Annotated in this window: 52 protein-coding genes (1 of these 52 cut by a window edge); 35 read left to right on the top strand and 17 right to left on the bottom strand. The window is 72.7% G+C overall.

What is annotated here, in order from left to right; genetic code table 11:
• Positions 1–794, bottom strand: partial view of a DUF2252 domain-containing protein gene (locus tag ACIRR8_RS28660; RefSeq protein WP_404070204.1) — the 5' portion only. It extends 532 nt beyond the left edge of the window; 794 of the gene's 1,326 nt are visible here — the first part of the coding sequence; the start codon lies at positions 792–794; the stop codon falls past the left edge of the window.
• Positions 795–997: 203 nt separating this feature from the next.
• Between ACIRR8_RS28660 and dnaE the strand changes: the two genes are divergently transcribed.
• On the top strand, positions 998–4,534 hold the full coding sequence (gene dnaE, locus ACIRR8_RS28655) for a DNA polymerase III subunit alpha (RefSeq protein WP_404070202.1): 3,537 nt from the start codon (positions 998–1,000) through the stop codon (positions 4,532–4,534).
• A gap of 111 nt (positions 4,535–4,645) precedes the next feature.
• Here the strand turns inward: dnaE and ACIRR8_RS28650 are convergent, their stop codons facing one another.
• Entirely contained in the window at positions 4,646–4,825 is a 180-nt protein-coding gene (locus ACIRR8_RS28650) for a hypothetical protein (RefSeq protein WP_404070200.1), read from the bottom strand.
• A 291-nt stretch (positions 4,826–5,116) separates the two neighbouring features.
• On the opposite strand from ACIRR8_RS28650, the gene ACIRR8_RS28645 reads away from it, so the two are divergent.
• The 4 genes from ACIRR8_RS28645 (at position 5,117) to ACIRR8_RS28630 (ending at position 9,282) form a co-directional block, all read left to right on the top strand.
• Positions 5,117–6,391, top strand: coding sequence for an NYN domain-containing protein (locus ACIRR8_RS28645; protein ID WP_404070198.1), 1,275 nt, complete (start codon positions 5,117–5,119; stop codon positions 6,389–6,391).
• A 130-nt stretch (positions 6,392–6,521) separates the two neighbouring features.
• Positions 6,522–7,505, top strand: a complete 984-nt coding sequence (locus tag ACIRR8_RS28640; protein ID WP_084753379.1) for an ABC transporter ATP-binding protein — start codon at positions 6,522–6,524, stop codon at positions 7,503–7,505.
• Between the two features lie 97 nt (positions 7,506–7,602).
• Positions 7,603–8,448: an ABC transporter permease gene (locus tag ACIRR8_RS28635; RefSeq protein WP_404070196.1), complete on the top strand. Its 846-nt coding sequence runs from the start codon at positions 7,603–7,605 to the stop codon at positions 8,446–8,448.
• Between the two features lie 66 nt (positions 8,449–8,514).
• Positions 8,515–9,282, top strand: a complete 768-nt coding sequence (locus ACIRR8_RS28630; protein ID WP_404070194.1) for an ABC transporter permease — start codon at positions 8,515–8,517, stop codon at positions 9,280–9,282.
• A gap of 161 nt (positions 9,283–9,443) precedes the next feature.
• Here the strand turns inward: ACIRR8_RS28630 and ybaK are convergent, their stop codons facing one another.
• The 4 genes from ybaK to ACIRR8_RS28610 form a co-directional block, all read right to left on the bottom strand.
• Positions 9,444–9,944: a Cys-tRNA(Pro) deacylase gene (gene ybaK / locus ACIRR8_RS28625; protein ID WP_404070192.1), complete on the bottom strand. Its 501-nt coding sequence runs from the start codon at positions 9,942–9,944 to the stop codon at positions 9,444–9,446.
• A 16-nt stretch (positions 9,945–9,960) separates the two neighbouring features.
• The gene (locus tag ACIRR8_RS28620) at positions 9,961–10,725 is read right to left on the bottom strand and encodes an LON peptidase substrate-binding domain-containing protein (protein WP_404070190.1); all 765 of its coding nucleotides are present in this window, start codon (positions 10,723–10,725) and stop codon (positions 9,961–9,963) included.
• A 5-nt stretch (positions 10,726–10,730) separates the two neighbouring features.
• Complete coding sequence (locus ACIRR8_RS28615) at positions 10,731–11,771, bottom strand: hypothetical protein (protein ID WP_404070188.1); 1,041 nt, start codon at positions 11,769–11,771, stop codon at positions 10,731–10,733.
• 221 nt (positions 11,772–11,992) lie between these two features.
• Positions 11,993–13,594: an oxidoreductase gene (locus tag ACIRR8_RS28610; protein ID WP_404070186.1), complete on the bottom strand. Its 1,602-nt coding sequence runs from the start codon at positions 13,592–13,594 to the stop codon at positions 11,993–11,995.
• A 168-nt stretch (positions 13,595–13,762) separates the two neighbouring features.
• Here ACIRR8_RS28610 and hisD point away from each other — a divergent pair, with 168 nt between their 5' ends.
• From hisD to ACIRR8_RS28555, 11 genes are all read left to right on the top strand, one after another.
• The gene (gene hisD / locus ACIRR8_RS28605) at positions 13,763–15,085 is read left to right on the top strand and encodes a histidinol dehydrogenase (protein WP_404070184.1); all 1,323 of its coding nucleotides are present in this window, start codon (positions 13,763–13,765) and stop codon (positions 15,083–15,085) included.
• Positions 15,082–16,212, top strand: coding sequence for a histidinol-phosphate transaminase (locus ACIRR8_RS28600; RefSeq protein WP_404070182.1), 1,131 nt, complete (start codon positions 15,082–15,084; stop codon positions 16,210–16,212). The genes hisD and ACIRR8_RS28600 overlap by 4 nt, the downstream gene beginning before the upstream one ends.
• Positions 16,209–16,805: an imidazoleglycerol-phosphate dehydratase HisB gene (gene hisB, locus ACIRR8_RS28595; protein ID WP_402012340.1), complete on the top strand. Its 597-nt coding sequence runs from the start codon at positions 16,209–16,211 to the stop codon at positions 16,803–16,805. Before ACIRR8_RS28600 ends, hisB begins: the two co-directional genes overlap by 4 nt.
• A complete protein-coding gene (locus ACIRR8_RS28590; protein WP_003969742.1) occupies positions 16,802–16,969 on the top strand; it encodes a hypothetical protein in 168 nt (55 codons plus the stop codon). Before hisB ends, ACIRR8_RS28590 begins: the two co-directional genes overlap by 4 nt.
• Before the next feature lie 10 nt (positions 16,970–16,979).
• On the top strand, positions 16,980–17,621 hold the full coding sequence (gene hisH / locus ACIRR8_RS28585; protein WP_404070180.1) for an imidazole glycerol phosphate synthase subunit HisH: 642 nt from the start codon (positions 16,980–16,982) through the stop codon (positions 17,619–17,621).
• The gene (priA, locus tag ACIRR8_RS28580; protein WP_030564077.1) at positions 17,621–18,346 is read left to right on the top strand and encodes a bifunctional 1-(5-phosphoribosyl)-5-((5-phosphoribosylamino)methylideneamino)imidazole-4-carboxamide isomerase/phosphoribosylanthranilate isomerase PriA; all 726 of its coding nucleotides are present in this window, start codon (positions 17,621–17,623) and stop codon (positions 18,344–18,346) included. The genes hisH and priA overlap by 1 nt, the downstream gene beginning before the upstream one ends.
• Positions 18,343–18,750 carry a RidA family protein gene (locus ACIRR8_RS28575; protein ID WP_404070178.1) on the top strand — a complete coding sequence of 136 codons (408 nt, stop codon included), beginning with the start codon at positions 18,343–18,345 and terminating at the stop codon, positions 18,748–18,750. The genes priA and ACIRR8_RS28575 overlap by 4 nt, the downstream gene beginning before the upstream one ends.
• Positions 18,747–19,502 (top strand): imidazole glycerol phosphate synthase subunit HisF, encoded by a 756-nt coding sequence (gene hisF / locus ACIRR8_RS28570; protein WP_404070176.1) that lies wholly within the window; start codon positions 18,747–18,749, stop codon positions 19,500–19,502. The genes ACIRR8_RS28575 and hisF overlap by 4 nt, the downstream gene beginning before the upstream one ends.
• A 203-nt stretch (positions 19,503–19,705) precedes the next feature.
• Positions 19,706–20,611, top strand: a complete 906-nt coding sequence (locus ACIRR8_RS28565) for an alpha/beta hydrolase (RefSeq protein ID WP_404070174.1) — start codon at positions 19,706–19,708, stop codon at positions 20,609–20,611.
• A 126-nt stretch (positions 20,612–20,737) separates the two neighbouring features.
• Entirely contained in the window at positions 20,738–23,437 is a 2,700-nt protein-coding gene (locus tag ACIRR8_RS28560) for a LuxR C-terminal-related transcriptional regulator (RefSeq protein ID WP_404070172.1), read from the top strand.
• A 118-nt stretch (positions 23,438–23,555) separates the two neighbouring features.
• Positions 23,556–24,944 (top strand): PucR family transcriptional regulator, encoded by a 1,389-nt coding sequence (locus ACIRR8_RS28555; RefSeq protein WP_404070170.1) that lies wholly within the window; start codon positions 23,556–23,558, stop codon positions 24,942–24,944.
• Between the two features lie 5 nt (positions 24,945–24,949).
• Here the strand turns inward: ACIRR8_RS28555 and ACIRR8_RS28550 are convergent, their stop codons facing one another.
• The gene (locus ACIRR8_RS28550) at positions 24,950–25,582 is read right to left on the bottom strand and encodes a TIGR03085 family metal-binding protein (RefSeq protein ID WP_404070168.1); all 633 of its coding nucleotides are present in this window, start codon (positions 25,580–25,582) and stop codon (positions 24,950–24,952) included.
• Positions 25,583–25,666: 84 nt separating this feature from the next.
• On the opposite strand from ACIRR8_RS28550, the gene hisI reads away from it, so the two are divergent.
• The 11 genes from hisI to lgt all read left to right on the top strand — a co-directional run bounded on the left by hisI (position 25,667) and on the right by lgt (position 34,776).
• Positions 25,667–26,047 carry a phosphoribosyl-AMP cyclohydrolase gene (gene hisI / locus ACIRR8_RS28545; protein ID WP_109166180.1) on the top strand — a complete coding sequence of 127 codons (381 nt, stop codon included), beginning with the start codon at positions 25,667–25,669 and terminating at the stop codon, positions 26,045–26,047.
• Positions 26,048–26,056: 9 nt separating this feature from the next.
• Positions 26,057–27,550 carry an anthranilate synthase component I gene (locus tag ACIRR8_RS28540; RefSeq protein ID WP_404070166.1) on the top strand — a complete coding sequence of 498 codons (1,494 nt, stop codon included), beginning with the start codon at positions 26,057–26,059 and terminating at the stop codon, positions 27,548–27,550.
• A gap of 14 nt (positions 27,551–27,564) precedes the next feature.
• Positions 27,565–28,242 (top strand): TIGR02234 family membrane protein, encoded by a 678-nt coding sequence (locus ACIRR8_RS28535; protein WP_404070164.1) that lies wholly within the window; start codon positions 27,565–27,567, stop codon positions 28,240–28,242.
• 143 nt (positions 28,243–28,385) lie between these two features.
• A complete protein-coding gene (locus tag ACIRR8_RS28530; protein WP_018512043.1) occupies positions 28,386–28,637 on the top strand; it encodes an HGxxPAAW family protein in 252 nt (83 codons plus the stop codon).
• A 337-nt stretch (positions 28,638–28,974) separates the two neighbouring features.
• Positions 28,975–29,361: a DUF2752 domain-containing protein gene (locus ACIRR8_RS28525; RefSeq protein WP_404070398.1), complete on the top strand. Its 387-nt coding sequence runs from the start codon at positions 28,975–28,977 to the stop codon at positions 29,359–29,361.
• A gap of 115 nt (positions 29,362–29,476) precedes the next feature.
• Positions 29,477–30,286, top strand: a complete 810-nt coding sequence (trpC, locus tag ACIRR8_RS28520) for an indole-3-glycerol phosphate synthase TrpC (protein WP_010064524.1) — start codon at positions 29,477–29,479, stop codon at positions 30,284–30,286.
• Between the two features lie 16 nt (positions 30,287–30,302).
• Complete coding sequence (gene trpM, locus ACIRR8_RS28515) at positions 30,303–30,569, top strand: tryptophan biosynthesis modulator TrpM (RefSeq protein ID WP_404070162.1); 267 nt, start codon at positions 30,303–30,305, stop codon at positions 30,567–30,569.
• A gap of 141 nt (positions 30,570–30,710) precedes the next feature.
• On the top strand, positions 30,711–31,997 hold the full coding sequence (trpB, locus tag ACIRR8_RS28510; protein WP_404070160.1) for a tryptophan synthase subunit beta: 1,287 nt from the start codon (positions 30,711–30,713) through the stop codon (positions 31,995–31,997).
• Positions 31,994–32,806: a tryptophan synthase subunit alpha gene (trpA, locus tag ACIRR8_RS28505; protein WP_404070158.1), complete on the top strand. Its 813-nt coding sequence runs from the start codon at positions 31,994–31,996 to the stop codon at positions 32,804–32,806. Before trpB ends, trpA begins: the two co-directional genes overlap by 4 nt.
• Before the next feature lie 76 nt (positions 32,807–32,882).
• The gene (locus tag ACIRR8_RS28500; RefSeq protein ID WP_404070156.1) at positions 32,883–33,701 is read left to right on the top strand and encodes a thioredoxin domain-containing protein; all 819 of its coding nucleotides are present in this window, start codon (positions 32,883–32,885) and stop codon (positions 33,699–33,701) included.
• Positions 33,702–33,786: 85 nt separating this feature from the next.
• Positions 33,787–34,776 carry a prolipoprotein diacylglyceryl transferase gene (lgt, locus tag ACIRR8_RS28495; protein ID WP_404070154.1) on the top strand — a complete coding sequence of 330 codons (990 nt, stop codon included), beginning with the start codon at positions 33,787–33,789 and terminating at the stop codon, positions 34,774–34,776.
• A gap of 48 nt (positions 34,777–34,824) precedes the next feature.
• Here lgt and ACIRR8_RS28490 read toward each other — a convergent pair whose 3' ends face one another.
• The 7 genes from ACIRR8_RS28490 to ACIRR8_RS28460 all read right to left on the bottom strand — a co-directional run bounded on the left by ACIRR8_RS28490 (position 34,825) and on the right by ACIRR8_RS28460 (position 42,632).
• On the bottom strand, positions 34,825–35,622 hold the full coding sequence (locus ACIRR8_RS28490) for an HpcH/HpaI aldolase/citrate lyase family protein (RefSeq protein ID WP_404070396.1): 798 nt from the start codon (positions 35,620–35,622) through the stop codon (positions 34,825–34,827).
• Positions 35,623–35,690: 68 nt separating this feature from the next.
• A complete protein-coding gene (locus ACIRR8_RS28485; protein WP_404070152.1) occupies positions 35,691–36,890 on the bottom strand; it encodes a CaiB/BaiF CoA transferase family protein in 1,200 nt (399 codons plus the stop codon).
• A complete protein-coding gene (gene rbsK / locus ACIRR8_RS28480) occupies positions 36,887–37,771 on the bottom strand; it encodes a ribokinase (RefSeq protein WP_404070150.1) in 885 nt (294 codons plus the stop codon). Before rbsK ends, ACIRR8_RS28485 begins: the two co-directional genes overlap by 4 nt.
• Positions 37,768–39,186, bottom strand: coding sequence for an ADP-ribosylglycohydrolase family protein (locus tag ACIRR8_RS28475; RefSeq protein ID WP_404070148.1), 1,419 nt, complete (start codon positions 39,184–39,186; stop codon positions 37,768–37,770). The genes rbsK and ACIRR8_RS28475 overlap by 4 nt, the downstream gene beginning before the upstream one ends.
• A complete protein-coding gene (locus tag ACIRR8_RS28470; protein ID WP_404070146.1) occupies positions 39,183–40,376 on the bottom strand; it encodes an ADP-ribosylglycohydrolase family protein in 1,194 nt (397 codons plus the stop codon). The genes ACIRR8_RS28475 and ACIRR8_RS28470 overlap by 4 nt, the downstream gene beginning before the upstream one ends.
• Positions 40,303–41,547 carry an ADP-ribosylglycohydrolase family protein gene (locus ACIRR8_RS28465; protein WP_404070144.1) on the bottom strand — a complete coding sequence of 415 codons (1,245 nt, stop codon included), beginning with the start codon at positions 41,545–41,547 and terminating at the stop codon, positions 40,303–40,305. Before ACIRR8_RS28465 ends, ACIRR8_RS28470 begins: the two co-directional genes overlap by 74 nt.
• Positions 41,544–42,632, bottom strand: coding sequence for an ADP-ribosylglycohydrolase family protein (locus tag ACIRR8_RS28460; protein ID WP_404070142.1), 1,089 nt, complete (start codon positions 42,630–42,632; stop codon positions 41,544–41,546). Before ACIRR8_RS28460 ends, ACIRR8_RS28465 begins: the two co-directional genes overlap by 4 nt.
• Before the next feature lie 250 nt (positions 42,633–42,882).
• On the opposite strand from ACIRR8_RS28460, the gene ACIRR8_RS28455 reads away from it, so the two are divergent.
• The 3 genes from ACIRR8_RS28455 (at position 42,883) to ACIRR8_RS28445 (ending at position 50,088) form a co-directional block, all read left to right on the top strand.
• Positions 42,883–43,614 carry a VIT1/CCC1 transporter family protein gene (locus ACIRR8_RS28455; protein WP_404070140.1) on the top strand — a complete coding sequence of 244 codons (732 nt, stop codon included), beginning with the start codon at positions 42,883–42,885 and terminating at the stop codon, positions 43,612–43,614.
• Between the two features lie 461 nt (positions 43,615–44,075).
• Positions 44,076–48,635 carry a glutamate synthase large subunit gene (gene gltB / locus ACIRR8_RS28450; RefSeq protein WP_404070138.1) on the top strand — a complete coding sequence of 1,520 codons (4,560 nt, stop codon included), beginning with the start codon at positions 44,076–44,078 and terminating at the stop codon, positions 48,633–48,635.
• Positions 48,628–50,088 (top strand): glutamate synthase subunit beta, encoded by a 1,461-nt coding sequence (locus ACIRR8_RS28445; protein ID WP_404070136.1) that lies wholly within the window; start codon positions 48,628–48,630, stop codon positions 50,086–50,088. The genes gltB and ACIRR8_RS28445 overlap by 8 nt, the downstream gene beginning before the upstream one ends.
• A 166-nt stretch (positions 50,089–50,254) precedes the next feature.
• On the opposite strand, the gene ACIRR8_RS28440 is transcribed toward ACIRR8_RS28445, so the two are convergent.
• Entirely contained in the window at positions 50,255–51,163 is a 909-nt protein-coding gene (locus tag ACIRR8_RS28440; protein ID WP_404070134.1) for a rhomboid family intramembrane serine protease, read from the bottom strand.
• A 154-nt stretch (positions 51,164–51,317) separates the two neighbouring features.
• On the opposite strand from ACIRR8_RS28440, the gene ACIRR8_RS28435 reads away from it, so the two are divergent.
• Genes ACIRR8_RS28435 through ACIRR8_RS28425 form a run of 3 tightly spaced genes read left to right on the top strand, consistent with a single transcriptional unit; the run spans position 51,318 to position 53,168 of the window.
• On the top strand, positions 51,318–52,067 hold the full coding sequence (locus ACIRR8_RS28435; RefSeq protein WP_404070132.1) for a vWA domain-containing protein: 750 nt from the start codon (positions 51,318–51,320) through the stop codon (positions 52,065–52,067).
• Positions 52,064–52,621: a HutD family protein gene (locus ACIRR8_RS28430; protein WP_404070130.1), complete on the top strand. Its 558-nt coding sequence runs from the start codon at positions 52,064–52,066 to the stop codon at positions 52,619–52,621. Before ACIRR8_RS28435 ends, ACIRR8_RS28430 begins: the two co-directional genes overlap by 4 nt.
• 55 nt (positions 52,622–52,676) lie before the next feature.
• A complete protein-coding gene (locus ACIRR8_RS28425) occupies positions 52,677–53,168 on the top strand; it encodes a pyridoxamine 5'-phosphate oxidase family protein (RefSeq protein WP_404070128.1) in 492 nt (163 codons plus the stop codon).
• Between the two features lie 72 nt (positions 53,169–53,240).
• Here the strand turns inward: ACIRR8_RS28425 and ACIRR8_RS28420 are convergent, their stop codons facing one another.
• Together ACIRR8_RS28420 and ACIRR8_RS28415 are read right to left on the bottom strand one after the other, a co-directional pair.
• Complete coding sequence (locus ACIRR8_RS28420) at positions 53,241–54,227, bottom strand: acyl-CoA dehydrogenase family protein (RefSeq protein ID WP_404070126.1); 987 nt, start codon at positions 54,225–54,227, stop codon at positions 53,241–53,243.
• Positions 54,227–55,372, bottom strand: coding sequence for an acyl-CoA dehydrogenase family protein (locus ACIRR8_RS28415; protein WP_404070124.1), 1,146 nt, complete (start codon positions 55,370–55,372; stop codon positions 54,227–54,229). Before ACIRR8_RS28415 ends, ACIRR8_RS28420 begins: the two co-directional genes overlap by 1 nt.
• A gap of 92 nt (positions 55,373–55,464) precedes the next feature.
• On the opposite strand from ACIRR8_RS28415, the gene ACIRR8_RS28410 reads away from it, so the two are divergent.
• Both ACIRR8_RS28410 and ACIRR8_RS28405 read left to right on the top strand, forming a co-directional pair.
• Positions 55,465–56,247, top strand: a complete 783-nt coding sequence (locus ACIRR8_RS28410) for an SDR family oxidoreductase (protein WP_404070122.1) — start codon at positions 55,465–55,467, stop codon at positions 56,245–56,247.
• A gap of 30 nt (positions 56,248–56,277) precedes the next feature.
• On the top strand, positions 56,278–56,824 hold a 547-nt coding region (locus ACIRR8_RS28405; RefSeq protein WP_404070120.1), incomplete at its 3' end, for a TetR/AcrR family transcriptional regulator.

Below are 56,824 nucleotides of genomic sequence, written 5' to 3'. Positions count from 1 at the left end.
GACGGCAGCCCGGCCGATCCGATGCCGATGCCCCGGCGGCCCACCACGTCCTTGACCCGGTAGGAGTCGGGACGGGTCAGGCTCGACTCCGGCAGCGTCTCCAGATAGCCGTCGAACGCGGCCAGCACCTTGTACCGCGTGGCGGCGTCCAGGTCGATCGCGCCGCCGCCGTCGGCGAAGCGGCGCTCGAAGTCGCGGATCACCGTCATCGAGTCCAGCAGCGAGAACCTGGTCAGCGAGCGGGCGGCGCGCAGCGCGTCCAGCAGCGGGCCCTGGGCGGTGTCCAGCGTGAAGGGCGGCACCTCGTCGTTCTTCGCGCCCGTCGCCAGCGCGTGGATCCGCTCCCGGTAGGCCGCGGCGAAGACCCGGACCAGGTCGGTGATCTGCTCGTCGGCCAGCGCCTTCGCGTAACCGATCAGTGCCACGGAGGCGGCGAACCGCTTCAGATCCCAGGTGAAGGGGCCCACGTACGCCTCGTCGAAGTCGTTGACGTTGAAGACGAGGCGGCCGTTGGCGTCCATGTAGGTGCCGAAATTCTCCGCGTGGAGATCACCGTGGATCCAGACCCGGCCCGTGCGCTCGTCCACATACGGACCGCCGCGCTGCTCGCGCTCAAGGTCGGTGTAGAACAGGCAGGCCGTGCCCCGGTAGAAGGCGAAGGCCGAGCCCGCCATCTTGCGGAACTTGACCCGGAAAGCGGCCGGATCGGCGGCCAGCAGCTCCCCGAAGGCGGTGTCGAAAACGGCGAGAATCTGCTCCCCGCGCTGCGCTGCGCCGGTCTGCGTTTCCGACATTTCTTGCTGCCTCCTGCTGTCGTTGGCGTACCTGCCCGGGAACCCGGTGCGTGTGACGGAGTGCATGACAAAACGGACACCCGTCCCGCTCTCTCCAACGCTCGGCGGAAGCCGGGAGTGCCCGTCGTCCGACTCCGTCACGTCGTAGACTTCCACGCTGTCCCCCCGTCCGTCATCGCCCGACTTCCCGGAGGCCCGACGCCGTGACCAAGCCGCCCTTCACGCACCTGCACGTTCACACCCAGTACTCGCTGCTGGACGGTGCGGCGCGGCTCAAGGACATGTTCGAGGCGGCCAACGAGATGGGCATGACGCACATCGCGATGACCGACCACGGCAACCTCCACGGGGCGTACGACTTCTTCCACTCGGCGAAGAAGGCGGACGTCACACCGATCATCGGCATCGAGGCGTACGTCGCTCCGGAGTCGCGCAAACACAAGCGGAAGGTGCAGTGGGGACAGCCGCACCAGAAGCGCGACGACGTGTCCGGATCCGGTGGTTACACCCACAAGACGATCTGGGCGTCCAACAAGACCGGGCTGCACAACCTCTTCCGGCTCTCCTCCGACGCGTACGCCGAAGGCTGGCTCCAGAAGTGGCCCCGGATGGACAAGGAGACCATCTCCCAGTGGTCCGAGGGGCTCATCGCCTCCACCGGCTGCCCCTCCGGCGAGGTCCAGACCCGGCTGCGGCTGGGCCAGTTCGACGAGGCGGTCCAGGCCGCCTCCGACTACAAGGACATCTTCGGCGCGGGCCGGTACTTCCTGGAGCTGATGGACCACGGCATCGAGATCGAGCGCCGGGTCCGCGACGGGCTGCTGGAGATCGGCAAGAAGCTCGACATCCCGCCGCTGGTCACCAACGACTCCCACTACACGTACGCGCACGAGGCCACCGCCCACGACGCCCTGCTCTGCATCCAGACCGGCAAGAACCTCTCCGACCCGGACCGCTTCCGCTTCGACGGCACCGGCTACTACCTGAAGACGACGGACGAGATGTACGCCGTCGACTCCTCCGACGCCTGGCAGCAGGGGTGCGCCAACACCCTTCTGGTCGCCGAGCAGATCGACACCTCCGGCATGTTCGAGGCGAAGAACCTCATGCCGAAGTTCGAGATCCCGGACGGCTTCACGGAGATCACCTGGTTCCAGGAGGAAGTCCGGACCGGCATGGCCCGCCGCTTCCCGAACGGTGTCCCCGACGACCGGCAGAAGCAGGTCGAGTACGAGATGGACATCATCATCCAGATGGGGTTCCCGGGGTACTTCCTGGTCGTCGCCGACTTCATCATGTGGGCCAAGAACAACGGCATCGCCGTGGGCCCCGGCCGTGGTTCGGCGGCCGGTTCGATCGTGTCGTACGCGATGGGCATCACCGACCTCGACCCGATCGAGCACGGGCTGATCTTCGAGCGGTTCCTCAACCCCGAGCGCGTCTCCATGCCCGATGTCGACATCGACTTCGACGAGCGCAGGCGCGTCGAGGTGATCCGGTACGTGACCGAGAAGTACGGCGCCGACAAGGTCGCCATGATCGGCACGTACGGCAAGATCAAGGCGAAGAACGCCATCAAGGACTCGGCCCGCGTGCTGGGCTACCCGTACGCCATGGGCGACCGCCTCACCAAGGCGATGCCCGCCGACGTCCTCGGCAAGGGCATCGACCTCAACGGCATCACCGACCCCAAGCACCCGCGCTACAGCGAGGCGGGCGAGATCCGGGGGATGTACGAGAACGAGGCGGACGTCAAGAAGGTCATCGACACCGCGAAGGGTGTCGAGGGCCTGGTCCGGCAGATGGGCGTGCACGCCGCCGGCGTCATCATGTCCAGCGAGCCGATCGTCGACCACGCACCGGTCTGGGTCCGGCACACCGACGGCGTCACCATCACGCAGTGGGACTACCCGCAGTGCGAGTCGCTCGGCCTGCTGAAGATGGACTTCCTCGGCCTGCGCAACCTGACGATCATGGACGACGCCATCAAGATGGTGAAGTCCAACAAGGGCATCGACCTGGAGATGCTCTCCCTGCCGCTGGACGACCCCAAGACGTACGAACTGCTCTGCCGCGGTGACACGCTCGGCGTCTTCCAGTTCGACGGCGGGCCGATGCGCTCCCTGCTCCGCCAGATGCAGCCCGACAACTTCGAGGACATCTCCGCCGTCTCGGCCCTCTACCGGCCGGGCCCGATGGGCATGAACTCGCACACGAACTACGCGGAGCGCAAGAACGGCCGCCAGGAGATCACCCCGATCCACCCGGAGCTGGAGGAGCCCCTCAAGGAGGTCCTCGGCCTCACCTACGGCCTGATCGTCTACCAGGAGCAGGTCCAGAAGGCCGCCCAGATCGTCGCCGGGTACTCGCTCGGCGAGGCCGACATCCTGCGCCGCGTGATGGGCAAGAAGAAGCCCGAGGAGCTGGCGAAGAACTTCGTCCTCTTCGAGAAGGGCGCCAAGGACAAGGGCTTCTCCGACGCGGCGATCAAGGCGCTGTGGGACGTCCTGGTGCCGTTCGCCGGGTACGCGTTCAACAAGGCGCACTCCTCGGCGTACGGCCTGGTCACCTACTGGACCGCCTACCTCAAGGCGAACTACCCGGCCGAGTACATGGCGGCCCTGCTGACCTCGGTCAAGGACGACAAGGACAAGTCCGCGGTCTACCTCAACGAGTGCCGCCGCATGCGCATCAAGGTGCTCCCGCCGAACGTCAACGAGTCGCTGTCCAACTTCGCCGCCCAGGGCGACGACGTGATCCTCTTCGGCCTGACCGCCATCCGCAACGTCGGCCAGAACGTCGTGGACTCGATCATCCGGTCCCGTAAGGCGAAGGGGAAGTACAGCTCCTTCCCCGACTTCCTGGACAAGGTCGAGGCGGTCGTCTGCAACAAGCGCACCGTCGAATCGCTGATCAAAGCCGGCGCCTTCGACGAGATGGGCCACACCCGCAAGGGGCTCGTCGCCCACCACGAGCCGATGATCGACAACGTGGTCCAGGTCAAGCGCAAGGAGGCCGAGGGGCAGTTCGACCTCTTCGGCGGCGGCGAGGAGGAGAGCGGCGAGCCGGGCTTCGGGCTCGACGTGGAGTTCTCCGACATCGAGTGGGAGAAGGCCTACCTGCTCGCGCAGGAGCGGGAGATGCTCGGCCTGTACGTCTCCGACCACCCGCTCTTCGGCCTGGAGCACGTGCTGTCCGACAAGGCCGACTCCTCGATCTCCCAGCTGATGGGCGGGGACTACGGGGACGGCGCCATCGTCACCGTCGGCGGCATCATCTCCGGCCTCCAGCGCAAGATGACCAAGCAGGGCAACGCCTGGGCCATCGCCACCGTGGAGGACCTGGCCGGCTCCATCGAGTGCATGTTCTTCCCCGCCACCTACCAGCTGGTCTCCACCCAGCTCGTCGAGGACACCGTCGTCTTCGTCAAGGGACGGCTCGACAAGCGCGAGGACGTGCCCCGGCTCGTCGCCATGGAGATGCAGGTCCCGGACATCTCCAACGCCGGCACCAACGCGCCGGTCATCCTCACCATCCCCACCGTGAAGATCACCCCGCCGATGGTCACCCGGCTCGGCGAGGTGCTCAGCCACCACCGCGGCGACACCGAGGTGCGCATCAGGCTCCAGGGCCCGAGCAAGACCACCGTGCTCCGGCTCGACCGGCACCGGGTCAAGGCCGATTCGGCCCTCTTCGGCGACCTGAAGGTGCTGCTCGGCCCGGCCTGCCTGGCCGGCTGAGGCTTTTCGGAACGGCGTACGAACGAGTTTCAGAACGGCGTACGAACGAGAGGGGCGTCCCGCACCGGCGGGACGCCCCTCTCGTCTCTACGACCGCGAGCGGCCGACGCGTCAGTTGTGACCGAAGCGCCGCTGGTGCTTGCGCGCCACGTCGGACGGGCTGCCCTGGGACTGTGTCTGCGACTGGGTCTGCGACTCGAACGCCGTCGACTTGGCCTGCTCGGCGCTACGCTCCGACGCGGACGCTCGATCGTGCTGGCTGCCCTGCTTGCGGTTCTTGTTCTTGGCCATGATGAATGCCTCCTGTGGGGAATCCTGGGGGGCCAGGACCATCGTCAGACTCACATAGCGCCGCAAACCGTGCATGTTGGATCATTACCGTGCGTAGCGGTATCCCCGGTGAGGGCCATTCCCGCCGTGCGCCCCAGACCTTTTCCAGCCCTTTCCCGATTCGCCACGCCGATGATCGAGTTCCGGCCGTTAACCCTTGTGCGGTCGGGCAGACTCGAAGGAAACCCTGGGTAAGCGGACCCGGTCATCGAGGGGCGGGCCGCTGAACCGTTCCCGAACTCCTGGAAGAGGGTGGAACGCGTGGACCGTTGCGTCGTCCTGGTGGACGCCGGCTACTTGCTGGGCGCAGCCGCGAGTCTGCTGGCCGGGGAGCCCGCCCGTTCCCGGATCACCGTCGACCACGCGGCCCTCATCCAGGGGCTGCGCGAGCGGGCCGAGGCCGATACACAGCAGCCGCTGCTGCGGATCTACTGGTTCGACGGCGCCCCCGACCGGGTGCCCCAGCCCGAGCACCGCAGGCTCCGGGTGATGCCCAGGGTGACCGTACGACTGGGAGCCCTGACCCGCAGCGACGGACGCTGGGCGCAGAAGGGCGTGGACGCCGCCATGCACGCCGAGCTCACCGAGCTGGCCAGGAACCGGGCCTGCTCCGACGTGGTCCTGGTGACCGGCGACGGCGACCTGCTGCCCGGCCTCATGTCCGCCAAGGAGCACGGCGTCGCCGTCCACCTCTGGGCCGTCCAGGCCGCCGACGGCGACTACAACCAGTCCGAGGACCTCGTCGCCGAGGCGGACGAGCGCCGCGTCCTCGACCGGGCCTGGATCACCAAGGCCGTACGCGCCAAGGACACCGGCGGCAACTGCCCGCCGCCGCCCGCCCCGCGCCCCGAGATCGCCGCCATCCTCTCCGCGCCGCTGCCCGAGGCCGCCCTCGCCGCCTCCGCCGAGCGGGCCTCCGAAGCGACCCAGGCCGCGCAGGCCGCCGCCGCCCGCAACGGCCCCGCCGCACCCGCCGAGACCGAACCCTCCCAGACCCCGTCGGTCCCCGGCCACAAGACCGTCCCCACCCCCAAGGACCTCGCCGCCCTCCGCGCCCACGCCACCCACCCCGACCGGAGCGCCGCCCAGCACGCGGCCCCCGCCGGCGCCACCCTGCGCTGGTCCTCCGACAAGGGCTGGGTCGAGCGCTCCGGCCCGCTCGGCGAACCCGCCGAGACCGCCTCCCTGCCGACCCTCGCCCAGCTCACCAGCGCCGAACAGCGGTGGGCCGACCGGGAGGAGGACATCACCACCGTCGGCGGCGACCCCTTCGAGGTCGGCCAGGTCTTCGCCCGCCGGTGGATGGAGCGCCTCCCGGAGACCGTCCACCTCCAGAAGCTCTCCACCATGTACCCGCGCATCCCGCACCGCATCGACGGCGAACTCCTGCGGTACGCGGCCCGCTTCGGGCTCCTCGCCCACAAGGACGACCAGATCGACGAGCACGACCGGTACGCGATCCGGGCCGGGTTCTGGCGCGAGATCGACGTGCGCGCGGCGGCGGAGCACGTGCCCGCGGGGGAGTAGCGCCTTTCCCCCGGACCGCGCCGCATCCCGCGACGCGTGGTGGCCCCGGACGCGAACCGGGGCATGTGACCCCGTACCCTCGTACCTCGTGAGTACGGGCACAGCACAGGCGCAGAGCGACACCGGCACCGTGTGCGCGGTGCGTGACCTCGTCAAGACCTATCCCGCCGTCCGGGGCCGCCGCGGCGCGCCCGCCACGCCCGAGGTGCGGGCCACCGACGGAATCAGCCTCGACGTCGAGCGCGGCGAGATCTTCGGACTGCTCGGCCCCAACGGCGCCGGCAAGTCCACCCTCGTCCGCCAGCTCACCGGGCTGATGCGCCCCGACTCCGGCTCCGTCGAAGTCCTCGGCCACGACCTCGTACGCCACCCCGAGCGGGCCTCCCGGCTGATCGGCTACCTCGGGCAGGAGTCCACCGCCCTGGACGAGCTGACCGTCTCGCTGGCCGCCGAGACCACCGGACGGCTGCGCGGCCTCCACGTCCGCGAGGCGCGCGCCGAACGCGACGCCGTCCTGGAGGAGCTCGGCCTGACCGAGCTGGCCGGGCGGCCCCTGAAGAAGCTCTCCGGCGGCCAGCGCAGGCTCGCCTGCTTCGCCGCCACGCTCGTCGGTGACCGGCCCGTACTGGTCCTGGACGAGCCCACGACCGGCATGGACCCGGTGGCCCGGCGGGCCGTCTGGGCCGCCGTCGACCGCCGTCGGGCCGAGCGCGGCGCGACCGTCCTGCTGGTCACCCACAACGTCATCGAGGCCGAGACCGTCCTCGACCGGGTCGCCGTCCTGGAACGCGGCCGGGTCATCGCCTGCGACACCCCCTCCGGGCTCAAGGAGAAGGTCGCCGGCGAGGTCCGCGTCGAGCTGATGTGGCGTGAGCGGGCGCCGCTGGACGTCCCGGAGGTCGCGGCGCTGCGCCCGTCCGCCCAGGAGTCCGGGCGGCGCTGGGTGCTGCGGCTCGGCCCCGACGAGGCCCGGGCCGCGGTCGCCGCGGTGACGGGCGGCGCGGCCTTCGCCGCGCTCGACGATTTCACCCTGGCCACACCCAGCCTGGAAGATGTGTACCTGGCGCTCGGCGGGGACGCGGCCAATGCGAGCAAGGGGCTGGTGAAGGCGTGAGGATCCGGGGACGCGGAGCGCTGAACGGGGCGCGGGCACCGTACGTAGTGGTGGGCGCGGTGGATGTACTGGACCGGTGTAAGGGGAGCGGCCTCAGGTGACGAGCATCATTCCGGCCAGGACCGCACCGTCGCGCGTCCGGCCCCTGCCCCGCCCCTCCGGCCCCGGCTCCGCCGCGCGGACCGTGCCCGCCCCGCTCGCTCCGCGCGCCCGGCTGGTGCCATCGCTGGCCGCCGTCTACCGCGCCCAGCTCTCCCGGGCGCGCGTCGCCCGGATCCCGCTGCTCTTCGTGGCGACCTTCCAGTCCGTCGGGATCATGGTCCTGATGCGCGGGGTCGTCGACGGCGGCGCGGAGGCCCGTGCGGTGGTCGCCGGCTCCAGCGTGCTGGTGGTGGCGTTCGTCGCGCTGAACCTGCTCGCGCAGTACTTCGGTCAGCTGCGGGCCGGCGGCGGGCTCGACCACTACGCCACGCTGCCGGTGCCGCCCGCCGCGGTGGTGCTGGGAGCGGCGGGCGCGTACGCCTCCTTCACCGTGCCCGGCACGGTTTTCACGGCGATCACCGGCAGCGTGCTTTTCCAGCTCCCGATGACCCATCTCTGGGTCCTGGTCGCCGTCATCCCGCTCTCCGGCGCCGCCCTGGCCGGTCTGGGAGCGGCTCTCGGGCTGCTCGCGCCGCGCCAGGAGCTGGCCACACTGCTGGGCCAGCTCGGCATGTCCGCCGCGCTGCTGCTAGGAGTGCTGCCGGCCGACCGGCTGCCGGAGCCGGTGGGGTGGGCGCGGGACCTGCTGCCGTCGACGTACGGGGTCGAGGCGCTGGCCCGCTCCTTCGACGCGTCACCGGACTGGGGCATGATCGGCCTCTTCCTCGCGGTGTGCGCGGTGGTGGGGGTGCTGTCGCTGGCGGTGGCCACGTGGGCGTACCGGCGGGCGGCGGTGCGGTAGGGGCGGTTCGTACGCCGGTGGCGTGCCGTGCGCACGCGTGCGGCAGCCGGTGAGGCGCCGCACAGGGTGGCCTGGCACGATGGCACGGTGACCGCACCTCTGACGCCGCCTCACCAGCCGGACCCCCACGATCCGTGGCAGGCTCCGCCCTCGGGCTCCCACCTCGCGCCCGCGTTCGACTCGCCCGACGACCCGGACACGGCGACGGAGCTCCGTCAGGCCGCCGTGGTCACCGTGCTCGTGGCGCTCGCCGGTGTCGCGCTCGGGCTGCTGTGGCTGTGGCTCGCGCCCCGGGTCCCCCTGGTCTCCGACGGCAGCGCCGTCTTCCTGGAGAACAGCGAGGGCGAGGAGGCGATCGGGGCGGACGGAACGTTTGTCCTGCTGGCGGCCGGGTTCGGCCTGCTGTCGGCGGCCGCCGTCTTCTGGCGGCTGCGGCGGGGCGGGGTCCTCGTGGTGATCGCTCTCGCGCTGGGCAGTGTGCTCGGCTCGCTGGCTGCCTGGCGGGTCGGGGTCTGGCTGGGCCCGTCCTCCGACGTGGTGGCCCGGGCGCGGGAAGCCGGCAAGGGCGTCGTCTTCGACGCGCCGCTGGAGCTGCACGGGGTGGCGGCGGCGGTGCTGGTGTGGCCGTTCGTGGCGCTGGCCCTGCATGTCCTGCTGACGGCGGCGTTCGGGGAGCGGGAGCCGGTGCCGGAGCCGGAGTGGGCGGGGCTGGGCTGGTCGTCGTATTACGGGGAGCCGGGGGCGGGTGGGCCGCCGCCCGGGCCGGGTGGGGCTGGGCAGGGCGGGCCGCCGTCTGGGGGACCGGGGGGCTCAGGGGGGCCGGGGGGCTCGTAGGGCGCCTGCGGCGGGCTGTTCCCCTACCCGCCCCTTCCCGAAACCGGGGCGCTGCCCCGGACCCCGCTCCTCAGGCGCCGGAGGGGCTGGGTTTCAGGCTCCGCCCCGGACTCCGCTCCTCAAGCGCCGGAAGGGCTGGATTCTGCCGGCCCGCGCAGCGCCTACGCCCCCCGCCCGATCTCCGCGAACACCGCCCCCGTCAGCCCCGCCAGATCCTCCGCCGCCAGCTCCACCTCCAGGCCCCGGCGCCCAGCCGAGACGCAGATCGTGGCGTGTGAGCGGGCCGACGCGTCCAGCACCGTACGCAGGCGTCTGCGCTGGCCCAGCGGGGAGATGCCGCCGCGGACGTAGCCCGTCGTGCGTTCCGCCGCCGTCGGGTCCGCCATCGTGGCGCGTTTGCCGCCCACCGCCGCCGCCAGGGCCTTGAGGTCCAGGGAGCCGGCCACCGGGACGACGGCGACCGTCAGTTCGCCGTCGACCTCCGCGACCAGGGTCTTGAAGACCCGGTCGGGGGAGACTCCCATGGCCTCGGCGGCCTCCTCGCCGTAGGAGGGGGCGGCCGGGTCGTGGTCGTAGGCGTGGACCGTGAAGGCGGTGCCCGCCTCGGTCAGGGCGACCGTGGCGGGGGTTCCGCCCGACTGCTTCTTCGGCTTCTTGGCCACGGTGGGTAGTCCTTGGTCAGTTGGGGTGCGTCGGGGCGCGGGTCAGGTCCGGCGCGGGCAGTGACGGGAGGTGGCGGATGACCGCCGTCTCCCGGCGCAGCAGCGTCAGCTCCTCGCGCAGCCTGGTCGCGGTGTCCGGGGCCTGGAGGAGGCGCTGCCTGGTCGGGACGTCCAGGACGGTGGCCGCCGCGACCAGGTAGGAGACGACGGACGGGTCGTCGGGCAGCTCGGTGCCGGTGGCGAGCGAGCGTTCGGTCGCTCCGGCCAGCCGCTTCTGGTAGGCGCGGAACGCCCGCAGCACGCCTTCGGCGAGGGCTCCGGCCTCGTCGGCCTCGTCCTCGGCGGGCGGTTCCTCTGTGACCTCCTCGACCTCGGCGCTCAGATACGGGCCGCTCGCGTCGACGGAGAGCAGCCGGACCCGGGTGGTGCCGGTGGCCAGGATCTCGAAGCTGCCGTCCGGCCGCTCGCGGATGGTAGCCGCGTCGGCGACGCAGCCGACCCGGTGGAAGGTCTGGATCGGGTCGGGGCCGAAGCCCTCGGCCGGAGCACGCTCGGCGGGCGGCGCGGAGGCGACCGGGTCCGGCATGCCGGTGCCCGTCACCGCGGTCTCGCGGCCGTCGCGGATCGCGACCACGACGAAGCGGCGAGGTTCGTCCTCGTCGCTCTTCAGCAGCTCCCGCATCATGGCGCGGTAGCGCTCCTCGAAGACGTTGAGCGGCAGCACGAGGCCCGGGAACAGCACCGTGTTGAGCGGGAAAAGGGGCAGACGGGCGGTGGTCACAACGCTCAAGCGTAATGGCCGCGCGGACGTCCGCGGTCGGCCCGGGCGCGCAAGGGTGTCACGGAGGCCGCCTGGAGCCGCGCGCCGTCCCGCGCGTCGAGGAACCGGCCCAGGGCGTCGTCGGAGACCGAGGACCACGGGAACGACGTCGCGTGCTGCCCGATCAGCGTGAACTGCTCCAGCGCCTCGGCCCAGCGCCCACGGGCGAGGAGCACGTACGCGAGGAGGTTGCGCACCTCGGCGGGCCACGGGTCGCCGGGCCGGTAGGCGGCCGACAGCCGGATGGCCGCGTCCGCCGCCGCGTCGATCCGCTCCTCCAGTACGGAGGTGGTGCGGCCCGCCGCCTGCGCGTCCAGGAGCAGCGCGAAGGCGGCCCGGACCGGCAGGGCCTGCACCAGCGAGTGCGGTACGGCGTCCTCGGCGGCCCGCTCGGCGAAGTCGAAGCACTCGCGGTGCGAGCCGTACCAGGCGGCGGAGAGGTAGCGCAGCGCCGCCACATGGCAGCCGTAGTGGTGCGCGGAGCGCCGTATCGCCTGTTCCCACAGCGACTCGAAGGCGGTGTGCGTGGCGTGGCTGCCGCGCGCGTGGTCCAGCGCGAGCCGCCACGGCACCGGGTCGCGCGGGTCCGCCTCTGCGGCGGCCGTGATCAGCGGGCCGACCTCGTGGAGCCGCTCCGCGCGGGCGGGCGACTCCCAGGCCCGGCGGACCGCGAGCTCCGCCTTGACCAGCAGCGCGTCCGGGTCGCGCGGGGCCGTGGCCAGCCAGTCGGTGAGCCAGCCGTCCCGGTGGCGGGCGAAGGTGACGAGTCTGCCGAGATAGCGGTCGCGGTTCTCCCAGTCGGCGGTGTCCCGGGTGGTCGCCAGCAGCTTGGCGGCCGGTTCGTGGTCGCCGAGGGCCGCCGCCACCAGCGCCGGTGAGAGCCGCTCGTCGGGGGCGTCGAGCAGCACGGCGTCATCCGCGGGCAGTCCGGCGCACAGCGGAGGGCTGTGCCGGATCATGCGCGCGGTACTGAGCAGAGCGCGAAGGAAGGCCATGGTGCAGACCATTGAAAAGCGCTGGTGAGGGCCGCGCCAGGGGGGCGCTGTGAAGCTTCTGTGCCGAGTGCATGGGTTGTGTCGGCCCGGGTCAAGAAAGGGCAAAGGAAATGTCCGGCGGTGGCTTGAAAATGACCTTCCGGTCACGGCGTCACCGCCGCCACAGTGGCCCCGCACACCTCCCGGAACGGCCGGTCCCGGCCGCCCTCACCCCGCACGAACTGCCCTTTCGGTCAGCCCCTGCGCAGTAGCCGGGAGGCCCCGGCAGCCACCGTCGTGGCCAGAACCCATCCCACGAGCACCAGAGCGGCCGCGGCCCACTGCCAGCCGCCCTCCATCCGCCAGTAGCCGTCCTGGCCGAGGTTGATCACCGGGATCAGGAGGTCCAGGGCGTAGAGCGCCGGATTCCACTCGGGGGACTCGTCGTTCTTGATCGACGCCGGGTCGTACCGGGAGAAGGCCGCCGTCCCCGCCGCCCACAGCACCGCCATCCACACCGCAGCCCGCCCCGGCCGGTACCCGTACGCCACCGTCCAGTCCTGGAGGAACCCCCACGCCTTCGCGGCCGGCGGCAGCGTCTCCCGGCGGCGCCGCTGCTTGGCCAGCAGCACCTCCCGCGCGTCGGAGTCCTCCCCGCTGCCGCGCAGCACCGCCGCGAGGCGCTCGTACGGCTCTGGGACGTACTCCGGCGTCGCCGCCGACACCCACTCCAGCCGCCGCGAGAGCGGGAAGTGGCCGTACGGGACGAGGTTCTCGTAGACGAAACCGCCCATCGCCAGACCGCCGGGCCCCGGCCAGCTGGTGGACAGGTCGATCAGCGTCACCACCTTCGCGCCGTTCAGCACGACCCGGCCCTCCTCCGGCCGCTCCGCGTTGAACCGCAGCTCCGGCGTGACGATCCGGCGCAGCGACAGCTCCTCCTGCCGCGTCATCGAGAACCGGGCCTTGTGCAGGTCCACCGCGTCCCCGAACCGCCCGTCGTCCAGCCGCACCCCGCCCTTGCACTCGAAGATCTGCGACCGGGTCCCGCGCGCCGGGGTCGGCGCGTAGACCACGCCGTACGGAGGTGTCGTGCCCTGGTTCCCGGTGTCGACGCTCACCCACGCCTCGGTCATGTACAGCGTGCGCTCCACCGTCAGCTGCGGCGCGTTCAGCGCGCGCCGGTCCTCCGCCGCCCGCAGATGGCTGCCGCGCAGACTCAGCGAACCGCCCACCTTCGCCCCGCGCAGACTCAGCTCACCGTGCGTCTCGATCATCTCGGCCTGGAGGTCCTGGGCGACCGACATGCCGTCCCCGACGAAGGCCCGGCCGTGCCGGTCCGGCCCCACGCTCAGCTGGTTGATCAGCAGATCCGTGCCGATCTGCGCGTCGGTCAGCCGGATGCCCCGGTCGATCCGGCAGCGCGGCAGATGCAGATCGCCCTCCGTGTGCAGCCGGGCCGCCTCCAGCCGCGGCAGTAAGCAGCCCACCATGCGCAGGGTGGTGAAGTGGCACTCCGGCAGCACCACCTCCTGCTCGAAACGGCACCCCGTCAGCTCCACGTACGGCGAGACCCGCCCGCCCGCCAGATCCAGCTTCCCGGTGATCCGCACCCCCCGGAGCTTGAGCGCCGCCACCCGGCCCGGCCGCGCCGGCGGGCCGCTCAGCAGGAGCCGCGCCACCGTCCGCGCCCCGACACTCCGCTCCGGCCCCCAGGGGTGCGGGCCGAACGGATCGTTGCGGGCGGAGTCGTAGGTACGTAAGTCGTAGGTCGTCCCGTTCCGGAAGGACTGCCACATGCCCAGCTCCGCCGCGCTGAGCCCGTCCGGGATATCGCCTTCGTGCGGCTCGGTCACGGCCGCTCCCTCCGTGCACACATGCTGTAGTGCTGTTCTTCCCTCTGCGTGACGGCGTGAAAGCTATCGGTCAGCAGTGACAACCGGTGCGACCCGAGTTGGCCGAGACATGTATCAGCCAGTGATACGGGCGACCGGCGCTCCTGAGCGGTCTGCGAGAATTGCGGTGTGATCTCTCGAATCGATCTGCGCGGCGACACCCTCCCCGAGGGTTCGGCCCTGCGCGACCTGCTGCCCCGTGCCGAGTTCGACGTGGAAGCCGCCCTGGAGACGGTGCGGCCCATCTGCGAGGACGTACGCCATCGTGGCTCCGCGGCAGTGATCGAGTGGGGGGAGAAGCTCGACGGTGTCCGGATCTCGTCGGTCCGGGTGCCCGCCGGGGCGCTGAAGCAGGCGCTGGAGGAGCTGGACCCGGCCGTCCGCGCCGCGCTGGAGGAGTCGATCCGCCGCGCCCGCCTCGTCCACCGCGAGCAGCGTCGCACCACGCACACCACCCAGGTCGTCCCCGGCGGCACCGTCACCGAGAAGTGGGTGCCCGTCGAGCGGGTCGGGCTCTACGTCCCCGGCGGCCGCTCGGTCTACCCCTCCTCCGTCGTGATGAACGTCGTCCCGGCCCAGGAGGCGGGCGTCGAGGGCGTCGCCGTCGCCTCCCCGCCCCAGAAGGGCTTCGGCGGCCTCCCGCACCCCACGATCCTCGCCGCCTGCGCCCTGCTCGGCGTCGACGAGGTGTACGCGGCCGGCGGGGCCCAGGCCGTCGCGATGTTCGCGTACGGCACCGAGGACTGCCCCCCGGTCAACCTGGTCACCGGCCCCGGCAACATCTACGTCGCCGCCGCCAAGCGCCTCCTCAAGGGCCGCATCGGCATCGACGCCGAGGCCGGGCCCACCGAGATCGCGATCCTCGCCGACGCCACCGCCGACCCGGTGCACGTGGCCGCCGACCTGATCAGCCAGGCCGAGCACGACCCGATGGCCGCCGCCGTCCTGGTCACCGACTCCGAGGAGCTGGCCGCCGCCACCGAGGCGGAGCTGGTCCCGCAGGTCGCCGCGACCAAGCACGTCGAGGACCGGATCGAGCCCGCGCTGGCCGGCCGCCAGTCCGCGATCGTGCTGGTCTCGTCCATCGCGGACGGCCTCAAGGTCGTCGACGCGTACGGTGCCGAGCACCTGGAGATCCAGACCGCCGACGCCGCCGCCGTCGCCGACCGGGTCCGCAACGCCGGAGCGATCTTCGTCGGCCCCTGGTCCCCGGTCTCGCTCGGCGACTACTGCGCCGGCTCCAACCACGTCCTGCCCACCGGCGGCTGCGCCTGCCACTCCTCGGGCCTCTCCGTGCAGTCCTTCCTGCGCGGCATCCACATCGTCGACTACAGCCGCGACGCGCTCGCCGAGGTGACCCACCATGTCGTGACCCTCGCAGAGGCGGAGGACCTCCCCGCCCACGGCGCAGCGCTCAAGGCTAGGTTCGGCTGGAAGGTTCCGCAGCAGTGACGTACGACAGCACCGCCCCTCTCAACCCCTGGGACGAGCTCCCCATCCGCGACGAGCTGCGCGGCCAGTCCCCGTACGGAGCGCCGCAGCTCGACGTTCCCGTCCGCCTCAACACCAACGAGAACCCCTACCCGCTGCCCGAGGCGCTCGTCGACCGCATCGCCGAGCGCGTTCGCGAGGCCGCCCGCGACCTCAACCGCTACCCCGACCGGGACGCGGTGGAGCTGCGCACCGAGCTGGCCCGCTATCTCAGCCGGACCGCCGGACACGAGGTCACGGCGGCCGACGTCTGGGCCGCCAACGGCTCCAACGAGGTCCTCCAGCAGCTGCTCCAGACCTTCGGCGGGCCCGGCCGCACCGCGATCGGCTTCGAACCCTCGTACTCGATGCACGCCCTGATCTCCCGGGGCACCGGCACCGCCTGGATCTCCGGGCCGCGAGGCGAAGACTTCACCATCGACGTCGAGGCCGCCCGCGCCGCCATCGCCGAGCACCGCCCCGAGGTCGTCTTCATCACCTCGCCCAACAACCCCACCGGCACGGCGGTGAACGCCGACACCGTCCTCGCCCTGTACGACGCCGCCCAGGCCGCCGGGCCCTCGATCGTCGTCGTCGACGAGGCGTACGGCGAGTTCAGCCACCACGCCTCGCTCCTCCCGCTGATCGCGGGCCGCCGCAACCTGGTCGTCTCGCGGACCATGTCCAAGGCGTTCGGCGCCGCCGGGCTGCGCCTGGGCTACCTCGCCGCCGACCCGGCCGTCGTCGACGCGGTCCAGCTGGTGCGGCTGCCGTACCACCTCTCCTCCGTCACCCAGGCCACCGCGCTCGCCGCCCTGGAGCACACCGATACGCTGCTGGGGTACGTCGCGCAGCTCAAGAGCGAGCGCGACCGGCTGGTGGCCGAGCTGCGCGCCGCCGGCTACGAGGTCACCGAGTCGGACGCCAACTTCGTCCAGTTCGGCCGCTTCGACGACAGCCACGCCGTCTGGCAGCAGATCCTCGACCGGGGCGTGCTGGTCCGGGACAACGGCGTACCGGGATGGCTGCGGGTCACCGCGGGAACCCCGGCAGAGAACGACGCGTTCCTCGATGCGGTACGCGAACTCAAGAAGGAGCACGACGCATGAGCCCCCGCGTAGGCCGCGTGGAACGCACCACGAAGGAAACGTCCGTGCTGGTCGAGATCAACCTCGACGGCACCGGAAAGGTCGATGTCGCCACCGGGGTCGGCTTCTACGACCACATGCTCGACCAGCTCGGCCGCCACGGCCTCTTCGACCTCACGGTCAAGACCGAGGGCGACCTGCACATCGACAGCCACCACACCATCGAGGACACCGCGCTCGCGCTCGGCGCCGCCTTCAAGCAGGCCCTCGGCGACAAGGTCGGCATCTACCGCTTCGGCAACTGCACCGTCCCGCTGGACGAGTCGCTCGCCCAGGTCACCGTCGACCTCTCCGGCCGCCCGTACCTCGTGCACACCGAGCCCGAGAAGATGGCGCCGATGATCGGCGCGTATGACACGACGATGACCCGGCACATCCTGGAGTCCTTCGTCGCGCAGGCGCAGATCGCGCTGCACGTCCACGTGCCGTACGGGCGCAACGCGCACCACATCGTGGAGTGCCAGTTCAAGGCGCTCGCCCGCGCCCTGCGGTACGCCTGTGAGCACGACCCGCGCGCCGCCGGCATCCTGCCCTCCACGAAGGGCGCCCTGTGACCGGCCTCAACACCATCCTGATCGTCGTCGGCCTCTTCCTGGCCGGCGGCGTCTACTCCTTCGCCAAGCAGGGGATGCCCAAGGGCGTCATCGTGCTGCTGTCGATCGGCTCCGTGATGTGCCTGGTGGCGGGCATCCTGCGGATCCAGGGCCTGTGGGACTGAGGGGCGCGCCATGACCGACACCAAGAAGGTCGTCGTCTTCGACTACGGCTTCGGCAACGTCCGCTCCGCCGAACGCGCTCTCGCCCGCGTCGGCGCGGACGTCGAGATCACCCGCGACTTCGACCGCGCGATGAACGCCGACGGTCTCCTCGTCCCCGGCGTCGGCGCGTTCTCCGCCTGCATGGACGGGCTGAAGCGGGCCCGCGGCGACTGGATCGTGGGCCGCCGGCTCTCCGGCGGCCGCCCCGTGATGGGCATCTGCGTCGGGATGCAGATCCTGTTCGAGCGCGGCATCGAGCACGGCGTGGAGACCGAGGGCCTGGACGAATGGCCCGGTACGGTCGGCCCGCTGAAGGCGGATGTCGTCCCGCACATGGGCTGGAACACCGTGGAGGCCCCCGAGGACTCCCGGCTCTTCGCCGGCCTGGACCCCGAGGCCCGGTACTACTTCGTGCACTCCTACGCGGCGCACGACTGGTCCCTCGAAGTCACCAACGCCAAGATCCGTGCCCCCAAGGTCACCTGGGCCACGCACGGCGAACGGTTCGTGGCCGCCGTGGAGAACGGCGCGCTGTGGGCCACCCAGTTCCACCCCGAGAAGTCCGGCGATGCCGGCGCCCAGCTGCTGACCAACTGGATCGAGACGCTGTAATGCCGAAGCTTGAACTGCTCCCCGCCGTCGACGTCCGTGACGGCCAGGCCGTCCGCCTCGTCCACGGCGAGTCCGGCTCCGAGACCTCCTACGGCTCCCCGCTGGAGGCCGCCCTCGCCTGGCAGTCCGCCGGCGCCGAGTGGCTGCACCTCGTCGACCTGGACGCCGCCTTCGGCACCGGTGACAACCGGGACCTGATCGCCGAGGTCGCCGGGGCCATGGACATCAAGGTGGAGCTCTCCGGCGGCATCCGCGACGACGCCTCGCTGGAGGCCGCCCTCGCCACCGGCTGCCGCCGCGTCAACCTCGGCACCGCCGCCCTGGAGACCCCGGAGTGGGTCGCCAAGGTCATCGCCGAGCACGGCGACAAGATCGCCGTCGGCCTCGACGTCCGCGGCACCACGCTGCGCGGCCGCGGCTGGACCCGCGACGGCGGCGACCTGTACGAGACGCTGGCCCGCCTCGACGCCGAGGGCTGCGCGCGCTACGTCGTCACCGACATCGCCAAGGACGGCACCCTCCAGGGCCCGAATCTGGGCCTCCTGCGCGACGTCTGCGCCGTCACCGACCGCCCGGTCGTCGCCTCCGGCGGTGTCTCCTCGCTCGCCGACCTCCGCGCGATCTCGCTCCTCGTCCCCGAAGGCGTCGAGGGCGCGATCGTCGGCAAGGCGCTGTACGCGAAGGAGTTCACGCTGGAAGAGGCGCTGAAGGCGGTCGCCGCATGAGCGATGGCGCCACCTCCGTACGCCGGATCTCCACCGGCGCCCCCTGGGAGGAGAAGTTCGGCTACTCGCGCGCGGTCGAGCTTCCCAACGGCCTCGTCCTGGTGGCCGGCTGCACCTCCGTGATCAACGGCCAGATCTCCGCGGGCTCCCCGTACGAGCAGGCCATCACCTCCTTCGACGTCGCCTTCGCGGCGCTGGAGCAGGTGGGACTCGGCCGTGAGGACGTAGTCCGCACCCGGATGTACCTCACGCACGCCCGGGACGTGGACGAGGTCGGCCGCGCCCACAAGGAGCTGTTCGACGCGGTACGTCCCGCCGCCTCCATGATCATCGTGTCCGGGTTCGTCGACCCGAGCCTGGTCGTCGAGGTCGAGATCGAGGCCTACCGGGGAGGCACCAAGTGACGCTCGCCGTACGGGTCATCCCCTGCCTGGACGTCGACAACGGCCGGGTCGTCAAGGGCGTCAACTTCCAGAACCTGCGTGACGCGGGCGACCCCGTCGAGATGGCCAAGCTGTACGACGCCGAGGGCGCCGACGAGCTGACCTTCCTGGACATCACCGCCTCCAGCGGCGACCGCGAGACCACGTACGACGTGGTCCGCCGCACCGCCGAGCAGGTCTTCATCCCGCTCACCGTCGGCGGCGGCGTCCGCACCCCCGACGACGTGGACAAGCTGCTGCGCGCCGGGGCGGACAAGGTCGGCGTCAACACCGCCGCCATCGCCCGCCCCGACCTCATCCGCGAGATCGCCGAACGTTTCGGCCGCCAGGTCCTGGTGCTCTCGGTCGACGCCCGCCGCACCCCGGAAGGCGCCTTCGAGGTCACCACCCACGGCGGCCGCAAGGGCACCGGCATCGACGCCGTCGAGTGGGCCCACCGGGCCGCCGAGCTGGGCGCGGGCGAGATCCTGCTCAACTCGATGGACGCGGACGGCACGAAGGACGGCTACGACACGGAGATGATCGAGGCGGTACGGGCGCACGTCACCGTCCCCGTCATCGCCTCCGGCGGCGCGGGCCGCCTCGCCGACTTCGCCCCGGCCATCGAGGCGGGCGCGGACGCGGTGCTCGCCGCGTCGGTGTTCCACTTCGGCGACCTGCGGATCTCCCAGGTGAAGGACGCGCTGCGGGAGGCGGGCCAGCCGGTCCGCTGACGCCTTCGACCCCTTTCGGCGGTATCACCGGTCCGCGAAGACCGGTGATACCGCCGATGCGCATCCACGGGACGCACCGTGAGAGTGGCGACCGCCGACGAACGACGACGGCAGCCACGCGGCGCACCCCGACAGCCCCCGGACGACGGGCTCATGGGCCTCCGCGTGGTGTGGTTCCCCCGCCACCACCGAGAGGATCCCCCGTGCAGCAGCACCTCCCCGCACGCCCGAGCCGCCTCCACGCCCTCACCGGTTTCGTGACCGCCGCGGCCACCGCCGGCCTTCTGCTGACCGGCCTGGCACCCGGCGCCCAGGCCGTCGCCGCCAACCCCTACGAGCGCGGCCCGGCCCCCACCAACGCCTCCATCGAGGCGAGCCGCGGCTCGTACGCCACCTCCCAGACCTCCGTCTCCTCGCTCGCCGTGAGCGGATTCGGCGGCGGCACGATCTACTACCCGACCTCCACCGCCGACGGCACCTTCGGCGCGGTCGTCATCTCGCCCGGGTTCACCGCCTACCAGTCCTCCATCGCCTGGCTCGGCCCGCGCCTGGCGTCCCAGGGCTTCGTGGTCTTCACCATCGACACCAACACCACGCTCGACCAGCCCGACAGCCGGGGCCGCCAACTCCTGTCCGCGCTGGACTACCTGACCCAGCGCAGCTCGGTCCGGACCCGGGTCGACGCGAGCCGGCTCGGCGTGATGGGCCACTCGATGGGTGGCGGCGGCTCGCTGGAGGCCGCCAAGAGCCGTACGTCGTTGAAGGCGGCGATCCCGCTGACCGGCTGGAACACCGACAAGACCTGGCCCGAACTGCGCACGCCCACGCTGGTGGTGGGGGCGGACGGTGACACGGTCGCACCGGTCGGCACCCACTCCAAGCCGTTCTACGCGTCGCTGCCCGGCTCGCTGGACAAGGCGTACCTGGAGCTGCGGGGCGCCTCGCACTTCACGCCCAACTCGTCCGACACCACGATCGCCAAGTACAGCCTTTCGTGGCTGAAGCGCTTCATCGACAACGACACCCGCTACGAGCAGTTCCTCTGCCCCATCCCGCGGCCGAGCCTCACCATCGCGGAGTACCGGGGCACCTGCCCGCACACGTCGTAGAACGGTCCCTTCCGGCGGCTTCGGTGCTGTGCCCGCGCACAGCGCCGAAGCCGTCCGGCTGGGAGCCCGCACCGCTGACCGGACGCGCGCCTTCCTCCGTCGGCGGGGCGACCGTACCGTGCCGATGTGACCCCATCGACGACCGTGCACAGTCCGCTCCGGCTGTACGGCCGCAGCGGTGAACTCGCCATTCTGGAAGGCCTGTTGGTGCGGCTTTGGCGCGGTGACGGCAGCGCTCTCGTGCTGGCGGCACCGCCCGGCCTCGGCCGCACCGCGCTGCTCCACGAGGCGGCCGCCGCGCACCGCCCCCGGGGCCCGGTGCTGCACGCGGACGAACGAGGCCTGCCCGCACCCGAGGCGCTGCGCGAACTGGCCGCCGGACGCTCCCTGCTGGTCTGCGCCGACGACGCCCACACCTGGGGCCGGGCCTCCCGCACGGCCCTCATCACCGCCGCCCGCGGCCTCGGCGCGGGCAGCCGGGTGGCCGTCCTGATCACGGCGGACGACGGCCCCGCCTTCGCCGGACTGCCCGCACTCCGGCTCGGCCCCCTGGACGACGACGCGGCGGCGGCGCTGCTGGACCGGCTGGCCGGAGGCGCGGAAGAGCGCCCCCGCGGCACGTCGAAGGCCTTCAGCGGTACGGAGGGACTCGACCCGGTCGTCCGCGCCGAGCTCCTCCGGGAGGCGGCCGGCAACCCGCGCCTCCTCACCGCGCTCACCGGCCGCCTCACCCCGGACCAGCTCGCCGGGCGTACTCCGCTGCCGTGTCCGCTGCCCGGCGCCGAGGGCGTGCTGGCCGCGCACGCGGACCGGCTCGACGGGCTCCCGGCGCACACCAGGGCGCTGCTCCTGCTCGCCGCCGCCGCCCAGGAGCACGAGCCCGCCGGCGCGGGGGCGGACGCGTTGCTCCTGTTGCGCGCCGGCACCCGGACCGGGCTGCCCCGGGACTTCCTGGACGGCGTCCTGTTCGGTTCGGCCGCCACCGAGGGGTTCCTCCAGCGGGCGGGCAGCCGGGTCCACTTCAGCCACCCGCTGGACGCCCGCGCGGTCCTGCACCACGCCTCACCCGCCCGCCGCCGAGCCGCCCACGAGCTGCTCGCCGCGTTGCTGGCGGGGACCGGGGGCCATCCCGTCCCCCTCGCCTCCCTCGTCCAGCTCTCCTACGCCGCCTCCGGCCCGGACCACGCGCTCGCCGCCCGCCTGGAGGCCGCCGCGACCTCCCCGTACCCCCACGCCCAGCGCTCCTTTGCCCTCGCCCGTGCCGCTGCCCTCGCCGTCGACCGGCCCCTGAGCTCGGCCCGGTTCGCGGCGGCGGCCGAGCAGGCGGCCCTCTCCGGTGACCCGGCCCTCGCGCGCGCCCTGCTGGCCCGGACCGGTCCCTCCGCGGGCGAGCCCCGCCACGGCCTCGTCGCGTACGTCCACGGCCTGCTCGCCCTGCGCGCCGGGCCCGCCGCCGACGCTCACGAAGCCCTCCTCGCCGCAGCCGGACTGCTCGGCCCGTACGACCCCCTGCGGGCCCTCGACGCCCTCGTCGGTGCGGCGGAGGCGGCCTGGGTGATGGGCGACGCCGCCGGCTACCTGGAAGCCATGGGGCGCGTCGAGCCGGACCCGTACGACCGTGTGTCCGCCGCCTACCGGGCCGGGATGTGCGCGGTGCTCGCCGGGCGTACGGAGGCGGGGCACGCGCTGCTCCGCCAGTGCCTCGACCCGGTGGACCCGGCACCCGTCGCCCTCCTCCGCGCCGGAGTCGCCGCGCTCGTCCTCGGGGAGGTCGCCGTCGCCTACCGGACCGGGGCGCGGGCGCTCGCCGCCGTACGGGCCAAGGGGCCCGACGCCCTGCTGCCGCAGGCGCTGGAGCACCTCGCCTACGCCGAGCTGCGGGCCGGACGCCATGCCGCCGCCCGCACCCACGCGCTGGAAGGGCTGCACGCCGCACGCCGTACCGGGCAGCCCAACAGCTCCGTCCACCTCCACGCCGTCCTCGCGCTCGCCGCCTCCGTGGAAGGGCCCGCCGAGGCCTGCGCCGCCCACAGCGACGCCGCACTGGCCGGTGCGGGACCGCACGGGCTCGCCCAGGCCGCCACCCTCGCCATCTGGGCCCGGGCCCGCGCCGATCTGGCCGCCGGGCGCTCCGACGAGGCCGCCGCCCGGCTCGGACCGCTGGTGCGCCCCGGGCCACGGCAAGGCCACTTCGCCGCCCGGATGCTCGCCGTGCCCTGCTATGTCGAGGCCGCCGTCCTCGGCGGCAGAGGAGCGGAAGAGGCCGGTGAACTCCGTGCCGCCGTGACCGAGTTCGCCCGGTGGACCAGCCGGACCACCGACCCGCAGGCCCCCGCCCAACTGGCCCGCTGCCGCGCCCTGCTGGCACCGGCTGAGGAGGCCGACGCCCGGTACGCGGAGGCCCTGGCCCACCACGACCGGGCCGGCGGCGACTTCGAGCGGGCCCGCACCCAGCTCCTGTACGGGCAGTGGCTGCGCCGCCGCCGGCGTACCCGCGAGGCCCGCACCCCGCTGCGCGACGCCCTGGTCGCCTTCCAGCGCTGCTCGGCCCGCGCGTGGGCGGAGCGGGCGGCCGGTGAGTTACGGGCGGCGGGGGAGCAGGGGCCGTCGGTGCGGCCCGCCGCGGGCGATGTGCTCTCCGCCCTCACCCCGCAGCAGCAGCGCATCGCCCGCTGCGTCGCGGAAGGAGCCACCAACCGCGAGGTCGCGCTCCGGCTCTCGCTCAGCCCGCGCACGGTCGACCACCACCTGCGCAACGTCTTCGCCGCCCTCGCCATCCGCTCCCGCACCGAACTGGCCCGGCTGCTGGGTCCCGAGGTCCCGTGAAGGCCGGTGGTTGCGAGACCGTGATGACAAGTTCCGCGCAGACCTCTAGGTACCGACCGGGCGGTATGCCATTCTGCGGGCGTCAGGATCGCCCGGTCGATCTCCGGTGGAGGCCGCCATGCCACAGGTCGTACGTCCTCGGTTCGCGGTGCTGCACGGCCCGCACCCCGCGGCGCCGTTGCCCCAGCGCTTCCGTTCCCTGGCCGACCGCGAAGCCGTCGAGGTGCTGCACCGGGCCGCCCGGGTCCTCGTCGCCTCGCTCCCGGTCCTCACCGACCGGCTGGTCGAGGCCCTGTACGAACAGGAGCCCGGCTACCGCGCGGCCATCGACTCCGACCGGGCCGAGGTCTGGCAGGAGGTCCACCACTCGCTGCGCCACAACGTCGGCTCGCTGCTCCAGCCCAAGGAGTTCCGCGACGCCGCCCACCGCACCTCCCGCTGGATCGGCGAGATCCGCGCCGGACAGGGCGTACCGCTCGACGCCGTCCTGCACGCCTTCCGGATGGGCGGCGCGATGGTCTGGCAGGACCTGGTGGACGAGACGGCCCGCCGCGACCCCGACGACGTACGGCTGCTCGTCCATGTCGCCGCCGACGTGTGGAACTTCGTCGACGAGCACTGCGGGATCGTCGCGGACGCCTACCGCCAGGCCGAGCGGCGGCTCTCCTGGCGGCGCGAGAACCAGCAGCGGCTGATGATCGCGGCCCTGCTCGACGGGACCGCCCGGATCGCGGACCTCGGCGAGGCGGCGGCGATGCTGGGGCTGCCGGAGCAGGGACGGTACGCCGTCCTCGCGGTGGCCTCCGTCCGCTCCGGCGGACCGCGGCAGCCTGCCCCCGCCCGGCCACGGGTGACCCTGCCGGCCGCACTGCCACCGGACGCGGCCCCGCACGGACCCGCGGGATGTACGAACGCGGCTCGAGTCCCGCACGCGGCACCGGACGGACCCTCGTACGCGGCCCCCGCCACCACCCTCTGGCACACCGGACCCGACGCCGAGTTCGCCATCCTCCGGCTCACCGGCGAACCGGGCGACCCCGGCGAGCTGCGCGCCGTCGCCGCCGCCCTGGACGCTCCCGCCGGCACCCGGACCGGCATCGGCTCCGCCGTCGACGGCCTGGCCGCCCTCGGCGACGCCCGGCGGCTGGCGGAGACCGCTCTGCGCGCCTGTCCCGCCTCCGGAGGCACCGTCCTGCTCGACGAGCACCTCCCGGACGCCCTCGTCGTCTCGTCCCCGGCTCTCGGCTCCGCCCTCGCGGACCGGTTGCTCGGCCCGCTGGACCGGCTGGACCCCTCGGACCGGGACGTCATCCTGGAGACGCTCACGGCCTGGCTGGACGCGGACGGCTCGGCGCAGCGGGCGGGCGCGCGGCTCTACTGCCACCGCAACACCGTCCTCAACCGGCTCCGCCGCTTCGAACAGCTCACCGGCCGCTGCCTCACCCGCCCCCGCGACGCCGTGGAGGTCTCCCTCGCCCTGGCGGCCCGGCGGCTGCTGGGCGGGTAGCGGGGCTACATCCCCAGCTCCGCCCGGTGCAGCCGGTCCACCGCGTCCTTCTCGCCCTCCACCTGCACGTCCGCCGTGTCCTGCCGGCCGAACGCGAACAGCAGCAGCTCCGCGGGCTCCCCGGTCACCGTCACCACCGGGGTGCCCTTGTGGGCCACCGCCGTCCGGCCGTCCGGGCGGCGCAGCACAAGACCCACCGGGGACTTGCGCCCCAGCACCCGCGCGGTCTTCTCGACGTTGGACCAGAGCGCGTCGGCGAAGACCGGGTCCAGCTCGCGCCGCGACCAGTCCGGCTGGGCCCTGCGTACGTCCTCCGCGTGGACGAAGAACTCCACCGTGTTCGCCGCCTCGTCGATCTGCTTGAGGGACATCGGCGAGAACCGGGGCGGGCCGGTCCGGATCAGCTGGATCAGCTCCTCGTACGGCTTCGCCGCGAACTCCGCCTGCACCCGCTCAAGACGGTTCTTCAGCGCGGAGATCACCAGCCCGCCCGCCGCGTCGGCGCGGCGCTCGCGGACCACCACATGGGCCGCCAGATCGCGGGTCTTCCAGCCCCCGCACAGCGTCGGGGCCTCGGGGCCGGCCGCTTCCAACAGATCGGCGAGCAGAAGACGTTCACGCTTCGCATGGGTCGACATGCCCGCCAGCGTACGACCGTCACCCGGGGTCCGCCCAGTGGACGTCCGCCCGGAGACCGGTCGCGGCCACGGCACAATGGGCCCATGACCAGCACGCCCGGCCCCACGCCGCCCGCCAGCAGCCTCGACCCCGCCATCGCCGCCCGCCTCCGGCGCGGCGCCGACGGTCTGGTCCCGGCCATCGCCCAGCAGTACGACACCGGCGAGGTGCTGATGCTCGGCTGGATGGACGACGAGGCGCTGCACCGCACCCTCACCACGGGCCGCTGCACCTACTGGTCACGCAGCCGCCAGGAGTACTGGGTCAAGGGCGACACCTCCGGCCACATCCAGCGGGTGAAGTCCGTGGCCCTGGACTGCGACGCCGACACCGTGCTGGTCAAGGTCGACCAGACGGGCGCCGCCTGCCACACCGGCGACCGCACCTGCTTCGACGCCGACGTCCTCACCCTCCTCGACAGCTAAGGTCCGGCCATGGATCTCGACACCTTCCGCAAGCTGGCCGTCGACCGGCGCGTCGTCCCCGTCAGCCGCCGCCTCCTCGCGGACGGCGACACCCCGGTCGGCCTGTACCGCAAACTCGCCGCCGAGCGCACCGGCACCTTCCTGCTGGAGTCCGCGGAGAACGGCCGCACCTGGTCGCGCTACTCCTTCATCGGCGTACGCAGCGACGCCACCCTCACCGCCCGCGACGGCGCGGCCCACTGGCTCGGCACCCCGCCCGTCGGCGTCCCCGTCGACGGCGACCCGCTGGACGCCCTGCGCGCCACCGTCGAGACCCTGCACACCCCGCGCGACCTGGTGAGCGACCTGGGCCTGCCGCCGTTCACCGGCGGCATGGTCGGCTACCTCGGCTACGACGTCGTCCGCCGCCTGGAGAAGATCTGCGAGCACGGCGGCGACGACCTGAAGCTGCCCGAGCTGACCATGCTCCTCACCTCGGACCTCGCCGTCCTCGACCACCAGAACGGCACCGTCCTGCTGATCGCCAACGCGATCAACCACAACGACCTCTCCACGGGGGTCGACGAGGCGTACGCGGACGCCGTCGCCCGGCTCGACGCCATGGAGCAGGACCTGCGCCGCCCGGTCGAGAACGCCCCGGCCGTCCTGCCCCCCTCCGAGCTGCCGCCGTACACCGCGCTCTGGGGCGGCGAGGCCTACCAGGAGGCCGTGGAGGACATCAAGGAGCGGATCCGGGCCGGCGAGGCCTTCCAGGTCGTGCCCTCGCAGCGCTTCGAGACGCCGTGCAGGGCGAGCGCCCTGGACGTCTACCGGGTGCTGCGGGCCACCAACCCGTCCCCGTACATGTACCTCTTCCGCTTCGACGGGTTCGACGTCGTCGGCTCCAGCCCCGAGGCCCTCGTCAAGGTCGAGGACGGGCGGGCGATGGTCCACCCGATCGCCGGCACCCGGCACCGCGGCGCCACCCCGCAGGAGGACCAGACGCTCGCCGAGGAGCTGCTCGCCGACCCCAAGGAGCGCGCCGAGCACCTGATGCTCGTCGACCTCGGCCGCAACGACCTGGGCCGGGTCTGCGAACCGGGCAGCGTCGAGGTCGTCGACTTCATGTCGATCGAGCGGTACTCCCACGTGATGCACATCGTCTCCACCGTCACCGGCCGCGTCACCGAGGACCGCACCGCCTTCGACGTCCTCACCGCCTGCTTCCCCGCCGGCACCCTCTCCGGCGCCCCCAAGCCGCGCGCCATGCAGATCATCGAGGAGCTGGAGCCGAGCCGGCGCGGACTGTACGGAGGCTGCGTCGGCTATCTCGACTTCGCCGGGGACTCCGACACCGCCATCGCCATCCGCACCGCGCTGCTGCGCGACGGTACGGCGTACGTGCAGGCGGGCGCCGGTGTCGTCGCGGACTCGGACCCGGTCGCGGAGGACACCGAGTGCCGCAACAAGGCCGCCGCGGTGCTGCGCGCGGTCCATACGGCCAACCGGCTCCACGACCGCTGAGGCGGTAGGGGATAGTGGAACGCGTGAGTGCTGTTCCCGTACCCCAGCCCCGTACCGACACCGCCGACACCGAGCCCGACGCCCCGGCCGACTCCTCGGACGGCCGGGGCAGCCGCCGGTCCCTCGCGGCCGGGCTGCTCCTGGGCGCGGCCGGTGCGACCGTCGTCCTCCTGGCCTCCGGCCAGATCTGGGCCGAGGGCCGTGCGGCCACCGGCGGCGGCGCCCTGCCGTTGACCGCCGACGGCCGGGACGTCACCGGCGCCCCGGCCGCCCTGGCGATCGTCGGCCTGGCCGCCCTCGTCGCCGTCTTCGCCGTCCGGGGCGCGGGCCGCCGCCTCGTCGCCGTCCTGCTCGCCCTCAGCGGCCTGGGGGCCGCGCTCAGCGCCTGGGCGGGCGCGTCCGACAGCTCGGCCCTCGACGAGCAGGCCGCCCGCACCACCGGTGACACGGCCGCCACCATCGACGCCCTCACCCACACCGCCTGGCCGTACGTCACCGCCGCCGGGGGCCTGCTGATCCTGCTCGCCGGGCTGCTCGCCCTCCGCTTCGGCAGCCGCTGGCCCACGATGTCGGGCCGGTACGAACGCGACGGCACCCCGCGCCCTCGCAAGGCCCCCCGCACCGCCCCGGACCCGGACCGGCCCGAGGAGCTGTGGAAGGCCCTGGACCGCGGCGAGGACCCGACGGGCTGAACGCCTGGCAAGGGGTGACCCCCGGCGCACCTCCCACGCCTCCCGTACGGGACAATGGAGGCGAGCCGTCCCCCGAGCGACAGCTGCAGCGACACCCACTGCCACCGCGATACCCACTGCGCGACATCAACAAGGAGCAACTCATGGCGGGCACGAGCCACGGACACACCCCGGCCGCCTGGACCGGTGTCATCATCGCCTTCATCGGCTTCTGCGTCGCAGGCGTCTTCATGGTCGCGGCCAACCCGCTCGGCTTCTGGGCCGGTATCGCCGTCATCTTCGCCGGTGGCATCGTCGGTTACGCCATGAAGCTCGCCGGCCTCGGCATGCCGAAGGAGTCCGCCGAGCTGGTGGAGGCCCGGGCGCGCGCCGGAGAGGCCCAGGTCTCCCACTGACCCGCGCGGCCGACACGCAGCAAGGCGCAGCCCCGGGTGGGCTGCGCCTTTCCGTATGAGCGGCGACAATCACCGGGTGGACGCCTCCCCGAACCCGACCCCCGAAGCCGAGCCCGAGGGCGTCGGCCCCATGAACATGCCGCTGACGGTCTGCCCGACCCCGGACATGGCCCGCCCCCATCCAGCCCGTCCGGCGGTTGAGGACGGAACCCTTTCCGGGGCGGACCCGGAGCTCGCAGGCCCCTCGGGCGAGGAACCCTCGCAGGTGCCCGGCCCCCCAGGCCACGGTTCCGTCCTCGAACGCCGGACGGGCCGGGGAGGAAGCCGGACCGGCTGGATGCGCCTCGCCACCCCCCTCGGCATCCTCGCCACCGTCACCGCCGCCTTCGCCTACGTCGGCACCGTCGACCCCAACGAGCCCGGCCACTACCCCGTCTGCCCGCTGCTGAAGATCACCGGCGCCTTCTGCCCCGGCTGCGGCGGCCTCCGCAGTGCTCACGCCTTCATCCACGGCGACCTCGGCACCGCCTTCTCCGCCAACGCCGTCGCCACCACCGGCTACTTCCTCTTCGCCGCCGTCTGGGTCCTCTGGCTCGTCCGGGCCTGGCGCGGACAGCCCCTGCGGATCGTCCTCGCCCCCGTCTGGTGGTGGAGCATCGGCGCGCTGCTCCTGGTCTTCACCGTCGTCCGGAATCTGCCGTTCGGCTCCGCACTGGCGCCCTGAATGCCCAGGTAGTGGGACGCGGCGTGGCCGGATGCGGGCCCGGAGGCCTCCTACGGATACCATCGGTATGGCTGATCCTGTTCACCGTCAACCGTTCCGGAAGGGGGCCGCTCGCGTGAGTGTGCTCGACGAGATCATCGACGGCGTCCGCGCCGACCTCGCGGAGCGGCAGGCGCGCGTCAGCCTCGACGAGCTGAAGGAGCGCGCCGCCCGCGCTCCCCAGGCCAAGGACGGAGTCGCCGCCCTGCGCGGCGAGGGCGTCACCGTCATCTGCGAGGTCAAGCGCTCGTCCCCGTCCAAGGGGGCCCTTGCCGCCATCGCGGACCCCGCCGCCCTCGCCGCGGACTACGAGGCCGGTGGCGCGTCCGTCATCTCGGTCCTCACCGAGGAGCGCCGCTTCGGCGGCTCGCTCGCCGACCTGGAGGCCGTCCGCGCCAAGGTCGACACCCCGATCCTGCGCAAGGACTTCATCGTCACCTCGTACCAGCTGTGGGAGGCCCGGGCGTACGGCGCCGACCTCGCGCTGCTGATCGTCGCCGCCCTGGACCAGGAGGCCCTGGTCTCCCTGATCGAGCGCGCCGAGTCCATCGGGCTCACCCCGCTCGTCGAGGCGCACGACGAGGAGGAGGCGGAGCGCGCCGTGGACGCCGGAGCGAAGATCATCGGGGTCAACGCGCGCAACCTGAAAGACCTCAAGGTCGACCGCTCCACCTTCGAGCGCGTCGCCCCCGAGATCCCCGACCACATCGTCAAGGTCGCCGAGTCCGGCGTCCGGGGCCCGCACGATCTGATCGCGTACGCCAACGCCGGCGCCGACGCCGTCCTGGTCGGCGAGTCCCTGGTCACCGGTCGCGACCCGCGCGCCGCCGTCGCCGACCTGGTCGCCGCCGGTGCCCACCCGGCACTCCGCCACGGCCGCGGCTGACCGGGAGCCCGACGACATGACCGGCCGTCCCGCCGCCCGCACCCGGCCGGGCCTGCGCCCCGCCGGGGCCCGCGCCCGGGACACACACGCCCCGGCGGCGCGCGGCTGCCTCCCGCCCGTCTCCCACCGGCACCCTCAGCCGAGGCGCTGCGCGCCGCCCTTCTGGCACCGTGGCTGCCGCGCGCCCGCCCGGCGCGTGCACGGACGGCGTGTGCGGTACGTGATCGGCGACGAGCCCGGCCAGGTGAACGGGATGCGATGGCGCCCGGGGTCCGCGCAGTAGCGAGCCCCGGCCGACGTACCCCACATCTCCACCCGTACGTACGACCGCACCACCCCGGCCGCACACCGGTCCCGGTGGCGCTCGCTGCTCCGCGCATACGGTGAACCCACCCGTTGCCATGCATGCCAAGGAGCACGTCGCATGACGTCCGAATTCTTCATTCCGGACCCCGAGGGTCTGACCCCCAGCGCCGAGGGCTACTTCGGTGCCTACGGCGGCAAGTTCATCCCGGAGGCGCTCGTCGCCGCCGTGGACGAGGTCGCCGTCGAGTACGACAAGGCCAAGTCCGACCCGGCCTTCGCCGCCGAGCTCAACGAGCTCATGGTCAACTACACCGGCCGCCCCAGCGCACTGACCGAGGTCCCGCGCTTCGCCGAACACGCGGGCGGCGCCCGGGTCTTCCTCAAGCGCGAGGACCTGAACCACACCGGCTCACACAAGATCAATAACGTGCTCGGGCAGGCGCTCCTCACCAAGCGCATGGGCAAGACCCGGGTCATCGCCGAGACCGGCGCCGGTCAGCACGGCGTCGCCACCGCGACCGCCTGCGCCCTCTTCGGCCTCGACTGCACCATCTACATGGGCGAGATCGACACCGAGCGCCAGGCGCTGAACGTGGCCCGGATGCGGATGCTCGGCGCCGAGGTCGTCGCCGTGAAGTCCGGCAGCCGCACCCTCAAGGACGCCATCAACGAGGCGTTCCGCGACTGGGTCGCCAACGTGGACCGCACGCACTACCTCTTCGGTACGGTCGCGGGTCCGCACCCCTTCCCCGCGATGGTCCGCGACTTCCACCGCGTCATCGGCGTCGAGGCCCGCCGCCAGCTCCTGGAGCGCACCGGCCGCCTCCCGGACGCGGCGGTCGCCTGCGTCGGCGGCGGTTCCAACGCCATCGGCCTCTTCCACGCCTTCATCCCGGACGCCGACGTCCGCCTGGTCGGCTGCGAGCCCGCCGGGCACGGCGTGGAGACCGGCGAGCACGCGGCCACCCTGACGGCGGGCGAGCCCGGCATCCTGCACGGTTCGCGCTCCTACGTCCTCCAGGACGACGAGGGCCAGATCACCGAGCCGTACTCCATCTCCGCCGGTCTGGACTACCCGGGCATCGGCCCGGAGCACTCCTACCTCAAGGACATCGGGCGCGGCGAGTACCGCGCGGTCACCGACGACGCCGCCATGCAGGCCCTGCGCCTGCTCTCCCGTACCGAGGGGATCATCCCGGCCATCGAGAGCGCCCACGCGCTCGCCGGTGCGCTGGACCTCGGCAAGGAGCTCGGCAAGGACGGGCTGATCCTCATCAACCTGTCCGGCCGCGGCGACAAGGACATGGACACCGCCGCCCGCTACTTCGGGCTCTACGAAACCGACGCCGCCGTCGAGGCGGACGCGGACAGCGACCGCGCCGAGATCGAGGGGGACGCCAAGTGAGCGGCAACATCGAGCTGTTGAGCACCACCCTCGCCGCCGCCAAGGCCGAGGACCGGGCCGCGCTGATCGCCTACCTCCCGGCCGGCTTCCCGACCGTCGACGGCGGCATCGAGGCGGTCAAGGCCGTCATCGCGGGCGGCGCCGACGTCGTCGAGATCGGCCTCCCGCACAGCGACCCGGTGCTCGACGGGCCGGTCATCCAGACCGCCGACGACATCGCCCTGCGCGGCGGCGTCCGCATCGCCGACGTGATGCGGACGGTCCGCGAGGCGTACGAGGCCACCGGCGTCCCGATCCTGGTCATGACGTACTGGAACCCCATCGACCGGTACGGCGTCGAGCGCTTCACCGCCGAGCTGGCCGAGGCGGGCGGCGCCGGGTGCATCCTGCCCGACCTGCCGGTCCAGGAGTCCGCGCTGTGGCGCGAGCACGCCGACAAGCACGGCCTCGCCACCGTGTTCGTCGTCGCACCCAGCAGCCAGGACGCCCGCCTCGCCACCATCACGGCGGCGGGCAGCGGCTTCGTCTACGCGGCGTCCCTGATGGGCGTCACCGGCACCCGCGCCTCCGTCGGCGCCCAGGCCCAGGAGCTGGTCGGCCGCACCCGCGCCACCACCGACCTGCCGGTCTGCGTCGGCCTCGGCGTCTCCAACGCCGCGCAGGCCGCCGAGGTCGCGGGATTCGCCGACGGCGTCATCGTCGGCTCGGCGTTCGTGAAGGCCATGCTGGACGCTCCGGACGAGGCCGCCGGTCTCGACGCCGTCCGCTCGCTGGCCGGCGAGCTGGCGCAGGGCGTTCGAAAGCGGTGATCGTTAAAGTCACCTGAATGGGTGGAATGTGGACCGGGGAGGCGCGCAGGCGCCTCCCCGGTTCGTTGCTGCGGGTGTGAGCGACAAGAACCCTGAGGGAAACCGAAGTGCGCGTGAGCGCCTGGCCCAGCAGCGCGAGCGGGAGAAGGGCCGCGACAAGCGCCGCCGTACGCTGATCGTCTCCTCCGCCGTGGTCGGCGTCCTGGCGCTGGCCGCCGTGGTCGGCCTGATCGCGGCCAACGTCGGCAAGGACGGCGGCGGCGACACCGCCTCCGGCCCCGCCATCACCCCGTCCGGAGCGACCGGCGAGGACTCCCTGACCCTGCCGGTCGGCGCCTCCGACGCCCCGTCCACGCTCACGATCTGGGAGGACTTCCGCTGCCCGGTCTGCGCCCAGTTCGAGAACGCCTTCCGGGACACCATCACCGAGCTGGTGGAGGCGGGCCAGCTCAAGGTGGAGTACCACCTGGCGACGATCATCGACGGCAACCTCGGCGGCAAGGGCTCGCTCCGCGCCGCCAATGCCGCCGCCTGCGCCCAGGACGTCGGCAAGTTCGCGCCGTACCACGACGTCCTCTTCCGCAACCAGCCTCCCGAGCCGGACGACGCCTTCGCCAAGAACAGCCGGCTGATCGAGCTGGCCGGTGAGGTCGAGGGGCTCGACACGCCCGCCTTCCGCAGCTGTGTGGAGGACGGCGAGCACGACAGCTGGGTGCAGAAGTCCGACACGGCGTTCCGCGAGGGCGGCTTCCAGGGCACTCCGACCGCGCTCCTCAACGGCGAGTCGATCTTCCCGAAGAAGGGCGACGAGCAGATCTCCGTGGAGAACCTGAAGAAGTGGGTCATGGAGGCCAACAAGGGCAAGAAGCCCGGCACCGCCACCCCGGCTTCCTGAGGGAGCGGGGCAGGGGCCTCGTTATCCAGACGTTGCCGGGTGGCTTGCGGTACCCACCGCCCGGCAAGGTAGCGTCGACCCCGTCATGAACCTTGCCTCCATTCCCAGCCCGTCGACCGGCGTGATCGAGCTCGGCCCGATCCCGCTCCGCGGCTACGCGTTCTGCATCATCATCGGTGTCTTCGTCGCCGTCTGGATCGGCAACAAGCGCTGGGTCGCCCGTGGCGGCAAAGCCGGCACCGTCGCCGACATCGCCGTCTGGGCCGTGCCCTTCGGCCTCGTCGGCGGCCGGCTCTACCACGTGATCACCGACTACCAGCTCTACTTCAGCGACGGCCAGAACTGGGTCGACGCCTTCAAGATCTGGGAAGGCGGCCTCGGCATCTGGGGTGCCATCGCCTTCGGTGCCGTCGGCGCCTGGATCGGCTGCCGCCACCGAGGCATCCCGCTGCCCGCCTGGGCGGACGCGCTGGCCCCGGGTATCGCCATCGCGCAGGCCATCGGGCGCTGGGGCAACTGGTTCAACCAGGAGCTGTACGGCAAGCCGACCGACCTGCCATGGGCACTGGAGATCAGCGAGGGCCCGAACCGCGTCGCCGGGACGTACCACCCGACCTTCCTCTACGAGTCGCTCTGGTGCATCGGCGTCGCGCTGCTGGTCATCTGGGCCGACCGCCGCTTCAGGCTCGGCCACGGACGGGCGTTCGCGCTGTACGTCGCCGCCTACTGCGCCGGTCGCGGCTGGATCGAGTACATGCGGGTCGACGAGGCCCACCACGTCCTGGGCCTCCGCCTGAACGTGTGGACCGCGATCATCGTCTTCGTCCTCGCCGTCGCCTACATCGTGATCTCCGCCAGGCTCCGCCCGGGCCGCGAGGAGATCGTCGAGCCGGAGAAGGACGACAGGACCGCCGAGGCCGTCGCGAAGAAGGACGCCGGGAAGAAGGACGACGCGGAGGCCGCCGACGCGGACGGCGACGCGCTGAAGAAGGACGACGGCGACGCGCTGAAGAAGGACGACGGCGACGCGCTGAAGAAGAAGGACACCGCCGCCGAGGCAGCCGACAAGAGCTGACCTCCCGCGCGCGCACCACCCCCGATCGCCGGGCGGACCTGGGAAACCTCAGGACCGCCCGGCGATCGCCAGTGTGCGGCGTGCCGACGCCACCACCGCCGCGTCCACGAACCGCCCGTCCGGCAGCGCCAGCGCCCCCGCCTCCACCGCCGACGCCGCGACGATCTCCTCCGCCGCCTCGATCTCCCGGGCCGTCGGCCGGAACGCCCGCTCGATCACCTCCAGCTGACGCGGATGGATCGCCGCCCGCCCCAGCAGACCGAGCCCCCGCCCCCGTACGCAGGAGGCCCACAGCCCGTCCAGGTCCCGCACATCCGGGAAGACCGACTGCGCGGGCGGTGGCAGTGCGGCCGCCCGGGCCGCCACCACGAGCCGGCTGCGCGACCAGTCCAGCCCGCAGTCCTCCCGTACGCCGAGATCGGCGCGGAGATCCGCCTCGCCCAGCGCGATGCCCCGGACGGCGGGGTCGGCCGACGCGATCGAATACGCGTGCTCCACGCCCAGCGCCGACTCCAGCAGCGGATAGAGCGGTACGCCGGGGGCGACCGCCGCCACATGGTGCACGGAGACCGCGTGCGTGATCTTGGGCAGACGGAAGCCGGAGAGGCCCGGCAGGTGCGTCAGCGCGCGGATGTCGTCCTCGCCGTGCACCCGGACGTGGACGGGTACGGCGTCGGGGGAGGCGGCCTGCGGGTCGGCGAGCAGTTCGGCGGTGGCGGACCGCGCGTACTCCTTGCGGTCGGGTGCGACCGCGTCCTCCAGGTCGACGATCACCACGTCCGCCCCGCAGTCGAGCGCCTTGGCCACCACCTCCGGCTTGTCCCCGGGGACGTACAGCCAGGTCAGCGGCGGTCGGCCGAGAGGCGGAGGGGTGTCCTCCGGGAGCGGGGGGACGGCGGGGGCCGTGCGGTCGCTCACAGCGCCCCCTGCTCCCGCAGCGCCGCGATCCGGTTCTCCGAGAGGCCGAGCCCGGCCAGGATCTCCTCGGTGTCCGCGCCGTGCGGGCGGCCCGCCCAGCGGATGGCGCCCGGAGTCCCGGAGAGCCGGAAGAGGACGTTCTGCATCCGCAGCGGTCCCAGCTCCGGATCGTCCACCTCGGCGAGGGTCCCCAGCGCCCGGTACTGCGGGTCCTCCATCACCTCCCGTACGTCATGGATCGGCGCCACGGCCGCCTCCGCCTTCTCGAAGCCGTCGAGCACCTCCTCGCGGCTGTGCCGGGAGATCCAGTGTCCGACGGCCCCGTCCAGCTCCTCGGTGTGCTCGGCCCGGCCGGTGCCCGATCCGAACCAGGGCTCCTCGATCAGCTCCGGGCGGCCCACCAGCCGCATCACCCGCTCGGCGACGGACTGCGCGGAGGTGGAGACCGCGACCCAGTGGCCGTCGGCGGTGCGGTAGGTGTTGCGCGGGGCGTTGTTGCGGGAGCGGTTGCCGGTGCGCGGCTGGACGTAGCTGAGCTGGTCGTACCAGAGCGGCTGCGGGCCCAGCACGGTCAGGATCGGCTCGATGATCGCCAGGTCCACCACCTGGCCTTCGCCCGTCCTCTCCCGCCCGGCGAGCGCGGCCATCACCGCGTACGCCGTCGCCAGCGCCGCGATGGAGTCCGCGAGACCGAACGGTGGCAGCGTCGGCGGCCCGTCCGGCTCGCCGGTGATCGCCGCGAACCCGCTCATCGCCTCGGCCAGCGTGCCGAACCCGGGCCGGTGCGCGTACGGCCCGAACTGGCCGAACCCGGTGACCCGGGCCAGCACCAGCCGTGGGTTGACCGCGTGCAGCTCCTCGGGACCGAGGCCCCAGCGCTCCAGCGTCCCGGGCCGGAAGTTCTCGATGATGACGTCGGTCTCGGCGGCCAGCTGGAGCAGCACGTCCCGGCCGCCGGGCGCGGCGAGGTCGAGTGTCAGGGCGCGCTTGTTGCGGCCGAGCAGCTTCCACCACAGGCCGATGCCGTCCTTGGCGGGTCCGTGGCCGCGTGAGGGGTCGGGTTTGCGCGGGTGCTCGACCTTGATCACATCGGCGCCGAAGTCGCCGAGCATGGTGGCGGCGAGCGGCCCGGCGAAGAGGGTGGCGAGGTCGATGACCTTGAGCCCGGTCAGGGGTCCTGCCGCTGGCGTACTCATGCTGCCTCGATCTCGGCGCGGTACGGCATGGACGTGGACGCGCCCGGCTTCTGGACGCAGAGCGCGGCGGCCGAGGAGGCGAACGCCAGCGCCTTCGCCACCGGCCGCCCCTCACCGAGCGCCACCGCCAGCGCCCCGACGAACGTGTCCCCGGCCCCGGTCGTGTCCACCGCGCTCACCTCGGGCGCCGCGAACAGCACCGGTTCGCCGCCCCGGGCCGCGTACAGGGAGCCCTTCGCGCCGAGCGTGATGATCACCTCGGGCACCTGCCGGAGCAGGATCTGTGCGGCGGCGTGCGGTTCGGCCTGTCCGGAGAGTTCGGCGGCCTCGTGCTCGTTGGGGATCAACAGGTCGATGTGGTCCAGGAGTTCGTCGGGCAGTGGCTGCACGGGGGAGGGGGTGAGGATGGTCCGTACGCCCTGGGACCTGGCGGCTCGGGCGCCCTCCACGACGGCGGAGAGCGGGAGTTCGAGCTGCATCAGCAGCAGTTCGGCGGCGGCGATAGCCGCGATCTCGCCGGGGCCGAGCGCGGTGACGACGCCGTTGGCGCCGGGGATGACCACGATCGCGTTGGCCCCGGAGTCGTCGACCACGATGTGCGCGGTGCCGCTCGGGCCTTCGGCGGTGTGCAGCAAGTCCGTGTCGACTCCGGCGTGTTCGAGGCCGTCACGCAGCTGTGCGCCGTACGCGTCGTCGCCGACCGCGCCGATCATCGTCACCTCGCCGCCCGCGCGGGCGGCGGCGACGGCCTGGTTGGCGCCTTTGCCGCCGGGGATCGTCCGGAACTCCCGGCCGGTGACGGTCTCTCCGAGGCCCGGCGCGCGGGCGGTGTAGGCGACGAGGTCCATGTTGGTGCTGCCGAGCACCGCGATACGGGTCATGGGCGCAGAGCCTCCTGGTGGGTCAGTGCGGCGAGGGTGTCGAATCCGGTCTGGTCGTGGCCGGGTACGGAGGTGGCGAGGCGATTCTTGAGCGGAGCGGTCCAGTGATCGGGCAGGGCGGTCGGGGTGGAGGCGAGGAGTCCGGCGAGCGAGCCTGCGGTGGCCCCGTTGGAGTCGGTGTCCCAGCCGCCGGAGACCGCGTTGCCGATCGACCGGGTGAAGTCGCCGTCGGCGTGGGTGAGCGCGGCGGCGAGCAGTGCGGCGTTGGGCAGCACGTGTACCCAGTGGTGGGTGTCGGCGTACGCGGCGTGCAGCCGGTCCACCACGGTGTCGAACTCCCCCTCCGTACGCGCGGTTTCGATCCCGAGCCGGACCGCGCGGGCGTACCGCGAGTGCGGCGGCACGACCCGCAGTCCGGCGGCCAGGCAGCCGTGCACATCGCTCTCTCCGCCCGCCGCCACGGCGAGCGCCGCCGCTGTGAACATCGCACCGTAGACCCCGTTGGCGGTGTGGGTCAGGACCGCGTCGCGGTGGGCCTGGGCGGCGGCTCCTGCCGGGTCGCCGGGATGGGTCCAGCCGTGCGCGTCGGCCCGGATCTGGGCCCCGATCCACTCGCGGAACGGGTTGCGGAAGCGTGCCGTCTCCGGGGGCTCGATGCCTGCGAGGAGGTTGCCGTACGCGATGCGCTCGGCGGTGAAGGTGCGGCCGGCCGGGAGTTCGTCGAGCCAGAGGCGGGCCAGGTCGGCGGTGGTGAAGGTGCGGCCGTGCCGCTGGAGCAACAGCATGGTGAGCAGCGGGTAGTTGAGGTCGTCGTCCTCAGGCATGCCGTCGATGTTCTCGGCGAGGGAGGTGGGGGCCGAGCGGCGGTTCCAGGGGTGGGCCGCGAGCAGTTCTGCGGGCACGCCGTGGGCGGTGAACCAGGTGGTGAGGGGCCAGTTGCCGGTGGCGCGGGCGAGTGCGCGGATGCCGGTCAGCGGCAGCTTCTCGACCGGTTTGCCGAGCAGGCAGCCCGCCGCCCGGCCGAGCCAGGCGGCGTGCAGGCGGTCCCGGTCGACGGAGGACGCCCGGTCCCGGACGGTGGTGGGCCGCCGGTCCTGGCCGGCCAGGACCGGCCCGGTCTCCGGCGGCCCCGGCCACTGCGGGCAGGCCGCGATGACGGCGTCCAGTCCGGTCGGCTCGTCCGCCGCCAACGGCGATTCCAACGTGGCGAGTTCGTCCAGCAGCTCACCGGCCAGCGCGCGCAGACGCGGCGGTGCGGGCGGCTCGGACGCGCCCGCACGGTCCGGAGCGGGGCCGCCCCCGGCCGTGCGCCACCGCTCCGCGATCTCCCGCGCGTCCCGCCCGTCCTGCGCGGCCTGCCGCAGCTCGTGCCCGACCAGATCCTCGGGCTGCACCCAGGTCAGGCGGACGCTCACCGCTCACCGGCCAGCGCGGTGAACGCCTCCTCGTGGGCCGCGCGGCGCTCCAGGTCCCGGGCGAAGACCACGCGGGCGACCTGGGCCAGGGCCCGGGCCGGGGCCTCCAGGTCCAGTCGGCTCGCCTCCGCCACCGTCCGTGCCCAGTCGGCCGGGACCTCACCGCCCAGCGCACCCGCGAGGGCGCCGCTCATGGTGGCGATGGAGTCGCAGTCACGCCCGTAGTTGACCGAACCGAGCACCGTACGCCGGTAGTCACCGCCGCCGACCAGCAACATGCCCAGCGCGATGGGCAGTTCCTCGATGGCGTGCAGCCGGGACGGGCGGCGGGCGCCGAGCGAGGGGGAGCGGTAGTCGGGGCCGACCGTGTCGAACGGCTCGACCGCCGCCCGCAACGGCGCGAGCGCGGACTCGAAGTCGTCGTGGTGCGAGGCGACTTCGCAGACCTCCTCGATCGCGTACCGGGTGCCGTCCTTGGCCGACGCGAGGGCCGCGTCGATCACCGCGTCCGGCGTCGCGCCCGGACGGCAGGCGGCGGCGACGGCGGCCGCGAAGACCCCGGCGGCCTCGCGCCCGTACGAGGACTGGTGCGGCGCGGCGATCTCCAGCGCCTCGGCGTACGCGGCCCTCGGGTTTCCGGCGTTGACCAGGCCGACCGGGGCCATGTACATCGCGGCCCCGCAGTTGACGATGTTGCCCGCACCGGCCTCGCGCGGGTCGACGTGCCCGTAGTGCAGCCGGGCGACGAGCCACTTCTCGGCCAGGAAGATCCGCTGGAGCGGCAGCGCCTCGGCCTCCAGCTCCGGGATCCAGCGCGGCGAGAGCAGGTCCGGGACGAGGTGGTCGGCGATGTCGTACGCGTCGAGGTGGTCGCGGACCTTCTCGTACACACGGATCAGCGCGTGGGTCATCAAGGTGTCGTCGGTGACGTGTCCGTGGCCCTTGTGGTACGGCGCGATGGGGCGGGCGGTGCGCCAGTTCTCGCCGTGCCAGGGGCCGACGATGCCGGTCACCCGGCCGCCGTGGCGCTCGGCGATCTGCTCGGGCGTCCACCCTTCGACCGGGCCGCCGAGGGCGTCACCTACGGCGGCGCCGACGAGGGCGCGGGTGATGCGGTCATCGAGTCCGGGCGTGGTCGGGGAGGGCTGCGGGACCGAGGCGGCGGGAGCCGTGGCCGTTGTAGGCGTCATGTCGGAATTGTCCACCCGGAGTGGCCGGTTCCGTGGCTGCCAGCAGCCCGGCGAGTTCGACCAGATCCGTGCCTGCGAGCCGGGGCAGCGCACACCCGGCGAGCGTGCGGCACGCCTCGCGCCAGCCCGCCGGTACGGCGGTGACCGAGCCGATCGCTCCGGTCAGCGCCCCGGCCAGCGCGGGCGCGGAGTCCGCGACCCGGGAGAGGCAGGCGGCGGCCGGGAGCGCCTGCGCGATCTCGCCCCGGGCGGCGGTGGCGAGGGCCAGGGCCACGGGTACGGTCTCGGCGGCGGCGATCCCGTAGCTGTAGACGTGGTCCACGATCTGGTGCTCCAGGACCGGGACCAGGGCGAACGCCCCGGCGGGCTCGTCGGCGAACTCCCGGGCCAGGCGGACCGCGTGCGCGGCGTTGCGGGCGATCTCGGTGGAGTGGGGGAGCTGGGCCAGCGCCGCGTCCACCACCGCGTCGACGTCCGCCCCGGCCAGCGCCACGGCGATCGCGGCGGCCATGGCGCGGGCGCCGTGCACCCCGTCGCCGTCCTGCGTGTAGCGCGCGTCGAACTCGGCGAGCGCCGCCGCCTCCTCGGGTTCGCCCGGGTGGACGACGGCGAGGACGGCGGCCCGTACGCAGGCGGCGTCGTCGAAGTAGTGCGGGTTGTCGTGACCGGTGGCGGGGGGCCGGAGCCCGGCGGCCAGGTTGCCGAGCCCGGCCCGTACCGAGATCCGGGCGCGCAGCGGGAGCACCGCCGCCTCCACCTCGGGGGCCCGGGCGCTCGCGGCGGCGACGGTGGCGGCCAGCGCGTTCCAGGCCCGGTCCACCGCGTCCCGCATCCGGCGGCCGGGGGAGAGGCCGTCCGCGTCGGCGGCCGCCGCCAGCACCGTACGCCCGGCGAACGCGGCCCACTCGGCGTCGTCGGACGGCCCGAGCCGCAGCGGTTCGGGCGGCTGGTTGAGCGCGATGGGCACAGGGAGCGTGGTGGTGGCGTTCTGCTCGGCGAAGGTGTCCAGCTCCCGGGTGAGCCGCCGGGTCCACTCGGGCATCCTGGCCGCCCGGTGCCGAGCGGCGGGCCACCCGGCGGCGTCCCCGGAGGCGAGGCCGAGGAGCAGGCCCTCGATCCGGGCGCGCCGGGAGGGTGCGGCGGCGCTGGCGGGCAGCCTGGGTGTCGTCATCGCCGCTCCTCCCTTGCGGGCTCGAAGGACGCGGCCACCGATGCCATGTCCCGTACGGCGGAAGGCTCACGCCCGCCGCCGCGGCCCTGGCTCTCCGCCGCCTCCGTGCCCTCCGATGTCAGCAGGTCGGCGATGTCCAGCACGTGGTAGCCGCGCATCGACGGCAGGCAGCTCCCGCGCACCGGCCCGATCGCCGCCGCCCACTCCGGCGGGATCGCGCCCGATCCGTGCAGCGCACCGGCCAGGGCCCCCGCCACCGCCGCCGTCGTGTCCGCGTCGCGGCCCATGTTCACGGCCGTCAGCACGGCGGTAGGAAAATCGCCGCGCGCCGCCGTGAACGCCCCGAACGCCAGGCCCACCGCCTCCGGCGCCAGGTCCGTCCACGGATAGCCGCCGATCACCACCGCCGACCGCACCGCCCGCTCCATCGTGAGCCGGTCCGGGTACGGGCGCTGGGCCGCCGCCACCGCTCGGCGCAGCGAGCGGGCCGTCCAGGAGTCCATCGGCACCACCGAGAGCGCGGCCGCGATCACCGAGGCGAGGCCCGCGCCGACCATCGCCGCCGCCACTCCGGCCGCCACCGCCTGGCCCCCGTAGATCCCCTCGCCCTCGTGGCTGACCCGGCCGTCCACCGCCACCAGCCGGGCCGCCTCTGCGGGACGCCCGGCCGCGAACACGCCGAAGGGAGCCGCCCGCATCGCCAGGCCGTCGCTCCAGGCGTGCCGGTGCTGGGCCGAGATCGGTGCGGCGAGGCCCCGGCGCAGGTTCTCCAGCGTGCCGCGCTCACTGAACCCGGCGCCCCGGAACGGGCCCTCGTCCAGGTCCGCGATCCAGTGGTGCCAGGCCCGCTCCACATGGGAGACGGTGAGCGCGGAGCCGTGCCGGGCCAGCAGCAGCCCGGAGAAGATCGCGTACTCCGTGTCATCGGTCCCCGCCGGGTCCTCGCTCACGAACCCTTCGATCCGCCCCCAGCGGCGGCGGATCTCCGAGGGCCGCAGGTTCTCCGCCGGGGCGCCGAGCGCGTCCCCGACCGCGAGACCCAGCAGCGCACCCCTGGCCCGTTCCTTGCCGACGGCCGTGTCCATCGCGTCGCCCTCCGATCGTCCGGCGAGTCCGTTTCCGGGCTCTGTCCGCATCTGTGCCACGCGGAGGGCGGTCGGAGGCGGGAAGCGGGCAGAAAGGGGCCGGTCGGATGACGGCCGGTCATCCTGAGGCTGCCCTTTCTTCGCAGGTCAGAGCGGGTGTTAAGGCAGGCTTGCCTTCCTGGCGAAGGTCGCCCGGCAGGCGTACTTTGGACTTTGTCGAAAGTTGTACCGCCCAGGGGAGAAGTGAGCAGTGGCCATCATCGAGACCGACGCCGTCCTGCACGAGGCGCACCGGGACAACCACACCCACCGGGATGTGAACGGCGGCTGGCTGCGCCCCGCCGTCTTCGGCGCCATGGACGGCCTGGTCTCCAATCTCGCCCTGATGACCGGCGTCGCAGGTGGCGCGGTCTCGCAGCAGACCATCGTCATCACCGGGCTCGCGGGTCTGGCCGCCGGAGCCTTCTCCATGGCGGCCGGTGAATACACCTCCGTCGCCTCCCAGCGCGAGCTGGTCGAGGCCGAGCTGGCCGTCGAGCGCCGGGAACTGCGTAAACACCCCCAGGACGAGATGGCCGAGCTCGCCGCGCTGTACGAGGCCCGGGGCGTGGACGCGCCGCTGGCCGGCGAGGTGGCCCGGCAGCTCTCGCGCGACCCGGAGCAGGCGCTGGAGATCCACGCCCGCGAGGAGCTCGGCATCGACCCGAACGACCTGCCCTCCCCGCTGGTCGCCGCCGTCTCCTCCTTCGGCGCCTTCGCGCTCGGCGCCCTGCTGCCCGTGCTGCCGTACCTCCTCGGCGCGAGCGCCCTGTGGCCATCGGTGCTCCTCGCGCTGCTCGGCCTCTTCGGCTGCGGTGCGGTGGTGGCCCGGGTGACGGCCCGCAGCTGGTGGTTCAGCGGGCTGCGGCAGCTCGCCCTCGGTGGCGGCGCGGCGGCGCTGACGTACGGGCTCGGCACGCTGTTCGGTGTGGCGGCCGGCTGACGGGAGAGGTCGGGTCCGAGTCGGGGTGGGGTGTACGGCGTAACGAACCCGCCCGAACGGCTTAACCGCGCGGCAACCCGTGTGACGTACGTCTTGGCGCCGGACCCTGGGCGGGACGGGCTCCGCAGCCGTAAAATGAGTCTCTATGCAGGGCTACACATAAGTAGCCGTTACTCGGTGGTTTCGTTTCCTTTGCCGCCGGGCATGAGCCGTAGGCACCGCAGGCAACGACGCCTGCTCTCTGCGGGTCCCCGGGCGCCGATCCAGCCGACAGCGACCCACCCCCGGTCAACCGGTCACCTCTGGTCACCCAGTCACCTCCGGTCACCGCGGTGTCCGCATGTTGGAACGAGCCTTCCGCTTCTTGAGAAGCGCCCCATCATGTAACCTGCACGAAATTTCGCAGAGGGCCAACGTCGTCCCTCGGCACTGCATATGCCACGACGACGACGGGAGAGCCGATGCGTATCGACGCCTGGTCGCCCATGGACGGTCGCCCCGCCCAGCAGGGGATGTACGACCCCCGTAACGAGCACGACGCCTGTGGCGTCGGGTTCGTGGCCACTCTGACCGGTGTGGCCAGCCATGAGCTGGTCGAGCAGGCGCTGACCGTACTGCGCAACCTCGAACACCGAGGTGCCACCGGCTCCGAGCCCGACTCCGGCGACGGCGCCGGCATCCTGTGCCAGGTCCCCGACGCCTTCCTGCGCGCAGAGGCCCCTTTCGAGCTGCCCGAGGCGGGTTCGTACGCCGTCGGTATCGCCTTCCTCCCCGCCGACGGCTCCACCGAGGCCGTCCGCACGATCGAGGAGATCGCCACCCAGGAGGGCCTCACCGTCCTCGGCTGGCGTGACGTCCCGGTCACCCCCGCACTTCTCGGCAACGGCGCCCGCGCCACCATGCCCGAGTTCCGCCAGGTCTTCGTCGCCGACGGCGAGTCCACCGGCATCGTCCTGGACCGCAAGGCGTTCGTCCTGCGCAAGCGTGCCGAGCGTGAGGCCGGGGTGTACTTCCCCTCGCTCTCCGCCCGCACCATCGTCTACAAGGGCATGCTCACCACCGGGCAGCTGGAGCCGTTCTTCCCGGACCTCTCCGACCGCCGCTTCGCCTCCACGGTCGCGCTGGTCCACTCCCGGTTCTCGACCAACACCTTCCCGAGCTGGCCGCTGGCCCACCCGTACCGCTTCGTCGCGCACAACGGCGAGATCAACACGGTCAAGGGCAACCGCAACTGGATGAAGGCCCGCGAGTCCCAGCTCGCCTCCTCCCTCTTTGGGCAGGCGCAGCTCGACCGGATCTTCCCCGTCTGCACCCCGGACGCCTCCGACTCGGCCTCCTTCGACGAGGTCCTGGAGCTGCTCCACCTCGGCGGCCGCTCGCTGCCGCACGCGGTCCTGATGATGGTCCCCGAGGCGTGGGAGAACCACGACTCGATGGACCCGGCCCGGCGCGCCTTCTACCAGTACCACTCCGCGATGATGGAGCCCTGGGACGGCCCGGCCTGCGTCACCTTCACCGACGGCGTCCAGGTCGGCGCGGTCCTCGACCGCAACGGTCTGCGCCCCGGCCGCTACTGGGTCACCGACGACGGGCTCGTCGTGCTCTCCTCCGAGGTCGGCGTCCTGGACATCGACCCGGCCAAGGTCGTCCGCAAGGGCCGCCTCCAGCCCGGCCGGATGTTCCTCGTCGACACCGCCGAGCACCGCATCATCGAGGACGACGAGATCAAGGCGTCCCTCGCCGCCGAGCAGCCGTACCAGGAGTGGCTGGAGACCGGCGAGATCGAGCTGAGCGACCTGCCCGAGCGTGAGCACATCGTGCACACCCACGCCTCGGTCACCCGCCGCCAGCAGACCTTCGGCTACACCGAGGAAGAGCTGCGCGTCATCCTCGCGCCGATGGCCCGCACCGCCGGCGAGCCGCTCGGCTCCATGGGCACCGACTCGCCGATCGCCGCGCTCTCCGAGCGCCCCCGGCTCCTCTTCGACTACTTCACCCAGCTCTTCGCCCAGGTCACCAACCCGCCGCTGGACGCCATCCGCGAGGAGCTCGTCACCTCGCTGCGCTCCTCGCTCGGCCCCCAGGGCAACATCCTGGAGCCGACCGCCGCCGCGGCCCGCAGCGTCACGCTGCCGTTCCCGGTGATCGACAACGACGAGCTCGCCAAGCTGATACACATCAACGCCGACGGCGACATGCCGGGCATGAAGGCCGCCACGCTGGCCGGTCTCTACCGGGTCAGCGGCGGCGGCGACGCGCTGGCCGCGCGTCTCGAGGAGATCTGCGCCGAGGTCGACGCCGCCATCGAGGACGGCGCCCGCCTCATCGTCCTCTCCGACCGGCACTCCGACGCCGAGCACGCACCGATCCCCTCGCTGCTGCTCACCTCCGCCGTCCACCACCACCTCATCCGCACCAAGCAGCGCACCCAGGTGGGCCTGCTGGTCGAGGCCGGGGACGTCCGCGAGGTCCACCACGTCGCGCTGCTCATCGGTTACGGCGCCGCCGCGGTCAACCCGTACCTCGCGATGGAGTCCGTCGAGGACCTGGTCCGCGCCGGCACGTTCATCGAGGACATCGAGGCCGAGCAGGCCATCCGGAACCTGATCTACGCGCTCGGCAAGGGCGTCCTCAAGGTCATGTCCAAGATGGGCATCTCCACCGTCGCCTCCTACCGCGGCGCCCAGGTCTTCGAGGCCGTCGGCCTGGACGAGGAGTTCGTCGGGACGTACTTCAACGGCACCGCCACCAAGATCGGCGGCGCCGGCCTGGAGGTCGTCGCCAAGGAGGTCGCCGCCCGGCACACCAAGGCGTACCCGGCCTCCGGCATCGCGGCCTCGCACCGCGCGCTGGAGATCGGCGGCGAGTACCAGTGGCGCCGCGAGGGCGAGCCGCACCTGTTCGACCCGGACACGGTCTTCCGCCTCCAGCACGCCACCCGCAACCGGCGCTACGACATCTTCAAGCAGTACACGGACCGGGTGAACGAGCAGTCCGAGCGCCTGATGACGCTCCGCGGCCTCTTCGGCTTCACCTCCGGCCGCGCCCCGATCCCGATCGACGAGGTCGAGCCCGCCTCCGAGATCGTCAAGCGGTTCTCCACCGGCGCCATGTCGTACGGCTCCATCTCCCGTGAGGCGCACGAGACGCTCGCCATCGCGATGAACCAGCTCGGCGGCAAGTCCAACACCGGCGAGGGCGGCGAGGACCCGGACCGCCTGTACGACCCGGCGCGCCGCTCGTCCATCAAGCAGGTCGCCTCCGGCCGCTTCGGTGTGACCAGCGAATACCTGGTCAACGCGGACGACATCCAGATCAAGATGGCCCAGGGCGCCAAGCCCGGGGAGGGCGGCCAGCTGCCCGGCCACAAGGTCTACCCGTGGGTCGCCAAGACGCGTCACTCGACGCCCGGCGTCGGCCTCATCTCGCCGCCGCCGCACCACGACATCTACTCCATCGAAGACCTCGCGCAGCTGATCCACGACCTGAAGAACGCCAACCCGCAGGCCCGCATCCACGTGAAGCTGGTCTCCGAGGTCGGCGTCGGCACGGTCGCGGCCGGTGTCTCCAAGGCGCACGCGGACGTCGTCCTCATCTCCGGCCACGACGGCGGAACGGGCGCGTCCCCGCTCACCTCGCTCAAGCACGCGGGCGGCCCCTGGGAGCTCGGCCTCGCCGAGACCCAGCAGACCCTGCTGCTCAACGGCCTGCGCGACCGCATCGTCGTCCAGACCGACGGCCAGCTCAAGACCGGCCGCGACGTCGTCATCGCCGCCCTCCTCGGCGCCGAGGAGTTCGGTTTCGCGACCGCGCCGCTCGTCGTCTCCGGCTGCGTCATGATGCGCGTCTGCCACCTGGACACCTGCCCGGTCGGCATCGCCACCCAGAACCCGGTGCTCCGCGACCGGTTCTCCGGCAAGGCCGAGTACGTCGTCAACTTCTTCGAGTTCATCGCGGAAGAGGTCCGCGAGATCCTCGCCGAGCTGGGCTTCCGCACCATCGAGGAGGCCGTCGGCCACGCCGAGCTCCTCGACACCGACCGGGCGATCTCCCACTGGAAGGCGCAGGGCCTGGACCTGGCTCCGCTCTTCCACGTCCCCGAGCTGCCCGAGGGCGCGGTCCGCCACCGGATCGTCGAGCAGGACCACGGTCTGGCCAAGGCGCTCGACAACCAGCTGATCAAGCTGGCCGCCGACGCGCTCGGCGCCGACAGCCCCGAGGCCGCCCAGCCCGTCCGGGCCCAGGTCGCGATCCGCAACATCAACCGCACGGTCGGCACCATGCTCGGCCACGAGGTGACCAAGAAGTTCGGCGGTGCGGGCCTGCCCGAGAACACCATCGACGTCACCTTCACCGGCTCGGCCGGCCAGTCCTTCGGCGCCTTCCTCCCGCGCGGGGTCACCCTGCGCCTGGAGGGCGACGCCAACGACTACGTCGGCAAGGGCCTCTCCGGCGGCCGGGTGATCGTCCGCCCGGACCGGGGCGCCGACCACCTCGCCGAGTACTCCACCATCGCCGGCAACACCATCGGCTACGGCGCCACCGGCGGCGAACTCTTCCTCCGCGGCCGCACCGGCGAGCGCTTCTGCGTCCGCAACTCCGGCGCGACCGTCGTCTCCGAAGGCGTCGGCGACCACGGCTGCGAGTACATGACCGGCGGCCACGCCGTCGTCCTCGGCGAGACCGGCCGCAACTTCGCCGCCGGTATGTCGGGCGGCGTCGCGTACGTCATCGACCTGGACCGCGACAACGTCAACGTGGGCAACCTCGGCGCGATCGAGGAGCTCACCGACACCGACCGGCAGTGGCTGCACGACGTCGTGCGCCGCCACCACGAGGAGACCGGCTCCACCGTCGCGGAGAAGCTCCTCGCCGAGTGGGACACGGCCGTGACCCGCTTCAGCAAGATCATCCCGTCCACGTACAAGGCAGTGCTCGCCGCCAAGGACGCCGCTGAGCTCGCCGGTCTCTCCGAGCAGGAGACCACCGAGAAGATGATGGAGGCGGCGACCAATGGCTGACCCCAAGGGCTTCCTGACCACCGGACGCGAGGTCGCCCAGACCCGCCCCGTGGCCGAGCGCGTCAAGGACTGGAACGAGGTCTACGTTCCGGGCTCGCTGCTCCCGATCATCAGCAAGCAGGCCGGCCGCTGCATGGACTGCGGCATCCCGTTCTGCCACAACGGCTGTCCGCTCGGAAACCTCATCCCCGAGTGGAACGACTACGCCTACCGCGGGGACTGGACCGCCGCCTCCGAGCGGCTGCACGCCACGAACAACTTCCCGGAGTTCACCGGGCGGCTCTGCCCGGCCCCCTGCGAGTCGGCGTGCGTGCTCGGCATCAACCAGCCGGCCGTCACCATCAAGAACGTCGAGGTCTCCATCATCGACAAGGCGTGGGACAGCGGCGACGTCACCCCGCAGCCGCCCGAGCGCCTCTCCGGCAAGACCGTCGCCGTCATCGGTTCGGGCCCGGCGGGACTCGCCGCCGCCCAGCAGCTGACCCGGGCCGGTCACACCGTCGTCGTCTACGAGCGCGCGGACCGCATCGGGGGCCTGCTGCGCTACGGCATCCCCGAGTTCAAGATGGAGAAGTCGCACATCAACCGCCGCATCGAGCAGATGCGCCTGGAAGGCACCAAGTTCCGTACGGAGGTGGAGATCGGCAAGGACATCGACGCCGCCAAGCTCCGCCGCCGCTACGACTCGGTCGTCATCGCGGCCGGTGCCACCGTCTCCCGCGACCTGCCGGTCCCCGGCCGTGAGCTGGGCGGCATCCACTTCGCGATGGAGTACCTCCCGCTCGCCAACAAGGTGCAGGAGGGTGACCTGACGGTCGCCCCGATCCACGCCGGCGGCAAGCACGTCGTCGTCATCGGCGGCGGCGACACCGGAGCCGACTGCGTCGGCACCGCCCACCGACAGGGCGCGGCCTCCGTCACCCAGCTGGAGATCATGCCGAAGCCGGGCGAGGACCGGAACGCGAACCAGCCGTGGCCGACCTTCCCGATGCTCTACAAGGTCACCTCCGCGCACGAGGAGGGCGGCGAGCGGGTCTACTCCGTCTCCACCACCCACTTCGAGGGCAACGAGGACGGAAACGTCGCGGCCCTCCACCTGGTCGAGGTCGAGTTCAAGGACGGTAAGCTGGAGCAGAAGCCCGGCACGGAGCGGCGCATCCCCGCGCAGCTCGTCACCCTCGCCATGGGCTTCACCGGAACCGACCAGTCCAACGGCCTGGTCCAGCAGTTCGGCCTGGAGCTCGACGCACGGGGCAACGTCGCCCGCGACGAGCACTACGCGACCAACGTCGACGGCGTCTACGTCGCCGGTGACGCGGGCCGCGGCCAGTCGCTGATCGTCTGGGCGATCGCCGAGGGCCGCTCCGCCGCCCGCGGTGTGGACCGCTTCCTGACCGGGACCAGCGCCCTGCCGGCCCCGATCCGCCCGACGGACCGGTCCCTGCTGGTCTGAGCACCACCCGGGTTCCCCCTGGGCCACGCGGCCCGGGGGTGAGCCCCCAGAAACGTCCCGTACAACGGCGTACGGAACTGAACGCGGCGCCCGCCTGTCCCCGACCGGACTCAGTGGGCGCCGTGGCGCGTCCGGGGCCAGGTCGACCGGCCTCCCGGTGCGGGGCTCAGCCGGTCAGCGCCGAGGTCCGCGCCACCACCGCCACCGCGAACAGCCCCACCAGCACCACCGCACCCGCGAGCTGCACCGGCCAGGTCCGCAGCCTTGCCGGCGCGTAGGCGAGTCCGTACGTCACCACCGCCCCGGTCACCAGCCCGCCCAGGTGCCCCTGCCATGAGGTGAACAGCGCCGAGAGCACCATCCAGAGCAGGAACCCGGCCATGAACCGGTTCACCGCCGCCATGTCATGGCCGAGCCGCCGGTTGATCACCCAGTACGAGGCGGCGAGACCGAACACCGCACCGGAGGCGCCCACGGTGGAGGTGTCCGGCGCCAGCAGATACACGGCGAGCGAGCCGCCCACCGCCGACAGCAGATACAGCGCGAGATACCGGGCCCGCCCGAGCTGCCCCTCCACCACCCGGCCGATGTTCCAGAGCGCGAACATGTTGAACAGCAGGTGCATCACGCCGAACGAGGCGTCCGGCGGCAGGTGCAGGAAGGCCCCGGTCACCAGCCGGTACCACTCGCCGTCCGCGATCCCCGTCAGCTGGTACCCGGCGAACGTCTCACCCTGGTAGTAGTACCGCTCCCCGTCCGGCCCGGTCAGCGCCGCACCGAGCACCGCGTACCGGTCCACGATCTCCGGCCGCACCACCTCGCCGAGGTAGGCCAGGATGTTCAGCGCCATCAGGACGTACGTCACCACCGGCGCCGCCGCCCCGGTCACCGCACCGCCGAACACCGTGCGGGCCTGCCGCACCGAGTGCCGGCCCTCCTTCACGCACTCCGCGCAGTGGTAGCCCACCGAGGCCTCGTGCATGCACTCAGGGCAGATGGTGCGCTCGCAGCGGGTGCAGCGGACATACGTCTCGTACGACGGATGGCGGTAACACGTGGTGGCGGCGGCCTCCATGACCGGCTCCTTCACTGGGAGTGCGCTGCGGGGCCGGCGCAGGTCGGCGGCGATCAAGATAGCGAACCGGTACGGGGGACTCCGGTGCCGGGGCACCCCTATGCTCTAGGTCCGCAGAGCACGGACCGCACAACGGACCGCACAAGGGGGCGCCATGCACGGCGTGAACACGGCGGCCGCCAGCGGCCCGGCCATCAGCCTGGAGAAGGTACGGGAGACGGCTCCCGGCCTCGTCAGCCTCTACAAGAGCGCCGGCGTCTCGCTGGAGAAGCACGGACTGAACGGCCGGCGCGCCGCCGTCTACCTGGTTCTCGACTACTCCGGCTCGATGCGGGACTACTACAAGGACGGCACCGTCCAGGCGCTGGCCGACCGGGTGCTGGGGCTCTCGGCCCACCTCGACGACGACGGCCGGGTCCCCGTCGTCTTCTTCTCCACGGACATCGACGGGTTCGGAGAGGCCGGGCTGAGCGACCACCACGGGATCATCGACAAGATCGTGGCGAACCTCGGGCACATGGGCCGGACGAACTACCACGCCGCCATGGACGCGGTCATCGACCACTACCTCGACAGCGGCTCCACCGAACCCGCCCTGGTCGTCTTCCAGACGGACGGCGGGCCCACCAGCAAGCTCGCCGCCGAGCGCTACCTCTGCAAGGCCGCGAAGCTCCCGCTGTTCTGGCAGTTCGTCGGCTTCGGCGACACCCGCAGCACCCAGTTCGACTTCCTGCGCAAGCTGGACGAGCTGGCGGTCCCCGCCAAGCGGGTCGTCGACAACGCCGGGTACTTCCACGCCGGGCTCGATCCGCGGAAGGTCTCGGACACCGAGCTGTACGACCGGCTGGTCGCGGAGTTCCCGTCCTGGCTGGCCGCCGCCGAGGCCCAGGGGATCGTCCGATGAGTACGCGGATCCTGCGCGCCGCCGACCGTACGCCCGTCCCGTGGAGGAACGGCGGCGGTCTGACCCGCGAGGTGGCGGCCGCGCCCGCGGGAGCCGACGCGTTCGACTGGCGGGTGAGCCTCGCCGACGTCACCGCCGACGGGCCGTTCTCGCTCTTCCCGGGCGTCGACCGCACCCTGACCGTCGTCGAAGGCGCGGGCATGGACCTCGTCGTCGGCGGCGAGCACCACATCGTCGACGAGCCGCTGTGGCCGCACGACTTCGCCGGCGACCGGCCGACCGACGGCTTCCTGCTGGCCGGACCCGTGGTCAACCTGAACGTCATGTACCGCAGAGGGCGTACGCGGGCGGAGACCGCCGTGGTCTGCGGCACCGTACGCCTCACGGCCCCGCCGGGCGGCGCGGTGCTGGCCCTCTCGCTGGACGACGGCGCAGTGCTCGACGGTACGGACATCCGGCTCGACCGCTACGACGGGGTGCTCGCCGAGGACGGCACGCCCGGGGTGCTGCGGACGATGGGCCAGGCGGTGGTCATCACGTTCTCGGACGTGTGAGCGGCCGGAGCCGGTCGGCGATACCGGACAGAAGGTGTCGGGTATCAGGTGTTCCATGGCGGCCATGACGTCTTCCTCACCGCTCTCCTGGAGCGGCTTCGCCGCCGCCGAGCCCGTCTTCGCCGACACCGTGCGCCGGCGTTTCCAGCTCTACAAGCACCACGTCCTCGCCACCGTCCGCGCGGACGGCTCGCCCCGCGTCACCGGCCTGGAGGCCGACTTCCGCTTCGGCGAGCTGCTGCTCGGCATGATGCCGGACTCCCGCAAGTCCCTGGACCTGCGCCGCGACCCGCGCTTCGCGCTCCACGCCAACCCGGGGCCCGACGCCGAGATGAACGACGGCGACGTCCGCGTCAGCGGCCGGGCCGTGGAGATCACCGACCCCGAGTACCTCGCCCGCTTCGTCGAGGACGCCACGCCGCCGGAGCCCTTCCAGCTCTTCCGCGCCGAGCTGACGGAGGCGGTCCGCATCGGGCTGGACGGCGACTTTCTGGTCATCGAGTCCTGGCGGCCCGGACAGCCGCTGCGCACGGTACGCCGGAAGTGACGCCGCTCCGGACCTGAGAGGCCTTCACCCCGTCAGGGCCGAAAGTGACGCCGCTCGGGACCTGAGAGGTCCTCACCCCGTCAGCACCCGTGCCCGGCACGCCGCCGGTGTGCCCCACGCGTCCCGCAGCGGCCGGGCCCGGCGCAGCCACCACGCCAGGTCCAGCTCCTCGGTGTACCCGACCGCGCCGTGCAGGTGCAGCGCGGTGCGGGCCGCCGCGTACGCCGCCTCGCCCGCCGCCACCTTCGCCGCCGCCACCGCGGCCCCGGCACCGGGCGCGTCCTCGGCCAGCTCCACCGCCGCCCCGTACAGCAGCGGGCGTGCGAACTCCAGGCCGAGGAGGGTGTCCGCGAGGCGGTGTTTGACGGCCTGGAAGGAGCCGATGGGCACGTCGAACTGGGTGCGCTGCTTGGCGTACGCCACCGTCGCCCGCAGCAGCGCCTCCCCGCAGCCGAGCGCCTGGGCCGCCGTCGCGAAGGTGGCCCAGGTGCCCGCCGCCGTCGCCGCCTCGCGCACCCGGGCCCCGGAGGCCACCGCCGCGCCGGCCGCCTCCGGCCGGAAGAGCCGCCGCGCCGGGTCCATGGAGGGCGCGGGCCTTCCGGGTGCCCGCGCCGGCCGCAGCTCGTCCCCGGCCACCACGAACACCGCCTCCGCCACATCGGCGTCCAGCGCGTACGGCCCGTACGCCTCCAGGGCCAGCGATGCCACCGCCGTACCGTCCGCGATCCCCGGCAGCCACTCCCCGGCCCCCGGACCGCCCACCGCGCCCAGCAGCACCGCCGCCGCCACGCTCTCCACCACCGGCCCCGGCACACCGTGGCGGCCCAGCTCCACGAACGCCACGGCCGTCTCCACCGGGAGCGGGCCCACACCTCCGTACGCCTCCGGCACCGCCAGCGCGAACACGCCCGCCTCCGCCAGCCGCCGCCACAGACCGAGCCCCGGTCCGTGATCACCGGCGGCCCACGCCCGTACCACCGCAGGCGTGTCCGCCGCCGTGAGCAGCGTGTCCAGCGAGCGCGCGAACTCCCGCTGCTCGTCGGTGAGGAGAAAACGCATCAGCGCCGTCCCTTCGGCAGGCCGAGCAGCCGCTCGGCGACGATGTCGCGCTGGATCTCGTTGGTCCCGGCGTAGACGGGCCCCGCCAGCGCGAAGACGTACCCCTCCGCCCACGGCCCGTCCGCCGCCTCCGCGTCCGGGCCGAGCAGGTCGAGCGCGGTCTCGTGCAGCGCGATGTCGTACTCCGACCAGAAGATCTTGTTCAGGCTGGACTCCGCGCCGAGCGCCGCGCCCGCCGTGAACCGGGACGCCGAGGCTGCCGTGAACAGCCGGTACGCCCGCGCTCCGATCACCGCGTCCGCCACCCGGTCGCGCACCGCTGTGTCCGCCGGGTCGCCCGCCTCCCGCCACAACTCCGTCAGCCGGTCGGCGGCGGCCAGGAAGCGGCCGGGGGAGCGGAGGGTGAGGCCGCGTTCGTTCCCGGTGGCCGCCATGGCGATCTGCCAGCCCCGGCCCGGCTCACCGATGACGTCCTCGTCCGGTACGAAGACCTCGTCCAGGAAGATCTCGGCGAAGGCGGGCTTCCCGTCCAGCCGCCCGATCGGCCGGACCGTGACCCCGGGGTCGCGCAGCCCGAACATCAGGTACGTGAGCCCGTGATGCGGCTTCGCCGCCGCCGGGTCCGTACGGAAGATCCCGAACGCCCGGTCCGCGAACGCCGCCCGCGAGGACCACGTCTTCTGCCCCGACAGCAGCCAGCCGCCCGCCGTCCGCACCGCCCGCGACCGCAGCGCCGCCAGATCCGACCCGGCCTCCGGCTCCGACCAGGCCTGCGCCCAGATCACCTCGCCGCCCGCCATCGGGGGCAGCACCCGGGCCCGCTGCTCGGCGGTGCCGTGGTCGAAGAGGGTCGGGGCGAGGAGGCTGATCCCGTTCTGCGCGACCCGGCCCGGCGCGCCCGCCGCCCAGTACTCCTCCTCGAACGCCAGCCACCCGAAGAGGTCCGCGCCCCGGCCCCCGTACTCCTTCGGCCAGGAGACCGCCGACCACCCGCCCGCGTACAGCTCCGCCTCCCACGCCCGGTGCGCGGCGAACCCTTCCGCCGTCTCCAGGGAGGGGAGGGGCCGGGCGGGCACATGGGCGCGCAGCCATTCCCTCGCCTCGGCCCGCAGCGCCTCGGTCCGTGGTGTCTGCGCCAGATCCATGAGGGGTCGCCTTCCGTCAGGCCGTTCCCTAACAAGTGTTTGGTAGGTTAACGTACGCTCCAAGCACCGTCGAGGAGTTGGGGGATGGGCCGATGGGCGCACCGGACTACCTGCCGGGCCACGGCCTGCTCACCGGCCGCACCGCCGTCGTCACCGCCGCCGCCGGAGCCGGGATCGGCGGCGCCACCGCCCGCCGCTTCCTGGAGGAGGGGGCGCGAATCGTCCTCAGCGACGCCCACGCCCGGCGGCTGAAGGAGAGCGCGCACGCCCTCGCCGAAGAGTTCGGCGCCGACCGCGTCACCGCTCTGACCTGCGACGTCACCGACGAGGCCCAGGTGCAGGCCCTCTTCGCCCACGCGCAGGAGGCCCACGGCCGCCTGGATATCGTCGTCAACAACGCGGGCCTCGGCGGCACCGCGGAACTCACCGAGATGACCGACGACCGGTGGACGAAGATCCTCGACGTCACGCTGAACGGCACCTTCCGCTGCACCCGCGCGGCCCTGCGCTCGCTCAAGGCCACCGGAACCGGAGGCGTGATCGTCAACAACGCCTCCGTCGTCGGCTGGCGCGCCCAGCGCGGCCAGGCCCACTACGCCGCCGCCAAGGCCGGCGTCATGGCCCTCACCCGCTGCGCCGCGCTCGAAGCGGCCGACTACGGCGTACGCGTCAACGCCGTCGCCCCCAGCCTCGCCCTGCACCCCCACCTGGCCAAGGTCACCTCCGCCGAACTGCTCGCGGAACTGACGGAGAAGGAGGCCTTCGGGCGCTACGCCGAACCCTGGGAGGTCGCCAACGTGATCGTCTTCCTGGCCAGCGGCTACTCCTCGTACATGACCGGCGAGGTCGTCGCCGTCAGCAGCCAGCATGCGTGAACGCGGCGGTGGCGGGCGGACAATGGACCGGTGCCTACCAAGAAGAAGCCCCAGGTGACCCCCACCCCCGAACGGCGCCGCGAACTCCTCGCCACCGCCGCCGAGGTCTTCGCCGCCCAGGGATACAACGCCACGACCGTCCGCCGCATCGCGGACGAGGCGGGGATGCTCGCCGGCAGCCTCTACTACCACTTCGATTCCAAGGAATCGATGATCGACGAGATCCTCTCCGCCTTCCTCGACGAGCTCTGGCAGGGGTACGACGCCGTCCTGGCGGCCGGACTCGGCCCCCGCGAGACCATCGAGGCACTGGTCACCGAGTCCTTCCGGGAGATCGACCGGCACCGCCCCGCCGTCGCGATCTACCAGAAGGAGTCCAAGCACCTCGCGACCCAGCCGCGCTTCGCCTACCTCACCGACTCGCGGACGAGGTTCGAGCAGGCCTGGCTCTCCACGCTGGAGCGCGGCGTGGGGGGGGGGGGGCGGCGCCCCCCCCCCCCCCACCCCCACCCCCACCCCCACCGAACCGACCCCCCCCGGGGCGCCGCCCCCGCCGGCACCCCCCGCGGCCCCCCCC

This window comes from Streptomyces sp. NPDC101178, from assembly GCF_044767965.1.
Classification (GTDB): Bacteria; Actinomycetota; Actinomycetes; order Streptomycetales; family Streptomycetaceae; genus Streptomyces.
The sequence above is the reverse complement of the archived record's forward strand: the minus strand, read 5'-3'. Positions and strand labels throughout refer to the sequence as shown.

Excerpts from the sequence above, each read along its gene's own strand:
- ACIRR8_RS28430 (WP_404070130.1), top strand. The coding sequence starts at position 52,064 with ATGAGTACGCGGATCCTGCGCGCCGCCGACCGTACGCCCGTCCCGTGG.
- hisI (WP_109166180.1), top strand. The coding sequence starts at position 25,667 with ATGACCAGCACGCCCGGCCCCACGCCGCCCGCCAGCAGCCTCGACCCC.
- rbsK (WP_404070150.1), bottom strand. The coding sequence starts at position 37,771 with ATGACCCGTATCGCGGTGCTCGGCAGCACCAACATGGACCTCGTCGCC.
- ACIRR8_RS28410 (WP_404070122.1), top strand. The coding sequence starts at position 55,465 with ATGGGCGCACCGGACTACCTGCCGGGCCACGGCCTGCTCACCGGCCGC.
- ACIRR8_RS28540 (WP_404070166.1), top strand. The coding sequence starts at position 26,057 with ATGGATCTCGACACCTTCCGCAAGCTGGCCGTCGACCGGCGCGTCGTC.
- ACIRR8_RS28525 (WP_404070398.1), top strand. The coding sequence starts at position 28,975 with ATGCGCCTCGCCACCCCCCTCGGCATCCTCGCCACCGTCACCGCCGCC.
- gltB (WP_404070138.1), top strand. The coding sequence starts at position 44,076 with ATGCGTATCGACGCCTGGTCGCCCATGGACGGTCGCCCCGCCCAGCAG.
- hisH (WP_404070180.1), top strand. The coding sequence starts at position 16,980 with ATGACCGACACCAAGAAGGTCGTCGTCTTCGACTACGGCTTCGGCAAC.
- ACIRR8_RS28445 (WP_404070136.1), top strand. The coding sequence starts at position 48,628 with ATGGCTGACCCCAAGGGCTTCCTGACCACCGGACGCGAGGTCGCCCAG.
- ACIRR8_RS28650 (WP_404070200.1), bottom strand. The coding sequence starts at position 4,825 with ATGGCCAAGAACAAGAACCGCAAGCAGGGCAGCCAGCACGATCGAGCG.
- trpB (WP_404070160.1), top strand. The coding sequence starts at position 30,711 with ATGACGTCCGAATTCTTCATTCCGGACCCCGAGGGTCTGACCCCCAGC.
- ACIRR8_RS28420 (WP_404070126.1), bottom strand. The coding sequence starts at position 54,227 with ATGCGTTTTCTCCTCACCGACGAGCAGCGGGAGTTCGCGCGCTCGCTG.
- ACIRR8_RS28555 (WP_404070170.1), top strand. The coding sequence starts at position 23,556 with ATGCCACAGGTCGTACGTCCTCGGTTCGCGGTGCTGCACGGCCCGCAC.
- ACIRR8_RS28415 (WP_404070124.1), bottom strand. The coding sequence starts at position 55,372 with ATGGATCTGGCGCAGACACCACGGACCGAGGCGCTGCGGGCCGAGGCG.
- trpM (WP_404070162.1), top strand. The coding sequence starts at position 30,303 with ATGACCGGCCGTCCCGCCGCCCGCACCCGGCCGGGCCTGCGCCCCGCC.
- ACIRR8_RS28425 (WP_404070128.1), top strand. The coding sequence starts at position 52,677 with ATGGCGGCCATGACGTCTTCCTCACCGCTCTCCTGGAGCGGCTTCGCC.
- ACIRR8_RS28530 (WP_018512043.1), top strand. The coding sequence starts at position 28,386 with ATGGCGGGCACGAGCCACGGACACACCCCGGCCGCCTGGACCGGTGTC.
- lgt (WP_404070154.1), top strand. The coding sequence starts at position 33,787 with ATGAACCTTGCCTCCATTCCCAGCCCGTCGACCGGCGTGATCGAGCTC.
- ACIRR8_RS28465 (WP_404070144.1), bottom strand. The coding sequence starts at position 41,547 with ATGACGACACCCAGGCTGCCCGCCAGCGCCGCCGCACCCTCCCGGCGC.
- ACIRR8_RS28435 (WP_404070132.1), top strand. The coding sequence starts at position 51,318 with ATGCACGGCGTGAACACGGCGGCCGCCAGCGGCCCGGCCATCAGCCTG.
- hisB (WP_402012340.1), top strand. The coding sequence starts at position 16,209 with ATGAGCCCCCGCGTAGGCCGCGTGGAACGCACCACGAAGGAAACGTCC.
- ACIRR8_RS28460 (WP_404070142.1), bottom strand. The coding sequence starts at position 42,632 with ATGGACACGGCCGTCGGCAAGGAACGGGCCAGGGGTGCGCTGCTGGGT.
- priA (WP_030564077.1), top strand. The coding sequence starts at position 17,621 with ATGCCGAAGCTTGAACTGCTCCCCGCCGTCGACGTCCGTGACGGCCAG.
- ACIRR8_RS28440 (WP_404070134.1), bottom strand. The coding sequence starts at position 51,163 with ATGGAGGCCGCCGCCACCACGTGTTACCGCCATCCGTCGTACGAGACG.
- ACIRR8_RS28575 (WP_404070178.1), top strand. The coding sequence starts at position 18,343 with ATGAGCGATGGCGCCACCTCCGTACGCCGGATCTCCACCGGCGCCCCC.
- ACIRR8_RS28615 (WP_404070188.1), bottom strand. The coding sequence starts at position 11,771 with ATGGTCTGCACCATGGCCTTCCTTCGCGCTCTGCTCAGTACCGCGCGC.
- ACIRR8_RS28470 (WP_404070146.1), bottom strand. The coding sequence starts at position 40,376 with ATGACGCCTACAACGGCCACGGCTCCCGCCGCCTCGGTCCCGCAGCCC.
- ACIRR8_RS28485 (WP_404070152.1), bottom strand. The coding sequence starts at position 36,890 with ATGAGTACGCCAGCGGCAGGACCCCTGACCGGGCTCAAGGTCATCGAC.
- ACIRR8_RS28550 (WP_404070168.1), bottom strand. The coding sequence starts at position 25,582 with ATGTCGACCCATGCGAAGCGTGAACGTCTTCTGCTCGCCGATCTGTTG.